The sequence below is a fragment of the Absiella sp. AM29-15 genome (assembly GCF_003434225.1).
Taxonomy (GTDB): domain Bacteria; phylum Bacillota_I; class Bacilli_A; order Erysipelotrichales; family Erysipelotrichaceae; genus Hoskinsella; species Hoskinsella hominis.
The window spans coordinates 83,082-140,752 of sequence record NZ_QVFL01000007.1; the positions used below are offsets into that span (position 1 = coordinate 83,082).

Below are 57,671 nucleotides of genomic sequence, written 5' to 3' on the forward strand. Positions count from 1 at the left end.
TAGAACTACCTCAAGAAATTCGTCCCACTGTAATTGAAAAAATCAAAAATCAGGAATAATTATTGGAAATGGTGTTTACAAAAGTAAATGCCATTTTTCTATTTATACAATATAAATAATAATTTATGGGAAAGACTTGTGAATTTGAATCAAACGCAAAAATAAGTAGGCTGTATAAAATTCTTTGTAGTATACTGATTACAAAAGGAGGTTTTTGAGATGAGTGGTTATGGTGATTATGTCGAAAACAAAGGATTGAAACGAGGCTTAGAACAAGGAGAAATCAAAGCGACAGTAGAACACGTAAAAAAGCTGATGAAAACAACAAATGTGAGCATAGAAAAAGCGATGGATATGTTAGAACTACCTCAAGAAATTCGTCCCACTGTAATTGAAAAAATCAAAAATCAGAAATAATCATTGGAAATGGTGTTTATGAAAGTGAATGCCATTTTTCTTTATTTATATTATAAATGATAGACTATAGCTTATGATTATAAATGAAATTAAAAATGAGTATACAGGTTGTTGACTGCTAATAGTAAAAAATCTAATTACTTTTGATCGAACTAGCATCTATATTTGATCTAAATTCATTTGGGGTACAATGATATCTTTTTTGAAATTGCTTATAAAAGCTTGTAAGGTTGTTAAATCCTACAAGTTCTGATATTTCATAAACAGGATAATTAGTATTTAATAAAAATATTGTGCTCTTTTTTAGTCTTTCTTCAAAGACAAGTTTTTTAAAAGTTTCTCCTGTTTGTTGTTTAATGAAATTGCATATATAAACTGACGTATATCCTAGATGGTTACACATATCATTTAAATTACCTCGTACATAATTGTTCTTTATGTAATTCAAAATTGACTGTAGTAATTCTTCGTTTTTCTTTTGACTATGATAGTTGGTGTCAAAACCAAAACATCTTATCAGATGCGTAATCAAAATTGAGATATATCTATCTATTAATTCACTAGAGCATATTTGAGTATCTAAATGTTCACATAGGATATTTTGTACACATTGATGCACCAATTGATTGTTTTTAGTATTACAAATAAGATAATGTGTATGAATACCTTTTTTTCCTAATAATTGTTTTAAGAATTTAGATAGAATGGATTCTTCAGGAAGATTATTTATAAATGATTCCGAAAAGAATTCTACTTTTAAAATGATATTTATTAAAATGTCATCCATTGATGTTGGTAAAATTTCGTGAGGAACATGTTTGTCTATGATAATAAGATCGCCTTTATTTAAAGCAATTTTTTTATCCTCCAATTGAATAGTGATGTTACCATGATATACATAATTGATTTTTATATAATGATAAATATGCATTGGTATCTTAGGACAATTTCTTTCATGGACACTTATAATATGATTTACTCCATGAAAATCTCTATCAGAACCTAGAATAGTTAGATATTCATTATTGTAAGGAACTATATCATGATTTAAAATGAAATGTTGAAAAACAGTATTTTCATCTACTGTTGAAACAGTATGATTGCTATACAAATATGCTTCCAATTCTTGATAATTCATATAATCTCCTTTGAAATATTAAATTTTGATAGTCTCTTAATAAATTTTTAGTATTTTTAAATGGAATAATGGCCTTTATAATATGAATTGTAACAAATAACCCTATATATTTCAAGGCCGAGAATGTGAGTGAAAGTTATAAAAAATGATAGTGAGAGAGGAAAATGAAAATGAAGAATAAATTAATAGGTTTTTTTGAAAAATCCCAACCATTTTTTGATCGTTTAGGTAGTAGTGCATATTTACAAGTTATTTCAAGTGCTATGATGGGTACGCTAGGTGTTATATTTGTTGGATCAATAGCTGTATTATTAGCAGTACTTCCATCTACAGTGTCTGCTTTATCATTCTTAGCTGCTTATTCACCAATGTTTCTAAAAATAAATAATATAACGATTGGTGCTATGTCACTATATGTAGTTGTGTTAATATCATATCAATTAGTAAAAAGATTAGAACCTGAAGAAGATGGTATATCTGCAAGTATTATTTCGTTATTATGCTTCTTAATTATTACACCGCTTGATACAACCACGGATGGTGTTACAGCGATTCCAGCAACTTGGTTAGGCGCTCAAGGTGTATTTTCTGCAATGATTGTTGGTTTAGTATCAGCAAGATTATACTTAGAGATTAAACGCAGAAATTTAACAATAAAGATGCCTGCAAGTGTACCACCGATGGTATCAAATATTTTTGCATCATTAGTTCCTACTATTTTAATTGCAATTTTATTTATCATGATTAATTGGTTGTTTAGTATAACATCTTATGGTAGTATGAATCAATTTATTTATTCCATTATTCAAGGACCATTACAAGGAATTGGTGGAAATATTACTGCAATGATTGTTATATCATTAATTTGCCAATTATTATGGTTCTTTGGCATCCATGGAACGAATGTTACCATGCCAGTTGTTCAAGCTTTATGGATGGCAATGGATGCGGAAAACTTAACTGCACTTGCTGCTGGTAACCCATTACCTAATATCACAGGTTATGCTTTCTTTAGTATTATTACTTGGGGAGGAACATCTTTAGGACTAGTGTTATTAATGTTAAGAGCAAAAAGTAAACAATATCGTGAAGTTGGTAAAATTGGATTAGTGCCTATTTTATTTGGTATAGGTGAACCAGTAGTATTTGGTACACCATTAGTATTAAATTTTAAACTAGCAATTCCTCTAATTACAAATAACTCAATATGTTTATTGATATCTTATATCTGCATTAAGTTAGGTATTGTTAGTGTTTTCAGTGGTGTTGCACCAGTATTTGGTATGCCAATTGGGTTATACGCTGCATTTCAAGGAAGCGTTTCAATTATCGTATTACATTTAATATTACAATTTATAATTGGACCTTTATTATGGTATCCATGGTTTAAACGTTTAGATAAAGAAACTTATGAACAAGAACAATTACTAGAAAGTGCAGGGAAATAGGATGTATAGTTTTAAAGTACCAGAAGATAAAAAAATAAATATCATTATTGATAGCGATGCAAAAAATGAAGCTGATGACCAATATGCAATTGTCCACGCTTTACTAAGTCCAAAATTAAACGTGAAGGGAATTATTGGAACACAGTTCTCAAAAAGACGTACTCTTACAAGTATGATAGAAAGCTATGAAGAGTGTAAAAAACTGGTTTCTTTAATGAACTTTTCTACTCCTGTATACAAAGGTAATGTAGAAGCTCTAGATTCTTTAGAACATTACGAAGTTTCAGAAGGCTCAAAGTTTATTATTGAAGAAGCTAAAAAAGCAGAAGGTGAATTATATATTGCATGTATGGGGGCTCTAACAAATATTGCAGTAGCTGTATTACATGAGCCTTCTATAGCAGATAAAATTTCAATTGTATGGGTTGGTGGAAGATTAAATGTATCTGACGATAAAGGATATGAAGCTAACGCCAGGAATGACTATAAAGCTGTAAATGTTGTAATGGAAAGATGTTCTAAAATTTTGCATATACCTTATGAAACATATACAATGATGCAGGTATCAATAGCTGAATTAGAATTAAGAGTAAAGCCATATCATGAGATTGGGGAATATCTATTCAATCAGTTAAATGATTTTAACTATAACATTAATCGTCCTTGGACAAATGGCGAAAGTTGGAATATGGGAGATACAACGTCAATATCGGTCTTAATTAACAAACATAGCGCAACCTATGCCAAAAGAAATGCCTTTATATTAGATAAAGAATTAAATGTCACAGAAATAGATAAAGAAATCACTGCAGTCACAAGCATTGATAGTAGATATGCTATGGAAGATTTCTATGCAAAATTAGTCTTGTTTTCAAGACACCAAAAACAAACTCTCTTTTAATACCTTTTTCAAATAGCAGCATACCTCATGGATATCACCCAACTGTAATTGAAAAAAACAAAAATCAGGAATAATCATTGGAAATGGTGTTTACAAAAGTAAATGCCATTTTTTTGTTTTGTGATAATTATATAAAAATGGAAATTCAGTTAGAAAACAATTAAAATCATCTGTTTTTTCTTACTATTTCCAAAAAACGAATTCCTTGATAACTTTTTTAGGATTTTCATACCTAAATTACGTATATAGATAGTATACGGTGTCAGACCGTGTAGAAAGATGAGGATTTGTATGAAAAAAACAAAGAAGATGAAAATGGAAAGAAAAGAAAATGCGGATATTCTATATGATGGTAAGGAGATTGTTGTCATAGGCGCAGACTATGAAACTGAAAAAAGTAAAAATGAGGTAAATTTAATGATGGCGCAACCTACATTCTTGACCATTTGTAAATGTGGTATGTTTTCAAATAATGATACCATGTTTGAAAATACGACAGTGAAAGATGTTTTTGTGAAAAGTAGTTGTAATTTAATTTTTAAAGGGAAAGCATATGTTGATCAAAAGGAAAAAGAGGACGCAATCAAACGCTTTGAAGGCGTTTTTGAAGAAGAAAAGGCAAAGTTGAAAGAAACATATAAAAATGATCGTTTATATAGTGTCAGATATATTAAAGAATACCCTATAATAAATGGAAATGTACAAAAAACGGGAATAGGTGCTTTACAAGGCGAAGTGAGAACATATGATGAAAACTTTAGTTTGAGCGATATTGAAACCATTATGCAAATTACATCAGAGGAATTAGTAAAAAAGGAAAAAGCAATAGGATACAATAATTTAACATCCTTTGAGAAGCTGTTACATAAACTTGAGAAAAATGCAGATATCAGAAAGTTGGAACATTTAGTTTTAAAAAGTGTAGAAGCAGTGAAGAGAACAGATGAAGTCAATAGAAAAATTTCAGATTTTATGAAAGGGCGTAGTTGTGGCGTAAATGATTCAGAAGCATTCGTGAAATTAGAAATGCCAGTAGATAAGCAAAATGAAGAAACCGCTGAACGTTATGCAGCATTTAGTGTTATGAAAAGACAATATGAGATGATGAATGATGAAGAAAAAGCTGAGTTTCTAAAAGCATATAGTGAAGAAAATGACACAGATCCAAAACAGAAAGCATTTTATCAAATGGTAAATGAAATTTTAACATCACCACAACAGCTAGAGGAAAGAGAGGAATTTAAAGATATTCATTTAAAAGCACAGGTTATTAAAACAGTAGAAGATGCCCCAGCTGGTATGAACGATAATCGTATTTCAGTTAAAGTAAACAAAGTCGGCACAAAAGAAAAAATAGAATTATTTTCTATGGATAAGGTGGAATTAGATAAAGAAATCCGTAAAAAAGGATTTGATGGCCTTAGTGGATTTGAAAAATATTGTTACCTGACCTTCTATGGCGAAAACGAATTTGTGAAAGATGCTGATGCAGCTATGCAGGAGTGCTGGGATGATATTCAAAACGCGCTAAACCATCTCCAATATCAAACTAACTAAGATATCAAAAGGGAAGAAATACGTTAGATTGTATCAGAATATCACAAAAACTCATCTCTTAAAATCTACTTCATAAATCAGTGTGGTTTTATGCTATAATATAAAAGTGAGTTAGGAGTGTTAGACATGCAAAAAGGTCTTTTTATAACATTTGAAGGAAATGATGGTAGTGGGAAAACAACAATTTCTCAAATGGCATACGAAAAATTAAAAGAAGCCGGTTATCCTGTGATATATACAAGAGAACCTGGTGGAATTGATATCGCAGAACAGATACGCAAAGTAATACTTGATCCTAAGAATACCGCAATGGATGCACGTTGTGAGGCATTATTATATGCCGCAAGCAGACGACAGCATTTGGTAGAAAAAGTATTGCCTGCCCTTGATGAAAAGAAAATCGTACTATGTGATCGATTTGTGGACAGTTCACTGGTTTATCAGGGAATTGCTCGAGGGATTGGTGTAGATGAAGTTATGCAAATCAATGAATTTGCGATTGAAGGTCATATGCCAGACGCCACAATCTTTTTAGATGTTGATTTAGAAACAGGCTTGGCGCGTGTTGCAAATCGAGGAAATATGGATCGCTTAGATGCAGAAGGCATGGCATTTCATGAAATGGTTGCGAAAGGATATGCGACGATCAAAGAAAAATATGCGGATCGTATGCATATAGTAGATGCAAATAAAGAAATGGATGATGTACTGACACAAACCATAACCACATTATTGGAGATCATAACACCTTATGTTTAAAGAACAGCTAGAACAACAGCAGCCAGTTGTTTACCATACATTAAAAAATGCTTTAGAAAATGATAAACTGGCACATGCCTACATGTTTTCTGGGCCAAGTGGTACGCCTAAAAAACAGACAGCTTACCTTCTAGCACAAAGTCTTGTCTGTGATGAAAAAGGATTTGCTTGTGAAACCTGTGATACCTGTCAAAGAGTTTTGCATAATGAATATGCAGATATGATTTATATAGATGGCACAACGACATCAATTAAAAAGGATGATATTATCAAGCTGCAGGAAGCATTTAATAAAACTGGTCTGGAAGAAAAAGGTAAAAAAATCTATATTCTGGATCATGCTGAAAATGCAACACCTGATGCATTAAACTCCTTATTGAAATTTCTTGAGGAGCCAAGCAATGATATGATTGCAGTTTTGATAGTCGAACAATTGGAACGTGTTCTTCCAACCATCATCTCCCGATGCCAGAATATTCCATTCATTCCTTTGAGCAGTGAACAATGCTATGAAGCAGTGAAAAAGGATATGGGGGAATTAGATGCATATTTATTAAGTCATATGATAAGAAATAAAGATGCGATTATGGAAGCATATGAGAGTGAAGATTATCAACATGCTTTATATGTATTTAAAGGTGTAATTGATCAATATCTGATAGATCCATATGGTGCATTGTTATTCTTACAGGTAGAAGGATTTCCTGCAAAACAGAAAAAGTATGGAAAAGTATCTTTTGGATACGTTCTAGATATGCTGTCTTTATTCTTTAAGGATTGTATGAAGCATAAACAGGTACCAGATCCATGGTATCAAGAACATATGAAGCGAATGATAGATAAACATATCAATGATATCGCAATCATGCAGGTGTTAATGGACACAAGAGATAAACTACTTCGGACATCCATTAATCTGCAGCTGTTAATTGATGATATGATTTATCAAATGAAAGAGGTGAGCTGATATGCAGAATGTAAAAAATGAGCATAAAAATGATGCTGTCAAACAAGAAAACAAGTCATTTAAGACTGAAGATAAGTTTCATAAAGATGACAGAAATTATCGTGATGATAAATTACATAAAAATGATATCAATCATAAAAAAGATGAACAAAAACCATCAAGAACCTATAAGTATCTAGCTTTTGTATCATTCAAAGAAAGTAAAAAGGTATATTCCTTTGGAAGTGATCAAAACGACTTTCATGTAGGTGATGATGTTGTTGTGGAAACCGTTCGTGGTTTAGAGCTTGGTAAGATTGTTAAAGAAAGCGAAGCATTCATACCGAATGGAATGGAAATCAAACCAATTATCCGAAAAGCAACTCCAAAAGATTTAAAGAATGCGGAAGTAAATGTTGAAAAAGCTAAAAAGGCTTTGGTTACATGTAATGAATGTATTCATAAATTAGGTTTAGATATGAATCTGATTGAGGCTGAATATACATTAGATTGTAGTAAAATCATCTTTGTATATGTCGCAGATGAACGTGTAGATTTCCGTGAGCTATTAAAGGAATTAGCCGCAATCTTTAAATGTCGTATTGAGCTACGCCAGATTGGACCTAGAAACAAATCAAAAATCGTTGGTGGATTAGGCAGCTGTGGAATGGAAACATGTTGTTCAAGATTCTTAAATGATTTTGATGTAGTATCCATCAATATGGCAAAAAACCAGTTGTTGGCATTAAATATTCAAAAACTAAGCGGTCAGTGTGGCAAATTGATGTGTTGTTTAAAATTTGAAGATGACCAATACAAAAAGCTACGAGAAGGGCTTCCTAAATTAAATTCACAGATAGAATATAAAGGCAGCCGCTATCGAATTACCAGTATGAATGTATTACTTCAACAGGTAAAGATTGAAAATAAAGAAGATGTACAATTCTTAACATTTAAAGAATTATGGCCAGATATTGATTTCAAAGATCGGTAGGTGATTGGTATGATACGCCAAAAAAGTTTTGATAATGACAGACCAACGTTATATGTTGTCGCAACGCCCATTGGTAATTTAGATGAAATGACACCAAGAGCTGTTGAAATCTTAGAGAATGTAGATGTGATTGCGGCAGAAGATACTAGAAATACATTGAAACTATTATCACATTTCCATATCAAAACACGTTTGATTTCTCATCATCAACATAATGAAACACAAAGTACAAATGGATTACTGGATTTATTGGAAAAAGGTAATGATATTGCTTTGGTAAGTGATGCAGGATATCCTTTGATATCTGATCCAGGTGGAGTAGCCGCAAAGAAAATTATGGATGCGGGATTTAATGTCGTGCCAGTTTCCGGCTGCAATGCTATGCTGGATGCACTTGTTGGCTCTGGTTTAAATACACAGCATTTTATGTTTTACGGTTTTCTTCAATCATCAGAAAAAGGTAGAACTTCAGAACTTTGTGATTTAAAATATTTTCCGTATACAATGGTATTTTATGAAGCACCACACCGTATTGAAAAATGTCTGAGAACCATGTTAGAGGTATTTGGTGATCGCCAAATATGTCTTGCAAGAGAACTAACAAAGAAACATGAAGAATTTATTCGTGGCACTATTGAAGAAGTTTTAGAAATTGTGGATGATTTAAAAGGCGAAATGGTGATTGTCGTAGAAGGCAGTCAGGATATCAAAGATGATAGAGAAGATGCTGCAGTACCTTTGGTACATGAACAGATCAAGCAATATATCGATGGTGGATTAACAACGAATGAAGCAATCAAAAGAGTAGCCAAAGAACGTGGATTATCACGTAATGATGTTTACAAAGAATATCACGAACTAAGTTAAGAAACAGGAAGCAGGATGTTATAGATGTCCTGCTTTTTCATATGAAAATTTAGAAACATAAAAATACGTGGGAATTTCACGTTTTTTTAGTTCAAAACAACAAGATGTTTATGGAGCATTAACTGAAAATTATATTGCGAATGAGTTTACTAGTTATGGGCTGCCACTGAATTATTATACTTTCTCAAATATCATTTCTAAGAAAACAGCCTTGCAAGAATACTCATTTTCTTATATCCTTATCTAAAAGAAGGTGTTTCTATGGATTTAAAAAAGAATATCGTTTTATATGCAGATATGTTGGAATGTAAAAGGAGAAATCAGCCAATATACTATGAAGATGAACACGCATTATGTATTCAGGATACGTATAATCAGATGTTATATTGTGCAAGCGACAACAAGAAAAGTGCTAAACGTATGGTGGAAGCGATGCCTGAAAGTTTTTCTATGATTGTGGCACATGATATGTATACAGATCAATATATAAAAGAACGTTTTCATATAGCGTGTACCTTAGAATGCTACCATACAATGTATATTGGAAAAGAGAAGCCAGTTGTGATATTGCCTGAAGGCTATACCATGCGTTTACTTGATGAACACTATTTACCAGAAGTAATGTCTTTATATTCCATGGAAGATTGTAACGATGAAGCATATCTGCGCCCATGTTTAGAAGATGGAATGGCTGGTGTTTTTCAAGATGATATCCTTTGTGGATTTATGGGGGTTCATGAAAAAAGTTCTATGGGAATCTTGGAAATAAAGCCAGAATATCGTCGTCAGGGACTAGCGATTGCGCTTATCCATCAGATAGTAGGAATGCAGATGAATAGAGGAAGAATACCTTATGGGGAAATTGTGAAAGATAATATCGCAAGTATCAAGCTTCAGGAAAAAGCAGGTTTGGTGGTAAGTAAAGAGCTAACATATTGGTATTTCCCTTAAATGTTCACAAATCGCTCACACAGAAAGATTGGAAACCATGTATAATAAAAATGAGGTGATTTGGATGAGTAAACTTTTGGTTGTGGATGATGAAGAACGTATCCGTTCTATTATTCGTAAATATGGAGAATTTGAGGGACATGAAGTAGATGAAGCAGGCGATGGAATGGAAGCGATTCGTATCTGTCAGAATCATACATATGATTTAATTATCATGGATATCATGATGCCAAATCTGGATGGTTTTTCTGCTTGCAAAGAAATCAGAAAAATTACAGACATACCTGTGATCATGTTATCAGCACGTGGAGAAGAATATGATCGTATCCATGGCTTTGAACTTGGCATCGATGATTATGTGGTAAAACCATTTTCTCCAAAAGAGCTGATGATGCGTGTATCCGCAATTTTAAATCGTTATCATAAAGATCAAAATACAAATAGAGAAGTATATGAACAGGCAGGATTGAAGATAGACTTTACAGGTAGAAAGGTTTTTATCCACCAAAAAGAAATTGATTTATCTCCTAAAGAATATGAATTATTATTTTATCTGGTACGCAATGAGGGAATTGCCCTTACAAGGGAACAGCTGATACACGATGTATGGGGATATGATTTCTATGGGGATGATCGTACCCTGGATACCCATATTAAACTTTTAAGGAAAAGCCTTCAAGAATATAGTAAGTGGATTATTACACTTCGTGGGGTAGGTTATCGTTTTGAAAAAGCAAAATAGTATGAAAAAGCCTGTTTCTATAAAATGGAAAATATTTGCATCCTTGGTGTTTTTCATTGCGATTGTTATTGTCGTACTATGGCTGTTTCAGGTGTTCTTTTTAGAAAATTTTTATATGTCTATCAAAAGTAATGCAGTTAAAAAAGCTGCTAGTCAAATTAATGAAATCATCACTTCAGATAAGGATACAGATAAAATCCAGACAATCGCAAAAGAAAATGATTTTTGTATTGAAATATATGAAAATAACGAAAATGAAATTGGTAAATTAAATCAAGTATATCCACAGAGTCAGGAAGATCTGCGATGTCGTATCAAAAACATTCAACAAAGTGCTGATTATATCATTGCACTTCAAGAGGATGTTGTGCGTACAGGGGAAATGGCATCTCAGATGGTGAATCATACAAACCAAGATCGAGGATGGAAAGCAGAAGATGTCTTGTTATGGAATCCTGTCCTGCAAAATGGTATCAATAAAAAACCATTGATTATTCAAAGCCGGGTTTTTAATAATATGACATATATTAGTGTACTGCCATCTAAAAATAAAACCTTAAAAACCGTTATCATAGATGCCCAGCTTACTCCTGTTAATGCTACTATTGATACAATCAAGGCACAATTTATCATGATTGCGATTATATTAATTTTGGTTGCCATAGGTTTAGCATTATACTTATCCAAGAAAATCGCAACACCAATTATTCATATCAATGAACGAGCAAAAGTACTTGCGACAGGAAAGTATGATGTGGGATTTAAAGGAAAAGGTTATTTAGAAGTTGAAGAATTAAGTGATACGTTGAACTATGCGGCAAATGAACTTAGCAAGGTAGATAATTTAAGAAAAGAATTAATCGCAAATACCAGTCATGATTTACGAACACCACTGACAATGATTGCAGGATATGGAGAAGTTATGAGAGATATTCCTGGAGAGAATACACCAGAAAATGTACAGATTATCATTGATGAAACCAAGCGATTAACTGCACTTGTTAATGATATGCTAGACTTATCAAAGCTTCAAGCAGGCGCCATGCATATCAACCGCATGCCTTTCAATATTACCCAGGAAATAGAACGAATCATTTTACGTTATGATAGGTTGTTGACAAATCAGGAAGTAGACATACTTTTTGAACATGATGCAGATGTTGATGTGAATGGTGATATCGTAAAACTTGGACAGGTCATTTATAATCTTATCAATAATGCAATCAATTACTGTGGTAAGGATCATAAAGTCATTGTCAAACAGATTTGTAAAGACCAACATGTTCGTATAGAATTTATTGATCATGGAGAAGGAATTGAAGAGGAACAGCTGCCATATATCTGGGAACGTTATTATAAGGTAGATAAAACACATGTTCGCTCTAAAGTAGGCAGTGGTCTTGGCTTGAGTATCGTAAAAGCTATTTTAGAACTTCATGAAGCAGAATATGGTGTAAGCAGTAAGTTACATGAGGGTACAGTTTTCTGGTTCTCATTACCAATTTATAAAGATTAGGTCATCTACGGATGGCTTTTTCTTTAGCAGTTTTATAAAATTTAGAACATTTTGATGAAAAGTGGAACGAAATGCTTATTCTTATGATATAGTAAAGATGTAGGGATAAAATGGAGGAATATGAACATGAAAAAACTAACGACACTTTTATTAAGCGCAGGTTTATTATTTTCAATGGCAGCATGCAGCAGCAGTAAGATTGATGATGATGCTTTAACATTGTTGGAAACTGGTATGAATCATTTTGAAAAAATGGAAAGTGCTTCATACAATGCATCAATGGATGTGAAAATTCCAGATAGTAATGCATCTATTGCATTCAAAGGCGGATATCTTGAGAAAGATAATAAATTAAATTTTTCATTATTGATGGATGTAAAAGAAGATGGTGAAAAAGCAGAGGAACTTATCAATGTATATTATAAAGATGATACAGCATATATCAATCTTATGGATTTGAATAAAATGAAGATTGATGTAAGTGACTTGCTTGATCAGGCAAAACAATCAGAACCAGCAGAAACAAAGAGTGAAGGATTTAAGAAAGAAGATATCAAACCATTCCTTGATAAAGCCTCCTTAGATGGCAACAAGGTAAAACTGGTTTTGAATAAAGAAAAACTAGATGCGGCAATGGCAGATGAAGTAAAGAAACAAAGTGAAGCAGCAGGCTATGATATGACAATGAACATAAAGTCCGCAACAGCTGAAGTTACCGTAAAAGATGATTTTATCGAAGATGCAGTCATTGATTTTGTTATGACAGTATCTGCGGATGTAGATGGAAAGAAAGAATCTATAGATATGAATATTAAATTGAATATAAGTTTCTCAGATATCAATCAGAATAAAGAAATAAATTTCCCTGATTTTAAAGGCTATGAAGAAACAGATATCATGTCTTTGATTTATGGTATGAGTAGTGCTGCTGGTGGATTAGAAGGATAAGAAATATATGAAATGCGATTTCTCTAACTTATGAGAAGTCGCTTTTTTTGTGTTTAAATAAAATAAATTCTCTATAAGGGGTGAAAATAGCTTCTGAATTCAACTATATATATGTAAAGATGTTTTTGAACTTTATGAATATCGGTGATTAGAAAGGAGTAGAATGGAAAAAATAGTATCACTTTGGAATCAGAAAACTATCATCAATTTTCTTATGGGCATTATATTTTTTGTACTTTTCATTTGTTTTCTTCATATGATAACTAGTTTCGTAAAGAAAATAATTAGATAATATGCATTAGATATTTTATTCAAAAAGGAGGACATAATGAATATTTAAGTCAATATTAAGTAAATCTATTCCCTATGTTTGATATAATATAGCTAACGAGGGATGCAAAATGAAAATATTAATTGTTGATGATGAAAAAGAAATCGCAAATTTAGTAACCATCTATTTATCAAATGAAGGATATGAAATAGATGTTTTTTATGATGGCAAAAGTGCCATGGAAGCAATCAAAAAACAAAAGTATGATTTAGCGATACTGGATGTTATGTTGCCAGATATCGACGGGTTTACGATATGTAAGAATATCAGAGAAACATATACATATCCAATCATTATGTTGACCGCAAAAGAAGCCGATATTGATAAAATTAATGGTCTGATGATTGGTGCGGATGATTATGTCACAAAACCATTTCAGCCGCTGGAATTAGTGGCACGTGTGAAAGCACAGCTGCGAAGATATATTCGATACAATACCAGTAAAAAAGATATTAATGAAGTGACTTATTCAGGATTATATCTTGATTTAGAACATCATATATGTAAGGTAAATGAACAAAAAGTAAATCTAACACCGATTGAATTTTCTTTATTATGGTATTTAACTTCCCATCAGGGAAAAGTTGTTAGCGCAAAAGAATTATATGAAGCTATCTGGAAAGAAGAATATCTAACATCCAGCAATAATACGTTGATGGTTCATATTCGTCATATTCGTGACAAAATGAAAGATGATGCCGAGCATCCTAAATATATCAAAAATGTTTGGGGTGTTGGCTATAAAATTGGTGATTAAAAATGATAAAATATAGAAAACAAATCGTAATTAGTTTATTTGTTGTTGTCATTGTATGGTATTTATTAGATAAATTATCTAATGGCTTTGTCCTTGATTATATCGCAAACAATTTCACAGATGTATATGAGTACACCGATGCACAGGGAATCTTGCATCAGGTCAGTAAGCCTGATTGGGAAAACATAAAATTTTATACATTGATACTTACAGCATTATTGACAGCAGGATGTGTTTATTTGATTAAATATAACGCTGATAAGAAATCAAAGAGTGATAAAGCAGACCTTATCCATCAATTAGAAATGGAACTAACCGCCTTTCGGGATGGCAAAGAATATTTACAAATGTCAGAAGAACTTGCGCCAATTGACTCTTTATTAATGCAGATACGCAATAAAGAAGATATGCAGATTCAAACAATTGAAAAACAGACCCAGCAAAAAAATGATTTGATTTCATATCTTGCACACGATATGAAAACACCACTTGCTTCAGTGATTGGATATCTCAGCCTGCTTCACGATGTAAAAGATATCCCCAAAGAACAAAATGATGCATATATTCAGATTGCCCTTGATAAGGCAAATCGATTGGAATCTTTAATTGATGAATTTTTTGATATCACAAGATTCAATCTTCATGATATTGTGATTTCTCGTGGAAAGATCCAAATGCGATTCTTATTTGAACAATTACGAGAACAGTTCTATCCAATCATGTTGAAACAGCATAAAGAGATCATATTGGATATGCCAGAGGATCTTGTTTATTATGGCGATGGTGACAAACTGGCAAGAGCATTCAATAACATCTTGAAAAATGCGATATCGTATAGTTATGAAGAAACTAAGATATTTATAGAGTGTCATCAGGATGAACATACATTGACGTTGTATTTCCATAACCAGGGAGATGAAATTCCTAAACAGAAACTGGATATGATATTTGAGAAATTCTATCGATTAGATAAGGCTCGCTCTACAAATTCTGGTGGTGCTGGATTAGGTCTAGCTATCGCAAAAGAGATCGTTGAAGCCCATGATGGAACCATCCGTGCAGAAAGTAGTATGAAAGAAACAGTGTTTATCGTGACATTACCAATGAAGATTTAGGTGCGCTTAATACGTACCTTTTTTTGTGTTATTTTAGTCGCAAATATATAAAAAAAGGATTATAATAAAAATCATAAAACTTTTGATTTGAAAAAACATAATAAAGGAGATAGATACAATATGAGAAGTGAAAAAGCACGCATTACCAATCTTTGCATGGTTTATGATAATGCTGGAAATGTACTTGTACAAGAACGAATTAAAAAAGACTGGCCGGGAATCACGTTTCCAGGCGGGCATGTAGAATATTTAGAGTCATTTCATGATGCTGTTGTACGTGAAGTAAAAGAAGAAACTGGCCTGGATATTAAACACCCAAAATTATGTGGTGTGAAACAGTTTCAGACCAAGGAAGATGAACGATATATCGTGTTTCTATATAAAACCAATGAGTTCTCTGGAGAGCTATGTGATTCATCAGAAGGGCATGTGTTTTGGGTGAAACGCTCAGAGTTATTGAATTATCCATTATCTGAAGATTTTGACGAATTATTAAAAGTCTTTGAAGATGATGAATTAAGTGAATTTTATTATGATACAGAAAATGACTGGAAGATAAACTTATATTAAGTTTGTATTTCTTTTTTATACGTATACAGAACCAGTTAAGTAAATCCTAAGAAAGTACTAAGCAAGCATTTAAACTAGAACTCCTTAATGGTGGTTTAATATCATCAGGAAGGAGTTTTTATTTATGAAATATATAAAAATTTTAACATTTTGTTTCCTACTGGCATGTTTAGGCTTTTATGTGGTAAGTGCAAAGGATATCGACAGGATAGGACAAAAACTGTTTCAAAAGAAGCCTGAAGAAAATAAGCAGCTAGAAAATGATGAATTAAACATAGATGTAAACAGCAGATATGCGATTCTTGTGGAACAGGATAGTGGTAGGGTGTTATATACAAAACAGGCAAAAAAACGGATACATCCAGCTTCTCTGACAAAAATAATGACTGTGTATCTCGCATTACAATCCATCACAGATGAAAATAAGATAGTTCAGGTTCCAGCAGATATATTTCCTAAATTAGAGGCTGAAAATGCATCAGTAGCTGGGTTTCAACCAAATGAAAATGTGCGAATCAAGGATTTATTATATGGCGCATTATTACCAAGTGGAGCAGATGCCTGTATCACATTAGCTCAAACAATCGATGGTAGTGAAGAGGCATTTGTGAAACGCATGAATGAAACCGCAAAACAGTTAGGTATGCATGATACCCACTTTACTAATTGTACTGGTTTAGATGATGATCAGCATTACAGTAGTGTATATGATCTTCAATTATTATTACGTGAGGCTTTAAAAAATGATGCCTTTGCGGAAATATTTCATACAAAAACTTATGTTGTGGAAGGAGATCATGTTAATCCAACAGGATTCACGATGTATGGTACCATGTGGCAGACAATGGAAGTTCATAATTTATATTCAGATTTCTTGCTGGGTGGAAAGACTGGCTATACACCAGATGCAGGATTGTGTCTTGCTTCGCAGGGAAGTGTCAATGGAACACAATATTTATTAATTACCGCAGGTGCAGATGGCGATGCGGAAACAGAACCTTATCATATATTGGATGCGATAAAGGTGTATGAAAAAGTAAAAAAGGAATCATAAGGTGAAAAAAATTAGTCTTTTATACTTTTTTAGGATAAGATAGAGATATTTTCTGAAAAAGTAATTTAGTATCTCATAAAAGGAATGTTTGTTTTATTGGCGTAATACTTTCACATATTCTATATTATGGAACGATCGTACAGGTATGATCTTAATAAATTTAATAAAACTAGACCAACTCCCCTATGATTATTCTCGATGAACACAGAATTGAATGCTTTAATTATATTGCTAAACATGATATGGAAGAACATGCAAAAATGTTAGTGGAATTACAAAAATTAGAAACAGAAAAAATGGGGATAATGTAAATGGTGAAAAAGAAACGCAAATTTTGTGTTTCTTTTTCATTTTAACTTGCCAGCAGTATTATATATGGTTTTAGAAAAAAACTCCCCAAATAGGCGGAGAAGAAGAAAAGTCTTAACAAATTAATTAATAAAATATCTATATTTATTGTAATCAAATACAATAAAACGTAAAAATAATAAAAATGTTTTACAAATCCTGCGTTTATAATTGGACTTTATATCTTATATGTTTTCTATAGAAATTGATCTTCTTCATTAGGTAGATATTTTGCTATATCCTGAATCTGACAGTTTAAAATACGGCATAAATCATTAATTGTAGTTGTATTTAGAGGTTTATTTTTTCTAAGTTTATCTAATGTGGAACTAGAAATATGATGATGATTAATCAAAGTATAAGTTGATTCATTCGATTTTTTTAAGGTATCCCAAAATGGAGAATAAACTATCAATCTTATCACCAAACTTTCGTTATTTATTGGACTCCTAAATGCTACAATATAGTTTTGATATTGACTATAGTCGTTAAAAAGACTGTAATTATGTATGATAATAGGAGGGGATGTTTTATTGGAAAATATAATATTATATGGTGATGCAAAAAACAAAAAAGAAAGGGAGAATTATAAAAATTATGAATGAAAAAGTTTTGTTTGAAAGCAAGGGATTGAGTAAAATTGTAGAAAGTAGATATTATTATGTGGCCATCATTCTGGCACTTATCAGTTTTTTAATATTATATTTTACTCATATTCATGTACTTGATCTAAAGGATAATCAAGCTGGTTTGCTTTTTTTGATTTTGTTTCTTTTGGCTGCGTTTATAATAAAAATTACAAGAACAATCAAAAAATGTGAAGTAAAAATTTATGAAGATTATATAGAAGTAAAAACTATTACATTTTTAGAAGCTGCTATTTCTAGATCAGAAACAGTTCGAAATAAAATTATAAAATTTGATGAGATAAATGGAATTACTAGTGTTGAAAATTGGGGATATATAATAATTGAAACAATGCAAGAAAAAAATATAGTTTTTTGTAAATCAGGCAAAGAAATAGAAACAATGATTAGAGATAAAATAAAAAAAGAACTGTAAATGATTTTAGTATAGATACAACTAAAAAACTTATTTGGAGGAGTTATGGAAGAAAAAGTTTTATTCAAAAGCAAAGGGTTAAACAATAGTGTTAAACTAAGGTATCGATTTAGTTCTATTATGAGTGTAGTTTTAGTGATTTTTCTTGGTATATTAAGAAATACAAAGAGGACTAACTTATTTGGCAGAGTTGGGTATGCTTTAACATCTTCTGAAAGAGAAGGATTATTATATATGATGATTTTCTTTTTAGTGCTTTCATGTTTACTGTTTATAATGACGAATCATTTGCGTAAATGTGAAATCAAAATATTTGAGGATTATATAGATATTAAAACTACTACATATCTTATGGCTATGCTTTCAAAATCATACATAAGTAATAAAATTATAAAAATTAGTGATATAAAAGGAGTAACATCAGTTACTAAGTATGGTTATGTTTTGATTGATGCACATGGAGAAAAAAGCAAAGTGTTTTGTAAAGATTGTGATAAAGTTGAAGAAATATTATATAAAAAGATAAAAAAAGAAATGGATGATGATAAAGCTACAAAATAAAATGTTAATAGCAATTATTATTCTTTTGTTTTGTTATAAATTATTATATTATAAAATGGTGAGGATTTTATATTGTTATTTACTTTTATACAATAATTTTAATCTTTTCAACATATCCAGCACGCCTTCCTGTTGATTTGTTTTATATGATAGGATGCGTGCTTTTCTTTTCGTTTGATAGAACCCGTTTTTCATCGTAATCCCAATACCAGCACTAGCTAACAGCTCTTCATCATTTCCACTGTCACCAAAAAATAAGACATTAGATAGATCTAATGATAAAGATTTGCATAATTGTTCCACAGCATAACATTTTCCAACATTGGATTTCACAATTTCAATCGCAAAACGGTTGATATAATAGAAATTATACTGGTGAGGGTAATCATGTTGTATCGTCTGTTTAAAACGCTCAAGTTTATGGTGGGAAGAAAAAAAGCATATTTTCGCTAAAACTGGCCAATTTGTTTCCGTCTGATGTTTTTGAAAATCTGTTTCTCTTAATAAACGAAAAGGATAGAAATTGCTTTTAGAGAAAGGCTTTGATAAAAACGTGCCTGCTTTTGTCGCATAATACAGCCATGGATTACAAACGGCATGATAGATTTGATGAATATTTGCATAAGCTGTGATATGCATATTTCTGGTATAAGATAAAATATCCTGTATTTCTGTTTCAGATAAATAATCAAATGATTGCATGGTATCATCTTTTACACGATGAATTTCTAAACCATTCGCACATATCGCATAACCATCAAATTTTTTCATCTTTAATTGTTCAATATAACCAGTCAACTCATAATAAAAACGGCCACTGGCTAGTACCAAGCGATAACCTGCTTCTTGTAGTTGAATCAAGTATTGTGCTGTTGCCTCTGTGATTTGTTTTCTATGATTTAATAATGTGCCATCCAGGTCACATACAATTACTTTTATTTTTGATATCTGTTGTTTCTCTATACTTAACTTCGTCATAATAACCCTCTTTGTCAAAATTATATCACACATACTGATAAAATAAGAAAGAAAGCGTATTAATTTCGTATGGTTTGTGACAGAAAATTTATTTCATAAATGTAAGAGCATTTACATTCCCCAAACAGTAAAAAATAAGCTATAATAATGCCTAGCGAAACAAAGGAGGAAGTTTTAATGATCACAACGATTAAGAAACGAGATGGCAGAGAGATTCATTTTTCACCAGAAAAAATTACAAGAGCTATTTTTCTAGCTGCGGACAGTGTTGCTAATGAAGAAGGCGTAAAGGCTGATTATGCGACGGCAGAAGAATTGACACAGCAGGTGGTAGGCTTTTTAAATAATACATATCAAAAGGATGTTCCAACCGTTGAAGAAGTGCAGGATGCGGTTGTAAAGGTATTGATTGAAAACGGACATGCACGTACCAGTGAAGCATATATTTTATATCGTGCAGAACGTAGTCGTATCCGTAACATGAAAACCCGCTTGATGAAGAGCATTGAAGAAATTACATTCGCAGACAGCAATGATGCGGATATCAAACGTGAAAATGCTAATATCGATGGTAATACAGCAATGGGTACCATGTTACAGTATGGTAGTGCGGTATCAAAAGAATTCTGTATGAGCCAGCTGATGAACCCAATGCATGCAAGACTACATGAAAATGGGGATATACATATTCACGATATGGACTTTATGAATATGGGTACATTGACTTGTTGTCAGATTGATTTAGAGAAATTATTTAATGGAGGTTTCTCTACAGGACATGGTCATTTAAGAGAACCACAGGATATCGCAAGCTATGCAGCACTTGCGGCAATTGCAATTCAAAGTGATCAAAATGATCAGCATGGTGGACAGAGTATTCCAGCATTTGATTTCTATTTGGCAAAGGGTGTTGCGAAAACATTCCGCAAAGAATATCGCAGTAATATCAACCGTGCACTGGAATTGTTTGTTTCATTAGACAACAATGCGGATGAAGCATTCGCAAAGGTTGAAGAAAAAACGAACACAACAGCAAAACTTGATATGGAACCAGTGTTTGTTGAAGCAATCAGAGAAATGCTGAGAAATGAATATCATTTAGATGATGAAAAAGTTGAACTGGTTGTGAACTTTACATATAAAGAATCCTTAAAAGCCACTAAGAAAAAGACATATCAGGCAATGGAAGGATTTGTACATAACTTAAATACTATGCATTCACGTGCAGGGGCACAGGTGCCATTTTCAAGTATTAACTTTGGTACCGATACATCCAGTGAAGGCCGTATGGTATCAGAAAACCTGATGCTTGCACAAGAAGCTGGATTAGGTCATGGTGAAACACCTATTTTCCCAATTCTGATTTTTAAGGTAAAAGAAGGTATCAACTACAATCCAGAAGATCCTAACTACGATTTATTCAAACTGGCAATGCGTGTATCAGCAAAACGTTTATTCCCTAACTTCAGCTTTATGGATGCACCATTTAACTTGCAATATTACAAACCAGGACACCCTGAAACAGAAACAACATACATGGGATGTAGAACACGTGTTATGGGAAATATCAATGGTCCTGAAATCGCAACAGGCAGAGGAAATAACTCCTTTACAAGTATCAACCTGCCAAGACTTGGTATCAAACATGGTATCATCACAAACGGTGAATTTAATGAAGCAGGATTCTTTAATGAATTAGATGAATTGATGGAAATTGTGATCCAGCAGTTAATAGAACGTCTTCAGATTCAGGCGAAGAAAAAAGTGAAAAACTTCCCATTCTTGATGGGTCAGGGCGTATGGATTGGTAGTGAAAACCTTGGCTGGGAAGATACATTAGAGGAAATGGTAAAACAGGGTACTTTGACAATTGGCTTCATCGGTCTTGCGGAATGTTTAAAAGCATTAATTGGAGAACATCATGGAGAAAGTGAACGTGCTCAGCAGTTAGGTCTGAAGATTGTTCGTCATATGCGTGAAGTATGTGATGAAGCAACTGAAAAATATCACTTGAACTTCTCATTGATTGCGACTCCTGCAGAAGGTTTATCAGGAAGATTTACACGTATTGATAAGAAAGTATATGGTATTATCCCAGGCGTTACAGATCGTGATTACTATACAAACTCTTTCCATATTCCAGTATATTATCATATTACTGCATTCAAGAAGATTCAAAAAGAAGCGCCTTACCATGAATTTACAAATGGTGGACATATCTCTTATGTAGAAGTTGATGGCGATCCTACAAATAACTTAGAGGCATTTGAAGCAATCGTTCGTTGTATGAAAGACAGTGGTATTGGTTATGGTTCTATCAACCATCCAGTAGATCGTGATCCTTGTTGTGGATATAGTGGTGTGATCGAAGGTCATATCTGTCCAAAATGTGGACGTGATGAAACAAAAGGCGAATATAAATTTGAAAAGATTCGTCGTATCACTGGCTATTTGGTAGGTACCGTTGATCGTTTCAATGACGCAAAAGCTGCGGAAGAAAGAGAACGCGTAAAGCATGGCTAATCAAATCCGATTAGCAGCACCTTTACAACAGGATAGCTTTGTAGATGGTCCGGGTATTCGTATGGTGCTATGGACACAAGGATGTATGCATCATTGTCCTGGTTGCCATAATCCCCAAACACATGATATCCAAGGTGGTACCCTGTATGATATAGAGGATATCATGAAAGAAATGAAAGAAACACATCTACAAAGTGGTCTGACTTTATCTGGAGGAGAGCCTTTTCTACAGGCAGAAGCGCTACTTCCTATTGTACAATGTGCAAAAGAGATGCATTTAAATATCTGGGCATACAGTGGCTTTACTTTTGAAGAATTAGTACAAGATTCTGATAAAAAAGTCTTACTTGAACAAATAGATGTGCTCGTGGATGGCAAATTTGTGATGGATGAAAAAGACTATCGCTTAGTGTTTAAAGGTAGTAAGAATCAAAGAATCATAGATGTACAGGCTTCTTTGGAAAAGGGAAGCATCGTATTATCTTCTTATGATGATAAAAATCAAAATATAGATTAACAAATCAGCATTACCTGAATGAATACATTTGGGTAATGCTTTTTTATATACATTGCTATATACTTATATCGAAAGATAATGAAGTAAGTTTATGGAAGGGGTAGAGGTATTATGAGAATAGAAGACTTAGAGAAAATTACTCCATATACAAACGGAGTGTGGGATAAAGAAAATCTAATAGAGTACTTGATATGGAAGTGTGATCGACGATTCAGTACTTGGATTGATGACTATTTTTCAAGCTATCTTAATGATTGGCAACTAGCTGAATTATTATTTGATATTGTTCTTGATGATGATTTTGATGGATCTGATGCACGTATGAGTGCTGCTTATTTCATCGCTCAACTTTCTGAAGATATTTTAAAAGAAAAGAAGGATTTGTTAATCAAAGCACAAGAAAATGAAGTGGGAGCATGCAGACCATTATCATATATAAAGAAATCATATGATTGGCTTTAGTTCATGAAAGATTATAAGAATACGAAAGGAACTATCATTATGGGTAGTTCTTTTTATTGAGGAAATAATTTATATTGATAGATACTTGTTTTATACAGGTGCACTTTTGATACTTAAGGTAACATTTTTATACATTTTTGATAACAAGTAACAAAAAGACACCAATTTGTTTTTTTATCCACTTGTATAAAAACCATTAAAAGTACTATTTATTTAAATAAATACTATGCAAACGTATACAATCTATAAGATACCGTTTACAATCAAGATATTTCATACATATAAAAAAGATTAAAATAGATATCAAAATAAGTAGAAAAACATTGAATATGTAATAAAAGTGCACTCATTGTAAGAAAAAACGGTCGACGAAGAGGACTTTTATTTGTATAGTGTATGTGTCAGGTGGAAGTCGATGATATCCGCGGAAAAGACTTCTTACTGAAAAGAACATATGAATGTGAGGAAAAGGATATGAATAACGAAACAACAAAACAACAGGTTGATGAACGCTTAGAGGCTGTCTATAATGATAAAAAATTCTTTGGACACCCTAGAGGACTAGGCGCATTGGCAGCAGGAAACTTCTTTAACTCTTTTGCATGGGGCGGTGTCTATGCAATCTTAATTTACTACTTATATAGTCCATACACCAAGGGACTTGGTTTTACACAGGGTGAAGCAGCAAGTATGATTGCGGCAATGGGTGCTTGTAACTCATTATTCGTTATCGTAGGAAGCTGGTTATCCGATAGAGTATTAGGGCCACGTAAAGCATTGGTAGTAGGAAACGTTGTAAAAGCAATTTCTTTTGGATTATTGGCAGTTCCAGCTTTCTCTTTAACACAAGGAAGAGTATTCGCAGTGATTTCCTTAATTTTGATGTCACTTCCAATTATGGGTGCTTCTAACTCTTCTATGACTGGTTTAATGTATCGAAGTGATGATGATGGCCGTCGTGATGCCGCATTTACCATTCACAATGTCGCAAATACAATTACTGGTATGATTTCTCCAATTCTTGTAGGTTTCATAGGTATGAGTGATTATCACTTAGGTTTCTTCTTAAGCGCATTAGCAGCACTTGCTTATGGTTTGGTAATCTTATTTACAGGAAAACGTTTCTTTGGTCCCATTGGTGAAAAACCAGCAAATCCTGTATCTAAGGAAGAGTTAAAAAAAGCATTAGGATTATTCTTTGCGGTTGTATTGATCGTTGTCGCAATCATCTTAGTAACTGTAAAAATGGGTGTTATGAATTTTGATGGCGTATTAAATATCATTACAACATTCTCCTTTGTTATTCCCATCATCTTCTTATTTAAAATGTATACAAACAAAAACATCACAAGAGAAGAACATAGCAAAATGCTTCCATTTGTTAAAATCTGGTGTATTCAGTGTGTTGTTGCTGTAACTGGTGTATTGTTGAACACAGCCATGGCAGTATTTATTGAAGCAAAAGTCAATCGTAACTTCATGGGTATTGAATTTGCACCAGCAACTTTTACATCTATTTATAACTTAATCGGATTAATTGTTGCGACAGCATTCGTATATATCTGGGGTTCTACAAAATTTGGAAAGTTAAAAGTCACAAAGAAATTCTCTATCGGTATCTTCATCAATGCCGCAGCATTTGCCGTATTAGCTGTTCCTGTATTAACGGGTGGTAAAACAAGTTTATTCTCTCCATTATGGGTAATTGCTTACTATTTGATTTTGTCTTTTGGTGATAACTTCATTAATCCTATCGGTATTTCTATGACCGCAAAGCTTGCGCCAAAATCATATGAAACACAGATGCAGTCCGCATGGTCACAGACAACTTCTATTGCAAATGGTATTAGTATTATCATCTTTAAATTCTTAACTACAGCTGATCAGCAGATGATGATTTTCCCAGCTATGGCAGTCGTATTGGTGATTACCGCATGCATCCTGATTATGATGTCTAAGAAAATTGATGAGGTAATTTAAGGAGAAACATTATGGAAAAGCAGCCTGAAATATTATGCGCAAAAATGATTGATCGTCGTCATTTGGAAGTATATTGGAATCAAAATGTTGTGAATTCAGAATATAGTGAAAATATAGGTGTTTATCAAGGAAAAAGGTGTATTGCAACTTATGATCGAAGTGATATTGAAGAATGGGATCGTGGTACAGTATATGAGCCAGAAAAATGTCGTACAACGTATTTCATGAATGAAGATATGGACATTGATCATATGGAACAGTATTCCCTTGTAGTATTAAAAAATGTTCGTCAGGATCATATTCCAGCTTTGGAAGCAGATCCACATATCACTTATCCAATTAGCTATGAGCCATATTATACAAAATTCACAACATGTGAATGTGGTGTTGTAATCAAATCTTGTGACAGTGTCAGTGAGGAAGCACATCAAATGGCAAAAACCATTGTGGACTTCATGTTACTAAAACTGCCAGAAGCAAGCGCAATCTTAAAAGGGGCAGGTGCCCAGCTTGCAATTTATCCAAAACATCGTGATGCTTATGATATTCCAGAGCATCGTGCTGGATGTTTATTCTTACATCGTCCTGTGGAAGGCTTTGGTGGAACGATGGAGATTCCTACAACATCTATATCAGAAACAAACGTACTACATATCTTAGAAGGACCATATACAACAAGATATAAACACGAATGTATCCTAGTACACGAATTTGCACATGCAGTTCATTTAATCGGTATTAATTATATGAAAGATACATCATTAGCAGATGAATTTAGAAATTTATATGCACAGGCTAAAGCAGATGGACTATGGCCAAATACATATGCAATTTCTAATTATGAAGAATACTTTGCGACTTTATCCACCGTCTGGTTTAACGTTATGGAGGAAGGAACAAATGGAACATGGGATGGTGTACGTGGACCAGTCAACACAAGAGCGGAATTAAAAGAATACGATCCACGTGCATATGCGTTCTTCGCAAAGATTTATTCACATGAGTATTTACCAGAACCATGGAATGAATATCAGGATTTATATGATATCCATGGAAATCCAAGAAATTAAAGAAAGAGGAATATAGAATGAGTAAACAAGATTTAAGTGTGATTGAACAGGATATAGAAGCATTATACCTGGGAAATCTGAAGACAGTAGAATTCGACTTAGATTTGCCAACAAGTGGGGCAAATGGATCAAGTATTACATGGTCATCCAGTGATGAACGTTATTTAGAGTCAAATGGGAAAGTACACGTATTAGCATATGGAAAAGGAAAACGTGATGTCATTTTAACTGGTCATTTCTCATATGGGGAGGAAAGTATAGAAAAAGAATATCTGGTAACGGTTTTAGAAGAAGAAAATAAAATCAAGGTAGAAAAGATTTATCCAATTGATGTAGATGCACAGTGTGGAAAAATGGTAAATCTGCCTACGGTTGCGATTGTTGTCACAGATGAACATAAAACAATCTCCCATTCTGTGAAATGGGATGATGGGGATACACAATGCTTTGATAAATTAGGGGATGTGGAAGTACATGGTGTACTTTTAGATACAAAAATTGATGTGGTTGCGAATATCCATGTTGTAGAAAAGATTGAAAACAAACAAGGGATACAAGAACGTGTTGTAGAAGATTTTAATAAAAAAGATGTAGATTTATTAGATGGTTCTGCCTTCAAAGAAGCACAGGATCGTATGTTGGAGGTACTATTGGCACAAGATGATGATCAGATGCTATATAACTTCCGTGCTGCTTCTGGATTAGATACAAAAGATGCACCACAAATGATTGGATGGGATACACCAGATAGTAAGCTTCGTGGACATACAACAGGACACTATCTATCTGCCTTAGCACTATGCTATGCTGCGACAGGTAATGAAAAAATTAAAGAAAAAGCAGTTTATATGATTGAAGAGCTTGCGAAATGTCAAGAAGCATTTGGAAAACTTGGTACTTGTCACAAAGGATTCTTAAGTGCATATGATGAAACACAGTTTGATTTATTAGAAAAGTTCACACCTTATCCTGAAATTTGGGCACCATATTATACCTTACATAAAATCATGGCAGGATTATTAGACTGTTTTGAATATGTGGGTATCAAAGAAGCATACAACATCGTTGATCAGCTGGGGGACTGGGTATATGCACGATTAAGCAGATTGGATAATAAAACATTAAAGAAAATGTGGGGGACTTATATTGCCGGGGAATTTGGCGGCATGAATGAAAGCATGGCAAAACTGTATCAGTTAAGTAAAAAACCAGAACATCTGGCAGCCGCAAAACTGTTTGATAACGATCGTCTGTTTTACCCAATGATTCGTAAAATCGATGCCATTGGAGGAATGCATGCCAACCAGCATATTCCACAGGTGATTGGCGCCATGAAGATTTATGAAGCAGGCAACGATAGAAAATATTATGAAATCGCAAAATATTTCTGGAATATTGTCACAAAGGCGCATATCTATGCAATCGGTGGTACTGGAGAAACGGAAATGTTCCACCAGCCAAACCGTATTGGAGCTTTATTAAGTGATAATACCGCAGAATCTTGTGCATCATACAATATGTTGAAACTGACAAAAGAATTATTCTTATATGAACCAAAGGCTTCTTATATGGATTATTATGAAAGAGCTATGCAGAACCATATTTTATCATCACTTGAAAAACGTCCAACAGGTGCAAGTACTTACTTTATGCCGCTAAGACCAGGTGGAAGAAAATCTTTTGATGTAGAAAACAGCTGCTGTCATGGTACAGGATTAGAAAATCATTTCCGTTATGGTGATGCCATTTATCACTATGGAAAAGATTGTGTATATGTGAATTTGTTCCTGTCTTCTAAAGTTACATATCAAGGTGTTGAAATTATTCAGCATGTAGATGAAACAAAACCTCAGGATGTACACATTGAGGTAAATGGCAAGGGAGATTTCGCTTTAAAAATCCGTGTTCCATACTGGTGCCATGGAGAATATCAAGTAAATATGAATGATAAAATAGAAACTGTTTCTATGGATAAAGATGGCTATATCCAAATTCAAAAACAATGGAATAATGATCATGTTCATATCGTATTCGGTATTTCTTATGAACTTGAACAGACACCGGATCGTCCAGAAATTATGTCTTTACGTTATGGACCATATGTATTAGCTGCATTATCAGATGAACAAGATTATTTGAATCTTGCGTTAAAGAAGGATAACTTGTCTTCTGTAATGAAACAGAAAGATCATACATGTGAATTCTATGATGAAGCAGATGGACTAACATTTGTGCCAATTCATACAATTGATAAACAAGCATATCACGTATATTTTAAATTAGCGTAATAAAGGAAAACCCCGCAGAACCCAATCATAACTTGAGGGTGTGGGGCTTTCTTTATATTAAGGAGGAATTTTTTATGAATAAGATTACACAATTACGTCAAATGATGGCGAAGCACCAAATAGAAGCTTTATTGATTAGTACACAGGCGAATGTATATTATGTTTCAGGATTTTATGCAGAAGCAGGTGTTGCGACCATTTTATTAACACAAAAGGATGCTTATCTGATGAGTGATGGGCGTTTTATGACAGAGGCAAAAGAAGCCACAAATGGTTTTGACGTTGTTCGCTGGAAAGATGATATGTTTCAGGATTTAGGAAAACTGATAGATACGTTACGTATTCAGACAGTTTTTGTGGATGATGATTCTATTTCCTATGCACAGGCAAGTACATTGATGGCGAATACAAAAGCAATACTAAAGCCAGCCTCTAAAATGATTGAGCAAATGCGATCTATAAAAACAAAAGAAGAATTAGAGATAATTCAAAAAGCTTGTCAGATTGTAGATGATGCATTTGAAGAAATATTAAAGTATATACGTCCTGGCATGAGTGAAGCGCAAGTACGAAATGAATTAGAGTTTCAGATGAGAAAACGTGGCGCAGAAAATTGTTCCTTTGAAACGATTATTGCAAGTGGAGTACGTGGTGCATTGCCACATGGTGTTGCCAGTGAAAAAATAATTGAAAAAGGTGATATGGTCACGATGGATTTCGGGGCATTATATCATCATTATTGTAGTGATATTACAAGAACGATTGCGATAGGTCAGCCAAATGAAGAATTAATAAAAATTTATAAGATTGTGAAAGATACACAAGCTGTTATGGCAAAACATCTAAAAGCAGGCATTGTGAGTCATGATTTAGAAAAAGTCGGTAGAGATTATATTGAACAGCATGGATATGATTTAATCCATGGTCCTGGACATAGTTTTGGCTTAGAAATTCATGAAGCACCATTTATTTCATCAAAATCTGATGCAGTGTTTGAAGAAAATGTGGTTGTGACATTAGAACCAGGTATTTATGTGCCAGGACTTGGCGGTGTCCGTATCGAAGATGATTTTCTTGTGACAAAAGATGGATGCATTCAGTTAACACATGCGAATAAAGATTTGATAATTTTACCATTCTGATAGGATAGGAAAATGTATAAATGGATTTTCTGATTTATACATATAAAAAATGTATTGCGCAGGTAATGATACTTCTTTTTTGAGTATGATAAAGATAGGTACAGTATTGGTACTAGATGAATTAGGTACCAATATACAAACAATGGCTTTAATGAATATTGTAAGTATAATGATGAGATAAATAAGAACGATATTTAAAGATATTGGATTCATATAGAACAATGTGCTTATTATATTGCGATATAGTAAAAATCATAGAAAATTCGATATGAAATAAATCCACTTATCTAGGAAAAAGCTTAAATTAAAAGTTCATAAGATATGAAACAGCCCATATAAAATAGGCTGTTTTTTTCACTTTTGAATCACATAGCTTATGAAGTAATATAAATCCACCTAAAGTAAAAAAATGATATCGACAGATGGGATTCAGTTTGTTATAGTAACAATGAAAGAGTCCTTTATAAGGACAGAAAAGGTGATGAAATCATGTTTTACGTAAATCAACATCTAGAACAGCCTGTTGTATTCGAAAGCTGTGGTATCTTTATGGCAGATCAGCGCTGGCGCCATGAAAAAAGAATCATTGACAGTTATGAAATCATTATTGTTTATAATGGAACCTTATCTATGCGTGTGAATAACACGTGCTTTGATGTGCATGAAAATGAAATGCTGATCATTCCACCATTTAACTATCATGAAGGTGTCAACTATAGTGAAAAAGGATTGCGGTTTTTCTGGTGTCATTTTTCTAATATATCCTTTGAACAAATGAGTAAAGAAACCGTAGAGGCATTAAGCAATAATGAAACATTTGCGCAAATGCTGCTATTGCCTGAATTTACAAATAAAATCAGTGTGAATCGAGCTAATATTTTGTTTCATCAATTATTAGATATCTATCAAGAAACACAGAATGGGATGTATCTTAACTACTTCATGACAAGTATTCTAATGGAATTATCTTATCAAACACATACATCTTATTTTCCAAATGGAAGAAAAGATAACTCAAATATTACACAACCAATCAGGGACTGGGTGCGTATCCATGCTTTAGAACATATTACTGTAGAATCTATTGCAGAAGAGTTTCGCTATAATAAAAGCTACCTTTCTCGTATGTTCAAAGAAAACGAAGGTATCAGTATAAAAGAATTAATCACAAAATATCGTATAGAATATGCGAAATCTATGCTTGTGAATACTAGTAAAGATATTATAGAAATTGCTTATGAAGCTGGATATGTAGATCCTAAATACTTTATGCGTGTATTTAAACGTGTGGAACAGGTAACACCGACGGTATATCGCAGAACATTTGCGCAAAAACATTTTAATAATAAGTAGGTGAAAAAGATGGATGATAAAAACAAAATACTGGAGGATATGGAAAGTATTAATTTAGGAAATTTGAATACCATAGAATTTGATTTGGTTTTACCACGGATGGGAGAACATGGCAGTATGATTTCCTGGATATCCAGTGATACACGTTTTTTAAAACGAAATGGTAAAGTGATACAGCCAAGGCATGGCATGGGAAAACGGGTTGTGACATTAACTGGTGTTTTTGAATTAGGAAGCTATAAGATGACAAAAGAATACACTGTCACGATTATGGAAGAAAATGATTCCTTTGAAGTTAGAGATCTTATGCCAATTATTGTACATGCGCAGGTAAATGAAACTTTCTATTTACCAAATTCTGCAGTCATTACAACTGCTAATGACCTAAAACTATCACATACCATTGATTGGGAAGGAAAAGAGGCATGTTGCTTTGAAGAACCTGGAATCTATCAGATAAGAGGTCATCTTTTACAAAGCAATTTTCCTGTATCCGCAAAGATTATTGTACATAGAACTTATCAAAAACCTCTTTTATATAAAGAAAGAAACTGCATATCTTGTGAAGGAAATGTCGCACTGTTACCTTCATCATTTCTTCAAGCTATGAGGCGTAAAGTAGATGCACTTTGTGAAATAGATGATGATCAGATGTTATATAATTTTCGTATGAATGCACAATTAGATTTGCATAATGCACAGCCAATGATTGGATGGGATACTGTAGACAGTAAATTACGTGGGCATACAACTGGGCATTATTTATCAGCGTTAGCCCTATGTTATCGAGAAACCAAAGAGAAAAAGATTTTAAATAAAATACAATATATGATAGAAGAATTAGGAAAATGTCAGGATGCGATTGCTCATATTGAGGGGTATCATGAAGGATATCTAGGAGGAATTGAGGAAAGTCAGTATGATGCATTAGAGAACTTTGCGCATTATCCTGAAATATGGGCACCATATTATTCTTTACATAAAATATTAGCAGGATTATTAGACTGTTACCAATATACATATATAGAAAAAGCGAAACAGATTGCGGAAAGATTAGGAAAATGGGTCGTAAATCGTCTGTCTGATATAGATAAGGCTTCATTAAAAAGAATGTGGGGAATTTATATTGCTGGAGAATATGGCGGAATGAATGAGTCCCTTGCACAGCTTTATCAATTAACTGGGGATATCCGTTTCCTTCAAACTGCAATGAAATTTGATAACGATCGTTTGATGGTACCATTACAACAAGATGTAGATGCATTATGCTGGATACATGTGAATCAACATATTCCACAGGTTATTGGCGCATTAAAGATATTTGAAGGATCTCATCAAGAAAAATATTATACGATCGCAAAAAGATTCTGGGATTTTGTTGTAGAAGCACATACATATACCAATGGAAGTATTGGCGAAGGCGAAATCTTTCATGAACCATATGCAATCGCTTCTATGATTGACGATAATACAGGAGAAACATGTGCTTCTTATAATATGTTAAAATTAACCAAAGAACTATTTTCTTATGAACCAAATGTAAAATATATGGACTATTATGAACGATGCATGATAAATCATATACTTGCTACACAAATACAAGATATTCCTGAAGCAAGTACGTATTTCTTTCCATTAGAGCCCGGTTCTAAAAAATCTTATACAGATGAGAATAGCTGTTGTCATGGGACAGGCTTAGAAAATCATTTCAAATATAGTGAAGCAATTTATTTCGTAAATAAGGATGATGTATATATCAATCTATTTGTATCGTCTGTTTTATACTTTGATAAACAGGATGTAAGCGTAGAGATGAAAGTGAAAGAAGAATGCCCTGAAGATATTTATATTAAATTTATTGGAGCTAAGAAATGTAAACTGCATATCCGTGTACCATATTGGCATAGGGGAGATATACTTGTCACAATCAATGGTGCTCTTCAAAAAACAATTATAGAAGATGGATATATTGTAATGGACCAATTATGGGAAAATACAGAGATTCATGTACAATATCATTGTTCCTATTTTATAGAAGAAACACCTGATCGTTCTGATATTATATCTATTCATTATGGTCCTTATGTGTTGGCCGTTATCAGTCAAAGCCAGGAATATATCCAATATCAAATACAGGATATAGAGAAGCAAATTAGTAAGCAACCACAGAAATTAAAATTTTATGACCTAGTGAACAGGGTAGAATTATTGCCATTATTTCAAATTGACCAACAAAGTTATCATGTATATGTGAAAAAAGGATAAAGAAAAGATAAGATATTAGTTAGTAAAACGGATAGATTTAATATCGTTTTACTTTTAAAATATGGAAAATGTAATGGTTGAATAAAATAAGAATAATTCTTAAAATTATATTGAAAATCTATTGACATATGAAAAAAACGGAGCTATAATAAGAACGGTTCTTAAGATTGGAGGTCGATAGGATGTATAAATCATCGAAACAGCGTGATTTGATCATGAATTATATGAAGCAAATCAATGGGCATGTGACAGCTGAACAAATCTTTAATGATTTAAATGCGAATGGCACAAAAATCAGTTTAGCCACTGTTTATCGAAACTTAAATATTTTATGTGATTTGCATGAAATAAAGAAAATTGCTCATCCTATTGAAGGATACCAATACGATAAGACATGTAAACCACACTATCATCTGCATTGTATTAAATGTGATCGTATTCTTGATTTAGATATCCCATATAAAGAGGATTTTAATAAGGAAATGTCAGAAGCAACAGGGCTTCCAATCACGACACATGATATGATGGTAGAAGGTATTTGTGAGGATTGTTTAAAAAAGCATTAATATTGGATGCAACCGTAGAGAACGGTGAATCATAGGTAAAGTTAAAAAAACATAGGAGGAAATGAAAATGGAATTAAAAGGATCAAAAACTGAACAGAATTTAATGGCAGCATTTGCTGGTGAAAGTCAGGCAAGAAACAAGTATACTTATTATGCTCAGATGGCTCGTGAAGAAGGTATGGAACAAATCGCTGATATCTTCGAAGAAACAGCTCGTAACGAACAGGAACATGCAAAATTATGGTTTAAAGCATTACATGGTGATAAAGTTCCTACAACTGCAGTAAACTTGGAAGATGCAGCTGCTGGTGAAAACTACGAATGGACAGATATGTACAAAGGTTTCGCTGAAACAGCTAAAGAAGAAGGATTTGCTAAAATCGCTTTCCAGATGGAACAAGTTGCTAAAATTGAAAAACACCACGAAGAAAGATACTTAGCATTATTAGAAAATGTAAAGAATGGTAAAGTATTTGAAAAAGATGAACCAACTGTTTGGGTATGTGATATCTGTGGATACCGTCACGAAGGCGTAAAAGCACCAGGTGCTTGCCCAGTTTGTGGTTATTCAGGAGCTCACTTCGCTGAAGAAGCTAAAAACTATTAATATAATGAAAAAGAATGTATGAGATGATGAATCATACATTCTTTTTTTATCGCGATTATGTATTTTGATTTTATGCTATGGCTGTATTTGATTGATCTGCTCTTGCAGGCTTTCAAAAGTATCACATGTTAAAATGAGGGCAGGTGCTTGTTCTAATTGATCAGATGATAAAGATGATAGCCAAGCAGAAGCATCCGTGTGATATTTTAATGAAATCTGTTGTTTTATAAATTCTTCTGTTCTTTCTTTTTTGCCCTGTTCAATCCCTTGCTCAATACCTCTTTCAATACCTTTTTCGATTCCTTCTTCTAAACCTTCTTTTCTGCTGATTTCAATCAAACTTTCTTCAATCATCTGTGCTTCTTCAAGTTTCTCGGCCATTGTCCATATAGATTTGTTTTGTTTCATTCTTTTATATCTACTCATGATAACATTCACCATCTTTCCTGGTTCTATTGTATCACAAGGCTCGTTATGTTCAAATAGGTAAATGATTTTTTCAAATTCATTTAAATTATTTTTTCCTTTTTCTGCTACAATGTGATCAATTGCTGGAAGGCTTACATATATACGGTGCATCAAAGGATTTTCATGTTCCTGTTGGCCATTATCATTTCGCATAATATAACGATTGATAAGGTTATGATTACCATAAGCATAGCCACGCATAAAAATAATCTGATATACAGGTTTTAAATTTATATACTTTCTACCTTTCTTTAGTCGTGAACTAAGATTTCTTGCGCCATAATACTCCCACCGATAATAATCAGCAATCGTAGGAGCTCTTTGCATTTCGATATTGTAAAGGTTCCCATTAGAATCTTCAGCTAAAATATCTAAGATAATTTTTTTGTTGCCAAGCTGATCTGGTAATATTTCAACGTTTAAGATCGTTGATTTTACGATTTTAACACCATTACCTATAGAATACTCACAAATATAATTGCGCATTTCCATAGAATCTAAATCATCCATACCGAAGTAGTCCTTAAAACAATAATCATTGTCATAAGTAACTACAATTCCCTTTAATTTTCTTTCAAATTTCTTTTGACGCCTATTCAGGTTTTTCTTTTTGCTTTTTTTGAGATATTTCATTGTTGTCCTCTAACTTTCCAGGGTATTGTACCCTTATAATATTTACATACGTAAAAAAGGTCCAAAAATCCTAAAAAATTTTTACAAAACATAAAAAAACCTATATATAATTATTGATAGGATAAAGATACAGATATTTATACAGCTATTAAGTTATTATCAAAACAGGAAAAACCATAAACGTTTTATCATAAAAGTGAGTGGATATGGTATAGGTATAAAAAAGTATATCTGCTTACTAGGATACTGATAAAAAATGTCATTAAACTTTCAGACCACCTTGTATAAGGTTTATTTTAAACATAGGAAATGGCAAGTGAATAATCAGCAAATAGATTAACGAAATAATTATATCGATTCATGGGATGCACTACTTACATATACTGTAAGTAGTGTTATTTTGATTTACAAAATCATTTGACAATCAAAATATTTTTGATATAATAGGCGAGGCTTGAAAGAAAAGGTGTTTATATGAAGAAAAGAACGAAAATAATTATTGGAATATGTATTACAATATTGATTATAATCACAGGTGTTATTGGCTATGCTGGAAATTATTTCTATACCCTGGCAATTGATTCCACTAGTGATAAATCAGTCGTATTTGGAAGCAGTGAAAATGATTCTGTCGCAGAAAAAGCCAAAAGTGAGGCAGAGGCTGCCTTTATGAAACATGGAAAAGATCGCTGGCTTACAAATCAAGATGGCTATCGCTTACATGCTTATGAAGCAAGCCAAAACGCAAATAAATGGCTTATCGCAGTACATGGCTACATGGGACAAGGCAGAGATATGTTAGCGAGCGGCAATCGGTTTTATGATATGGGATACAATGTGTTAGTACCAGATTTAAGAAGTCATGGACAAAGTGAGGGAACTGCTATAGGTATGGGTGCCTGGGATAGTGATGATATCGTGGAATGGATCAATGAAATCATCAAGGATAATCCAAAAGCGGAAATTGCATTATATGGTGTATCTATGGGAGCTAGTACTGTCATGATGACTACAGGACATAATCTACCTGAAAATGTAAAAGTCGCAATTGAAGATTGTGGATATACCTCCGCCTGGGATGAATTTTCTTACCAATTAGATGATTTATTTGGCTTGCCATCCTTTCCTGCACTAGATGCCGCAAATATTGTCACAATGATACGTGGTGGATATAATCTGAAAGATGCAGATGCTTTGGAAGCAGTGAAAAAATCTAAAACGCCGACCTTATTTATTCATGGGGATGCTGATGATTTTGTGCCAACCAGCATGGTATATCCATTATACGATGCCGCAGCCTGTGAAAAAGATATTTTGATTATCAAAGGCGCAGGGCATGGAAAAAGTAAAGAAGTAGACCCAAAGACGTATTGGGATAAAATAGATTCTTTTATTGAAACATATATGAAATAAAGCAGTGTAACGCTGCTTTTTTAGTTGCGATTATGAAAAAACATGGTAAAATCATAAAGGCAAGAATTGAGGGATTGCATGATTGAATTTATAAAAAAAGAAAAAGTGTTATGTATAGCAGCTATCTGCGCATTCATATCTATGATTTTCGTACCACCTAGCATGGAAACATTATCTTTTATTGATGTACGTGTACTAGCTTTATTATTTTGTTTAATGGCAGTAATCGCAGGGTTAAAACAATGTAACGTATTTATCGTATTCGCACAGCGTTTATTATCTGGAAGAAAACAATTACGTGTATTCTTTCTGATTTTGGTGCTATTACCGTTTTTCTCATCTATGTTCATAACCAATGATGTCGCATTAATTACATTTGTGCCTTTTGCGATATTGGTATTGGATATGATTGATCGTAAACAATACTTGATTCCTATCATAACATTACAAACGATTGCAGCAAATCTTGGAAGTATGGCCACACCGTTTGGTAATCCACAAAATCTGTTTCTTTATACAAAATACGGGCTTACCATTGGGGATTTCTTCTCTATTATGGGAAAATTCACCTTCCTTGCACTTGTGTTATTGATTGTGTGCTGTATGTTGATGAAAAATGAAACATTAGAGGTAAGTTTTCCTGAAAAAGTCCATATGATCAAACCAAAGGATGTTATTTTATTTGTTGTGTTATTTATACTTTCTTTACTCAGTGTTTTGCATATCCTGCCTTATCAGGCGGTATTTCTGATTGTTGTTGTTACAATGTTATTGGTATCACCAGTTGTTTTAAAAGATGTAGATTATGCATTATTATTAACATTTGTATGTTTCTTTATCTTTTCTGGCAATATTGGAAAAATCGATTGGATGCAGGAATTTCTGGGAAGCTGTATAAAAGATTACGCAATACCAACTGCAATCGCAAGTTCACAGGTAATCAGCAATGTACCTTCTGCAGTGTTGTTATCAAGTTTTACAAATCAAGCATCAGGATTGTTGATTGGCACAAATCTTGGAGGTCTTGGGACTTTGATTGCTTCTCTTGCAAGTCTGATATCATTTAAGTTTTATGCAAATGAACCTCATGCAGATACTGGAAAATATTTAAAAGTATTCACAGGATATAATCTTATTTTCTTACTTATATTAATCATATTTATTTTTATATAAAAGCAGGCAATAGATGTTTTTATTGTCTGCTTTTAAATATAGATTGTGATTTCTGACTCAAACACACACATAAATCATAAGAAATTTACAAAATTATGAATTATTTTCAAATAACACTTGCGAAAGGAAATATTTGTGTTATAAATATACTTAACCAACGAGCTGGTAGCTGTTGCGTTATGGTAAAAAAGTTTTAAAGAAAAAGGTAGCCCCACAAGTACAAGGTCATTGCGAAAATCCTTTCATTACACTAATATTACAATTTTCCTTTTCTTGTGTTGCTATAAATCACACAAAGTCTTTTCTCCTGAAATGAATGATGAGCTTTTCAGAAGGAAGGACTTTTTTATTCTTGAATGATGGAAAGATTGCTTGTTTTAAATGCTGGAGTAATGAAACAGGCAAAATATCTGCTTCTTGTGTTTTTATTGTTTATATAATGATATAATATAGAAAATTGAGGGGGAATATATGATGCAATATCTTTTCATTTTATTTTTGTTATTAATAATATTCAAAGCATTTCAACCTAAAATAAAAGGGATGATAGGAGAAAAAAGTGTCGCAAGAAAACTCGAAAAGCTGCCAGAAAACGAGTATGTCATTTTAAATGACATCTTATTAAAAACGGGTAGAGGCACTGCACAGATTGACCATGTTGTTTTATCAGTGTATGGTATTTTTGTAATTGAAACAAAAAACTATAAAGGATGGATAACGGGAAATGAAAAAGGAGAGTATTGGACACAAAATATCTACGGAAATAAGCATCAGTTTAAGAATCCAATACGCCAAAATTATGGACATCAAAAAGCACTGGAAACATTATTTGATGAACCTGTTCGATTCATTCCTATTGTGGCATTTTCAACAGAAGCAGATTTAAAAGTTCATATTGAAAAAGAACATGTGATCTATATTAAGAATATTGTGAAATGTATAAAACAGTTGAGTGTAGATAAATGTTACGATATGGATCAAGTAAGAGTGATGAAACATGTGATTGAGAAAAATCAATTAAAAGAAAAACAGGAACGTAAGGATCATATAACGAATACTAGAAAAAATATTAAACTGACAAATGAAAAAATAAAAGGCAATATTTGCCCTAGATGTGGTGGAACATTAGTTTTACGTAAAGGGAAATACAGCACTTTCTATGGGTGTAGTAATTATCCAAAATGTCGTTATACAATTAATTCTAAAAACTTAAAATAATATAATAAATAGATTAAATGAATTAAGTAGGATTTCCTATAAATCAATGTGATATGTGCTTTATTTCATAATATTAATTAAATATATAAAAAACAGGCAATATAAGATTACCTGTCATTAATAAATAAAAAAGCGTTAGTGTTATCGATCTGGGGGAAGATATACCGGCTTGCCTATATGGGTGGGGGAAGAAAGGGCAAGACGGCTGATAACACTAACGATTATAATATAGCTTATTTAAATTCAAAAATCAATACATTTTTTTGATTTAAACGTTTTTGAACCGTTTGTTGGCAATATATTACTTCAAATCGTCTGCATTTATAAAAACAACGGACTTTTTAACATTGTAAGCGCTACTTTCAGTTTCTACCTGATTACCCTCTTTATTGATTGGTGCATCACTTTTTATCTTATACCAAGTACCCTGATCGTTTTTTATAATATCTAAAACTAACATAGAATAGTTTTTTACCGTTGGTGTTTGATATAATATCGTAGAATTCTTATCTGCTTTTTGATAAACTGGCGCATGATCAACATCTTTGATCAAAATATCAAACTTTGCATCCTTCATTCCCATGGCTTTATCGAATTTTCGATAAAAGGATGCGGCTTTTTCTCCCCAATAAGGATCAGAAGCATAACGAACATTCATACCACTTTCCTTGTCCCCAAGATAAGCGCCACGGTAACGATTTGCCTGTTTACTATCACAAGTCCCACTGCCTTTAAAACCATCGCAGGCATTCAAATAACCCTGATTCAAGAAAACGGAAGCATGTACAAGAATACTTTCCTGAGGATTTGCGTATTTATTAGCACTTTGGCTTGGAGAAGCATCATATGCCGCATGGCCAAATAAATTGTTTTTCGCATAAGCCAGTTCACTTCTTCCATAAGCACTCTCATTAGCGGATAGACCCATCATCATAATCGCATTGGTACTATATCGATTCTGTGCATCCACAAATGCCTTTCCCATATTGAATAAAAGAGATTCCTCATTACCCATAGGATAAGAAGAAGGCTGTGAAGTATAGCCAAGAATACTTGTGATATATTTGTTGATATCCTGTGTGGAATAGTTAGAGATACTACGATGTGATAAAAATTGATAATAATTATAATATGGCTGATCATAATTGACGCTGTTTTTACGGGTGTTATTTTGATAATCATCGCTCATACTGGTAAAAGAAGGATAAAAATAATGTCCATCATAACTGTAATAATACGCATAAGAAGTATCTTGGAATGGCAGTCCGACGTCAAGAGAAAAGGCATAGTTCCCTGATTTCACATCTGTTGTACCTTTATGTAAGAACGTATTGTCTTTTACAACGTAATGACTGACGCTTGCAACTTCTTTTTCATTATAATAGTCTAATAATTCTACATCCTTACGATCTACCCAGCCAACAACACCACTCATCATAAATTTGAATTTTTTACCATCGTTGCTAGTATCAAGATATACAGCATCCGCACCATAACAGCCATTGATATAGCCTTCTTCATCACGATCATCAAATGTATAAGCAGTATTAACCGTACACTGTTTGGTTTTAAAATTAAGCACTCCATAGCGAATAGCGACACGGGTACCATCATCTGTGGTAATTTCCACATTTTCATTTTCCTGATGATCCAGTTTTCGCATATTACTTTTTGCGAGTTTGAAGGAATCATATGTCTGAATTTCTGAAGCTACTCCGTTTTTATCTATGATAACTAAATGGTAATCTGTTTTAGTATCTAAATATAATAAGAACACGATGATCACACCCGCAATTAATAAGCCTGCCGATATAATTTTAAAGTAGGAAACGTGTTTTTTCTTTTTTCTCTTTGTCATAGTCACACCCTTTTCTACATTTTACAATATGCTGAAACAAAAGAAAATAAAACCAAAGAAATTTTAAGAAAATAAAAAGAATTCGCAAATGATAAAATAAAGGCATCAAGTGAAACTATGTGAAAATCGTACTTTGCTTTACCCAATCATAGAAAAGCTTTATAATAAAGAACGTGAAATGAAAGGTGTGATGTGAGTGTTAGATGAAAAAACATTTTATGATTTATCCATGATCAGTTATTTTGATGCATATCAGCCGGGTGTAAGTGTAGATACTTTGATCCAGCAGATTTTAGAGGATACTGTAATGGATGAAGAATATCCAAATGATGTCACATTGCCTTATCATAAAGAAGCACTCGCAAAGATACCCAAAGGGCGCTATAGCGATATTTATGTAAAAGAGTTTGTGGATGATAATGCCAACAGTGGTGTGGTGTTTTATGTATTTACCTGTCCTGAAGGTGAAATATTTGCATTTCGCGGTTCTGAAGCATTAGATGATGTCAATCACAAAACCGGATGGCAGGATTGGACAGATAATTTTCATATGTTCTTAGATGGACCAACGTACCAACAATTAGTATCTTTACATGAACTGCAAAAGCGAAAGATTGATGTTCCATTTTATTTATGTGGACATTCAAAAGGCGGAAATCTTGCGATGTATGTGGCATTAACAATGAATGCTAAACTACTTTCAAAACTGCAACAAGTAGTAAGTTTTAATGCACCGGGAATCACGAAAAGTATTTTGGATGTTTATCAAATGCGGGCTACAGATCCTGAATTTTTGAAGAAAATAACGATATTTGAATGTGAAAATGATTGTATATCGTCATTCTTTGAGAATTTAACAAAACCACATTATATACGCTCCAGCATGCCTTGTAATAACCTGATACAGTTGTATCATAACCATCAGTTATACGCGATGGATTTTGATGATAATCATTATATCCTTGCAGATAAAAAGACTGCCATTCCTAAAATTGTGTATCATTTTGTAAATGATTTCTTCGTGAATTTAAAAGAAGAACGTTTGCATGCCGTTGTATCTACCATGGATGATTACTTCCATAGTGCATTATCTATATCTGAATTGTATAAGGTACTATTGTATCATATATCCTTATATACTAACTTATTTGAGGATATCCCATATGAAGAAATACAGACCATTACGTTCCAGGATTTAATTGAACGAAGAAAGACAAAGAATCTGATTAATAAGGTAAAAGAAAAAGCAGTACAAACGTTAAATGAAGTGAATATTAAAGAAATAACACAAGGAATTATAGATAACTATGAGGTATTGATTGATACTAAAAAATCCCAGATACAAGATCTTGTAAATCGTAACAATGATCGTATTATTTCCGCTATTCGCTCTATAAGAAATGAGGAAGAAAAGGAAGGATAACGATATGCCACATGATGAAATTGTCATGTGGTTTTTGTTAATAAAACATGTGAATTCTTGTTTGAAATATAAAATTGTAAGATGGAAATATTGCAATAAAGCTTGATTCATTGTATTCTAATAGTAGAATATAACAACAATAGAAAGAAGGATCGATATGCCGTTAAAACATGCAATTTTAGGTTTATTGAATTATCATGATATGACTGGTTATGATATTAACCGTTATTTCAAAAGCAGTATTGCTTTCTTCTGGCACGCACAAACATCACAGATCTATAAAGAATTGAATAACTGTTTGAAAGAGAACTGGGTGGAAAATGATATTATATATCAAAGTGATAAGCCGAATAAAAAAGTGTATCATATCACAGAAGAAGGCAGACTGGAGCTTCATAAATGGCTTGCGGATGCTGATTTAAGTGAGGTTATGAAATATAAAAATCCATTATTGATCAAGGTATTTTTCTCCAGTAATATTGATATTGATCAAACAATGCGAATGCTTGAAAAATATAAACAGGAATGTAGTGCCATCATTGATGGGATGAATGAGGATATCGCCAAACTGCCTGAATTTGAGGCATATGCACAGAAAGAAAATGAGTCTTTTTATTGGGGAATGACCATGACATATGGCTTTATGTATTATCAAAATGAAATAAAATGGGCAAATTGGTGTATTGATAAATTAAAAGAAAAGATTTGATACAGCTTTCATTTTTATGGAAAAACAGAAAATTACTTTCATGTAACATAGTATACGTGCTATAATACGGTTATAAAGGTTTCATCAAGGCAAGGAGGAAAGATGAATATGGCTAAACTAGAGATGAAAGATTACTTAGAATGTATCCAAAATAAAAAGCAGGTTGCACATGATAAGCAATGGCTTTACATTGAAGTAAACGCAAAAGACCTTTTGGAGGAATGTGAACCAGGCGTAAAAAATCAGAATGTTTGTTGTAAAGCGATGCTGGATGCAATGCTGGAAGGTGATGGGTTTATCGTAGAACCTAAAAACAAAAGCAAATGTGCTGCCAGCTTAACCATTCGTTATTATGTAGATAATTTAAGTCCGGAACGTAGAAAATATTCTGAAGTAAACAATTAGTATTGATGAGGATCTGTTGGATGCAGGTCCTTTCTGTTTCTCATTGTAAAATGGTAGGAAATAGACTATACTAAACACGATAAACAAAGATAGAAGGGAGGATATATATGAGTTAAAACTAGTAACTTTGCGAAAATCAAAGAAGCAAACATTAAACTGGATGGCATTACAGTGATTGCTGGTGAAAATAATACAGGTAAAAGCACAATAGGAAAAATATTATTTTCTATGTTTAATTCTTTAAAGGATATTGATGGGCGTATAGAAGAACTTCGCAATTCACAAATAGAAATATCAATTCTTGGATGGTGTTTTCAATACAAATTTGAAAAGAAGTACGCAATAACAAGAAAAATACTAAATCAATTAAAACAAGACTATGATATTGTTGAAGTTAGAAATGTTATTAAAAGAACATTGAATATTTATGAAAAAAATAGAAAAGATTTAGATGTTGATGAATTAACAGAAAAAGTTTTTATTCTTTTAAAGGCGCCAAGAGAAAGTGTACGGTTAGAATTGATTCAGCGCTATTTTTATGAAATGTTTCATGGACAAATCAATCCTTTAAATAATAGTGATAGTGAAAGTATTATTTCCCTGTCTATAAAGAACAATCCTATTTGATTAAAATTTATGAAAAATGAATGTGAAGAATATGAAAGAAATTTTGAAATTCAACACAAAGCCATATTTATTGATAATCCATTTATTATGGATGAATTAAATCCATCAAGCAAAATTACATCAACTACTGATAAAATGATTTATGATTTATTGCATATGAAAAGTGAAATAGATGATAATCTGTTTACATCAGTTATGGCAAAAGATAAAGTGAAGAAAATATTTGAAATAATGAATAACGCGATAAATGGAAATGTGATACAAACAAGCGATGGAGAATTTTATTATAAAGATGATGGTGCTTCTGAACCTTTGAATGTTTGTAACCTATCAACCGGATTGAAGTCTTTTGCATTATTGAAATTGTTGCTGGAAAGAGGTTTGTTGGAAAATAGAGATGTTATCATTTTTGATGAACCAGAAATACACTTACATCCACAATGGCAGGTTGTATATGCAGAAACCATTGTGTTATTACAGAAATACTTCGATTTAACAATTGTAGTTACTACCCATAGCCCGTATTTCCTAGATGCCATTTCTTTATTCTCCAAGAAACATGAGATTGACAATAAATGCAATTATTATTTATCAGGGATTGATGAAGATAATGTAAAGATAGAAAACGTGAATGATCATTTGGATCTTATTTATCAGAAAATGGCTAGTCCTTTGGATATTCTGAATACAATTCGTTATGATTTAGAAAATCAGGAGAATTGATAAATGAAAGAAGAAATTATACAGACATTGCCAAGTTCCCTGATTAGACATATGAAAAGCCTTAAAACATTATCCTATGATGATATTCATAAATGCTATCTTACAGATAGTGTTGTTACAGCGATTGATTTACAGTTATATAATCAGGCAAATAAAGAAAAAAAAGCTATTTGCATTAAATAAATTAAAAGGATATATATTAAGAAATACACATACTTATATAAAAGAGCAATTTGATATTTTTGTAAAAAAAGTTGAAGAAAAGGAAGGGTTAAAATGAATAAGATAACAAGTTTTTGTATTGATCACGATAAGTTAGGAAAGGGTTTATATGTTTCACGCATTGACGGGGATGTGATTACATATGATATGCGCATGGTGGTTCCTAATGCAGGAGTTTATTTAGAAAATGCTGGATTACATACATTTGAACATCTATTAGCTACATACGTAAGAAATTCTAAATATAGCGAACAAATCATCTATGTTGGTCCCATGGGATGTCGCACAGGGTTTTATTTTTTAACAAGAGATACGATGAGTAAAGAAGAAACGATAGAACTTCTACAGGAAGCGATGGCTTTTATCTCAGATTTCCATGACGCCATTCCAGGAGCACAGGAAAGTAAAGAATGTGGAAATTATTTAGATCATAATCTTGAACAAGCAAATGCATATGCGAAAGATTATGGGGAAGTGATAAAGCAATGGACAGTGGAAGATATGGTATATCCAGAATAAGTAAAAAATACAGGGTTTTATGATCCTGTTTTTTTCTGATCTTAACTTTGTTTATTTGTTTTAACATTACAAATATTAAAATGCAACATATGATATTAAAATCAAATTATAACTAAAAAGTATTCGATTTACGCAATATCTTCAAAAAAATAGTACTTTATAATATTTTATGAACATAAAAAATAATAAAAATTATATTTTTTGAACATATGATTATATAGTGTGGTATAAGATGGAAGAAGATTTGAAAAAATGGAAAAACGATAAATTTCATAAGCCTCTTATAATATCTGGGGCGCGTCAGACAGGTAAAACATACAGCATTTTAGAATTTGTGAAAAAACAATATGCTTCTTATATCTATATCAATTTTGAGCGAGATTTAGATATAAAATCCATATTTGATCAAATAGCCAGACCAGATGAAATTATAATGTATTTACAAACAAGATTTCCTGAAGTTGATTTTTCATTGGATATCGCAATTGTTCTTGATGAAATACAGGCATGTCCACAGGCACTAACAACGATAAAGTTCCTTGGATCTGAAACACCTCATGATTATATTATAAGTGGTAGCTTATTTGGTATAGCGATTCACCATACATCTTCTTATCCTGTTGGCTATGTGCAATCATTGACTATGAGGCCAATGAATTTCAAAGAATTTTTATATGCGAACCATATAAATGATAAACAAATAGAATATTTAAAAGAGTGTTTTGATCGAGGAAAACCAGTCATGGAAAGCATTCATCAAATTTATATGGATTTGTTTAAAAAATATATCATTTGTGGAGGTATGCCAGAAGTAGTAAAAACTTATTGCGAAACAAAAGATTTCATAAAAGTACAAAATGTTCAACACCAAATTGTGGAAGATTATTATCGTGATATGGCAAAATATGCTGAACATAGTGATAAAATAAAAGTACATGATTGTTTTATATCTATTCCAGAACAGTTATCAAAGGAAAATAAAAAATTTCAATATAAACTTGTACGAGAAGGTGGAAATGCAAAGATATTTGAAAGCAGTCTACAATGGTTATCAGATAGTGGTATTATTCAAAAATGTACAAGATTAAAAGTCATCGATCAGCCGTTGAGGGCATATCGTGAAACTTCAATTTTTAAAGTATATATGGGAGATACAGGTTTATTGGTTTCCATGTTTGGTATCGATAGTGCAAATAAGATTCTTACAGGTAATTTAGGAATCTATAAAGGTGCTATATATGAAAATATAACTGCACAAGTATTAAGTGAACATCATGAATTATATTACTTTGAGCCATCAGCGCATAACGAAATAGACTTTATACTAAACACCAATGATGGTGCAATTCCAATAGAAGTAAAAAGTGCAGAAAATACAAAATCTAAAAGCCTAAAAGCATATATAGAAAAATATCATCCAGTATATGCTTATCGTTTTTCAAGTAATAATGTGAATACACAAGATCCTATCATTAAGAATTATCCATTGTATATGTTAATGTTTATATAAATAGGCTGATAAAAATCAAAATAAACAATTGATTCTTCGTAAAAAAACCGTTACAATAGAAACGAACAGTGGTGTAACCCATACCATCTGTACACTCGCTTTGCATAAAACATAAGAAACTATCGAAGTGAAACAAAGGAACCCGGGGTTCCTTTTTTCTGTGGAAAGAGAGGATTATATATGGAAGAAAATAAAATGGGCGTTATGGAAATTAAAAAATTAATTATGACAATGTCTTTACCAATCATGATTTCTATGTTGGTTCAGGCACTTTACAACATCGTAGACAGTATGTTTGTCGCAAGGGTATCTGATAATGCACTTGCCGCAGTATCTCTGTGTTATCCAATTCAAATGATTATTGTCGCAGTGGCTTGTGGTACGGCTGTTGGATTGAATGCATTACTATCACGTTATTTAGGACAGAAAAAACCAAAAGAGGCTAATCAGGTCGCTTTACATGGTATCCTTTTAGCGATTGTTAACTGGCTGATATTTGCGATCATTGGAATTTTCTTTTCTGAGGCATTCTTAAGATTGTTCTATACAGATCAAGAAATTGTAGCTATGGGCATTAGTTATATGAAGATTTGTACAATCTTTTCCTTTGGTGTCTTTATGCAGATCACCTATGAAAGAATTATGCAATCTACAGGAAATACAGTATACAATATGATTATTCAGGGTGTTGGCGCTTTGGTAAATATTATGCTTGACCCAATCTTTATCTTTGGTATGCTGGGACTTCCTGCAATGGGAGTTACAGGAGCTGCGATTGCGACAGTGATTGGACAGATTGTGGCAATGCTCTTGGGAATTATCATTACACAAACCAAAATCAAAGAGGTACAAATTCATTTACGTGAATTCCATTTGGAATTACGAATGATAAAAGATATGTATCGTATCGCTATACCAGCAATATTAATGCAATCCATTATGAGCTTTATGACAGTATTTATGAATATGATTCTTGTGACATTCAGTGAGCTGGCGGTTTCTGCATTCAGTATTTACTTCAAGCTTCAACAGTTTGTATTTATGGCAGTTAATGGCATGAATAATGCCTTGATTCCAATTATTTCTTACAACTTTGGCGCAAAAAAGAAACAGCGTATTTTAGATTCTATTCACTTTTCTTTAATCGTCGCTTGTGTCATTATGATTGCGGGAACTATCATATTCCAATGTTTCCCACAACAGTTGATGTACCTGTTTGATGCAAACGAAGAGATGATGAATATCGGTGTACCAGCATTAAGAATCATTAGCTTATCCTTTATATTTGCAGGTATATCTTTGGTATTGAGTGCAGTATTCCAATCCGTTGATCATGCGAATAAATCATTGATAATTACATTATTAAGACAAATGGTATTGTTGTTGCCAATTGTCTATCTGTTGGCAAATCAATTTGGATTGAACGCGTTGTGGTGGGCATTTCCTATCACAGAAGCAGCTGTCAGCATACTTGCATACATATATTTAAAGATAGTAAAAGCTAAAACTATTATGAAAATTTCACAAAAAGCATAGGCAAAAATTGAAATGGCCTTTGCTTTTTTTACGTTTTGTACAAAATGAGGAAGTCATTTCCAATTTTATAAAATTATATGTGTTAGAAAGAAAACCTGTGATAAAATACTGAAAAATGGCAAGAAAACCATTTTTTAGGAGGAGAAAATGAAAATTATCAAGAAAGTTGGGATTTGTTTTCTTACGTTATTGATGGCTTTTGGATTAAATTCAGCTATCTTATACGCACAGGAAAACATACAAGATGGACTTAATGTCACCTTGGAAACAGATAAAGATTCCTATGGTGAAACGGATGCAGTGAAAGCAGAAGTTAAAGTTGAAAATCAAAATGATGTGGTGATGAAAAACATCCATATCGAAACGGTTGTACCAGAAGGATTTACGCTTGCAGATACAAGCAAGGCTAGCTTGGATATCGCAGCATTAAATGGGAAGGACAGTGTTTCGCTTTCATCAGAATTTAAAGCTGATGTGAAACAAAATGGTGGAATGATAACACCAGAAGATAACAATCCAAGCAATACGGACAATGGTAATTCTACAATTACGGATACAAATAACAAAAATGAAAATACAACAAAAGTTGATACACCAAAAAATGATGTAGATACAGGTGATCACACCAATATCACGTTCTTATTTTCATTATTGGTCGCAAGTGGATGTATGATGGCTGTTTATGCTGTTAAACATAAGAAAGTGAAAAAGGCAACTACTTTCTTATTATGCTTACTGATGGCAGCAACATTGTTACCTGCTTCTGATATCAAAGCAAATGAGCAGGATACAAAAGGTTTGATCACAGTTGAGAAAACCGTCAAGGTAAATGGAAAAGATGTTACAATAAAATCTCAAGTAACGTATGATAAAAACAATGGTGAAGTTGAAGTCACTTATACCAGAGGAGAATGGATTCAAAAGCTTGTAGATGCAGTCGGTTATCCTGATAACGCATCACAGCGTGATGAAGTATTTAATGATATTGCGAATAGCGAATATAAGGATGCCATTGAAACAGCATTTACATATGGCTTGATTGAAAAAAGTGAAACATTCCAGCCTGAACAACCAGCTACAAGAGAGTTTGCGGCCATTACAGCCGTTCGTGCGTTAGGTTATTTATCAGGTGAAGAAATTAATTGTAAGGATGCATCAGAAATTACATATAAGAAAGAAGTTTTCTTAGCAGTAGATACTGGCTTGATGAATCTTGAACAAAATAACTTTTATCCAAAACGTGCATTAAATGAAAAAGAGGCACAACAGATTATTACTAAAATGATTGAAATTTTTGGTTCAACAGATGCGCAAGGAGATACACCTGAAGGATATGATTTTAAAGATGGTGTAACTACTCTGGATGATTCTATTGAGTATAAAGATGAAAATGGTGTTCTGACTATCAAAAAAACAGATGATGTAAAAGATTTAAAAGAAGGCGCTATTATCGTCATTGGATATGAAAATGCCTATAAGGTGGAAAGTATCAAAGAAAATGGAAACAATTTAGAAATCACATATGAAAAACCTGAATTAAGCGAATTCTTAGATTCAATGAATGTAGGTGGTCAGGCACCATTAGATTTCTCAAGATTTCAACCGGCTGAAGGTGTCCAAGTAAATTACAATAGTGCCGCAAATGGTATTCAGACATATGGCGCAATGGATGATTTCTTTGATGTACCAGAAAATAATGTTGGCATCAATGGTTCTGTACAATTAAGTGGGGAAATAGATTTAGGTGATAACTGGAGTATCGATTATTCATTAGAAACTTCCATGCCAACAGTAGGATATAAATTTGATGTTGATTTTGATAACTTCAAACCAAATGTAAAAAATGCATATATCAAAGTACAAGAATCAACGGATTTAAATGTAGGCTTTGGAAAGGGTACAGAAATAACTGGACCAGACAGTTTTATTTGTGAAAACAAAATAGAAAAACGAATTAAATTAGGTGAAGTTCCAGTTGTAGGTGTATATGGCGTAGGCATCATTGTAGAAGTAAATCTTGTAATGAGTGCAGAAGGCAAATTTGAAGTTGAATATAACTCATCAGGAACATTTGGTGTACAGGTACTTAATAACAAGCCAAGAAATATTTCCGCAATACAAAATTCTATCTCTGCAGGATTATCTGGTTCCGTTACAGTAGGACCTCAGATAGAGCTTGGCGCACAATTATTTGGATGTAATTTAATCAGTTTCTCTGCAGAAGCTGGTGGAAAAGCCAGTGGCTACATAAAAGCTAGATCAACAGGTCTAGTGTGTGCAGATGTAACTTTATGTTTATATGCAGAATTAAATGCATTTGAATATTCAGTTCTTGATGATTGGCTGGATATTGGTATGACATTCACAATTTGGGATGAAAATAACAGTCCATTAAAGATATCAAAACATTATGAAAATATGCAGGCTGTTCCTGAATGCACATATGAAAATGGTGGTACTATAGAAGGCAGCGTCGCAGATGCAGATGTTCATACCCAATATATTAAAAATGCGAATATTGAAATTATTAATAGCGAAAATATGAAAACAGCAGCTACTGTCAAAACAGATGCGAATGGTAAATATACAGCCACTGTACCAGGTGGAACCTATATCGTGAAGATTTCAAAAGATGGATATATTCCATTTGAAAGTTTAGAAACTGTTATGGATAAAAATAAGATTTATCTGGAAACGTATTTAATGGTAAATGGTGATGAACAAGAGATTGGTACTATTGGTGGTCATGTAACAAATTCAGTTACAGGCAGCGCAATTCCGAATACGAAATTGACGATTAGAAAAGGCTGGAATCATACGACTGGAGATGTAGTAAAAACAGTAATGACAGATCCATTTGGTGGTTATAAAGTCGATTTACCATTAGGCAACTATACAGTTTTAATGGAAAATTCAGGTTATGTCACAAACCATATCAATATCGCAGTCACAAAAGGTATACATATGGATAAACATGGTACTTTAGTACCTGATGAAAATAGCGAGATACCAACAGGTGACTTACGAATTGTGTTGACTTGGGGAAAGGAACCAAGCGATTTAGATTCTCATTTAATAGGACCAAAAGCAGCTGGTGATGGTAATTTCCATATCTATTTCCATAATAAAGCATATAAAAATAATGGTGTGATAAATTCTTTCTTAGACCTAGATGATGTGGATGGATCTGGACCTGAAACAACTACGATTTATAAAATGAATCAGAATGGTAAATACAGTTTCTATGTACATAACTATTCAAATTCATATGAACATAATTCTAGTGCAATGGCAAGTTCAGGAGCACAGGTAAAAGTTTATGCTGGACAAACATTAATTGCGACATACAATGTACCAAACAGAAGTGGAACTTTATGGCATGTGTTTGATTTTGATGCTAAAACCAAGAAACTGATTCCAATCAACACCATGTCTTATCAAGAAAACGCGTATGATGTTGGTACAGAATCTAGCATTAGCACATTCAGCCTTGAAGATAAAACAGAGTTAAAAGATTATGAAAAAGCAGATATTCAGAAAGAAGAAACAAACTCTGACAGTGAACCAGTTGAACCTGTAAAAGAAACAGAAACACCTGTAAATGATGCTCCTGTACAGGAAGATAAAACGGTTGTAGAAAATCAAGAAGAAATAAAAACAAATGCTTCTGATGATTTAGAAAACAGTGAAGTGATAGATAAACCACTAGATGGTGCTGTGGCAAGTGAAGTAAATGAATGAGGATCAATTAATCGAAAGATGGTTTAAAATCCGTAGAAAAGATTTGCTTCAGATAGGCATCTTAATGGTCATCATTGATGTGATTGTTATTTGGGTATTATTTCTGATGCCTGGAAGTCTGGAAGGAGAATCAATATCATCTATCATATTTGGCATCATATGTATGGTAATTTTCATTTTATTAACGATACATTGCTTTGTAAGATGGTTTAAAAGTTTTTCTTGGAAAGTGAATGAAAAGACATATGGTGTTGTTATAGAAAAGAAACGTCATACAGACCATAGAGCCACAAAAGGAAAAAACGCCAGAGGATACTATGTTGATATTATCCGTAATGGTGAAACGATAGAGGCAAAGTGTGATGTATCCATGTATTCAAAAATGAATGTACAGGATGAAGTACTATTAATTCAAGTTGAAAAATATCCTGTTTATGCCTTAAAATAAATAAAAACATGTTAAGGAAAAAGATTAAAAAATTTTCCTATAACATGTTTTTTTTCATAACTTAGAGGACTTTTACTAAAATGTAGTTATAAAAAAATGTGAAAAATATTGTTGACAACGCTTACAGCCAATGCTAATATAAATGTGCAAATAGAAAAAGGCTTGTTACTCTTCGGGAGGCATTACCTAAAAAGCAGAAATAGTTCTGTTTTTTGTGTAATCAACTGAAGAGTTTTTTATTTGTGGAAAGGATGAAGATGATGTTTCAAATATTCAAAAAGAAAGAACCAGTAGTACTATATGCCCCAGTGACAGGCACAAGTGTTGCTTTAGAAAATGTTCCAGATCAAGTGTTTGCCCAAAAAATGATGGGTGATGGTATCGCTTTTATGCCAGAAACGGATACAATTTGTGCACCTTGTAATGGAAAAATTACTATGGTCGCACATACATTGCATGCTGTGGGTATCACCGCAGATAATGGTGCAGAAATTTTAATCCATATCGGTTTAGATACAGTAAGTTTAAATGGCAAAGGATTTACAGCACTAGTAAATGTTGGAGATAAGGTTAAGAAAGGAACGCCACTGATACAGATAGATATGGCGTTTATGAAAGAACAGCAGATGGTATTAACAACGCCAATGGTTGTAACAAATACAAGTGACTTTTCCATGGTTATCGAAGAAGCAGGAAGTCATGTTATAATGGGGGAGAACAAGGTTATTACATTTCAATAAATAAAAGAAGGGAGAATCAATCATGAAGGTTATTAAGAAAATCAATAACAATGTTGCTGTTTGTCTGGATAATGATGGTCATGAATTGATTGCTTTCGGAAAAGGAATTGGGTTTCCTAAAACCCCATATGCACTTACAGATTTGAGTAAAATCTGGCGTACTTATTATGGTATTAATCCCAGTTATTTAGGACTGTTAAATGATATACCAGAAGAGGTATTCAATTTAAGTATTAAAATTGTAGATTTTGCAAAGATGAAAATAGAAAATCAAATTAATTCTAATATCGTATTTACTTTAGCTGATCATATCAATTTCGCGATAGAACGATTTAAGAAAAATCTTGATATAAGAATGCCGTTTGTATATGATATACAGCACTTATATGAGTCGGAGATGCAAATTGGACTATTTGCGATTAAATTAATAAATAAAAGCATGAATGTTTATCTAACAAAGGATGAGGCGGTTAGTATTGCATTGCATTTTATAAATGCTGAGAATATGCAAAGAAATGCTAATGATGAATCAGATGAAAATAAAGTGATTTGTGATATCACAAATTTGATTGAAAAAGATTTTGAAATGAGTGTAAATCGAGAAGGATTTAATTATTCTAGATTTGTGACGCATCTTCAATACCTTATGAAACGACAGGAAACTAATATATCAATTACAAGTGAAAATAAAAAATTATTTGACTCGATGAAAGCCGAATATAACAAAACGTATCAATGTGTTAGTCATATTCAAACATATCTAAAAGATCATTTAGAATGGAATCCGAGTGAAGAAGAATTATTATATTTAATGCTGCACATCAATCGATTATGCAGTAGGGAGGATTGTAACCGGTAAAGCGGGCATTACCTCAGTATATAACAATAGCAATTTGCTTTTTGTTATGTGCTGGGGTTTTTCTATATAAAGGAGGAAAAATTTTATGGCAGTTAAATCAAATATTGTGTATTTTGTAGCTGATCAGCTTCGAGCAGATGCTTTAGCTCATTTAGGAAATCAAGCTTCGATTACTCCTAATCTAGATCAATTAAGTCAAGAGGGGATATCATTTTCACATGCGTATTGTCAAAATCCAGTTTGTGTACCTTCTCGTATAAGTTTTTTATCGGGATTATATCCTCATACAACTGGACACAGAACAATTCATTATCTTCAAAATGAAGGAGAACCTAATATCCTGAGGACTATGAAAAATAATGGATATGAAGTTATCTGGATAGGAAGAAACGATGTGATTCCAGGGAATAGAACAAAAGAAGAATTTTGTGATCGATATTATCGGCCATTTGGATCAGGTGATTCAAAAGATATAAAAGGTGGAGAGTTTATTGCTTTACAAGATATGATGAAGAAGAATAAAAAAGAATCACAATTAAAGCCAGATGAACCAGGTTATTATTCCTTTTATGTAGGGAAAATAGATTTAGATGATGTCAATGATAAGACTGTTTTTGCTAAATATGATTGGAGTTGCATTGAGCAGGCTTTAGCTTATATAGAAGAAAAAAGTAAAGAAAAGAATCACAAGCCCTTTTTCTTATACATAACACTTATGTATCCACATCCAGAATATATGTGTGAGGAACCATGGTTTTCAAGTATTGATCGTAAAAAAGTCGCAAAAAGAAGACCAAGCGCTATTACGCTTGAAGGAAAACCTAGTATGTTAAAGGAAATAGCTAAAAAACAGAATTTATCCAATTGGGGTGAAGAAAACTTTCAAGAAATGCGGGCAACTTATCTGGCGATGGTATCTAGATTTGATCATCATTATGGAATGGTACGAGATAAGTTAAAAGAGTGTAATTTATATGATGATACAAATATCTTTGTTTTCTCAGATCATGGAGATTATACAGGTGATTATGATATTGCAGAAAAAGTTCAGAACTGTTTCGATGATCCAGTTGTAAATGTTCCATTATTAATAAAACCAGCAAAGCAATATCATGTAATTCCACGTGTTTCAAATGCACTTGTAGAACTTGTAGATATTACTGCAACAATTGAAGAAATGTCAGGTATTCAAACAGAATATGTTAATTTTGGAAAGTCACTTGTGCATTTATTTGATAAAGAAGAACAACATCGAGAAGCAGTTTTTAGTGAGGGTGGAAGGATTCATGGAGAAACATGGGCGATGGAATTAGGACATGGGCCATCTTCACAATATTGGCCAAGGTTGTCATCTCAAGCTTCAGAAGGACCAGAACATACCAAAGCAATTATGTGTCGGATGGACAAATGGAAGTATGTATATCGTTTATATGAAAATGATGAATTATATGATTTAGAAAATGATCCACAAGAATTAAACAATTTAATAATGCATTCAGAGTATCAAGAAATTATAAAAAATATGAAGTTAAAGATATTAGATTGGATGGTAGAAACAGGAGATATAGTTCCTGACAGAAAGGATATACGTTAAATGTAGTTTCTACAAAAAAAATAAATATTTAGGGCCCAATATTTATTTTTGAAGAACGTGAGAGGAGAAATCAAAATGAAAAGAAATAAAGAAATTGCAAAGGCAATATTAGAAAATGTTGGTGGCAAAGACAATATAACAAATTGTTTTCACTGCATAACTAGATTACGTTTAGAGTTTAAAGATAAAAGCTTAATAAAGAAAGAAAGTATTGAAGCAATTGATGGAGTTATTGCTTTAAAAATACAGGGTGAACAATATCAAATTGTTATTGGACAGAATGTAGGAGAAGTTTATCGCGAATTTTGTGATTTAACAGGATTTGAGGTAAAAGCCGCAATTAACGAAAACCTTGATGAGAAAAAAACTATTTCATTAAAAGGGATTGGCAATGGTATAGTTCAAGCTGTAGTTAATTCTATGGTGCCAGCTTTACCTATTTTGATAGGTGCTGGTATGTTTAAAGTTATAGCATTGCTCTTACTTCAATTTCACATTTTAGACGCAACTAATTCAACTTATCTTGTCATACAGAATATAGGAGAAGCTGGATTTTATTTCTTACCGATTTATGTGGGTATAAATGCTTCTAAGCATTTTAAAACAAGTTTACCATTGGCGACATTGCTATGTGCCTTTCTTTTACTTCCTGCATTTACAACAGGATTAACAGAAGGGACTATTACAACAATATTTGGGTTACCTATTACTGCTACATCTTATGCAAGTAGCGTTTTGCCTGCTATTTTAATCACATGGATTTTATCTTATGTACATAAGTTCTTTACAAAATATGTTCCACAGATATTATCCTCTGTTCTTGTACCAACTCTAACTTTATTAGTGATGGCACCATTAGCAATTTGTGTTTTAGGGCCTTTAGGAACAGTTTTAGGTAAATATCTTGCAGATGGTTTGATGTGGATTTATAACACTTTAGGATTTGTTGGTATGGCGGTAATGGGTGCTTTACGTCCATTATTAATTTTTACTGGAATGCATACAGCCTTAATTCCTTTTGCTTTAACAAGTTTTGCAGAAAATGGATATGAAACATTCTTCTTTGTTACTGGTATTGGTTATGTATTTGGTTCAGCAGCATCCTGCCTTGCTGTTTCT

Annotated in this window: 51 protein-coding genes and 1 pseudogene (1 of these 52 only partly in view); 47 read left to right on the top strand and 5 right to left on the bottom strand. The window is 32.8% G+C overall.

Going from position 1 to position 57,671, the window contains the following annotated elements; genetic code table 11:
* Nucleotides 1–219 precede the first annotated feature (219 nt).
* Nucleotides 220–417: a hypothetical protein gene (locus DW761_RS08880; protein WP_117517668.1), complete on the top strand. Its 198-nt coding sequence runs from the start codon at nucleotides 220–222 to the stop codon at nucleotides 415–417.
* A 133-nt stretch (nucleotides 418–550) separates the two neighbouring features.
* Here DW761_RS08880 and DW761_RS08885 read toward each other — a convergent pair whose 3' ends face one another.
* Nucleotides 551–1,555, bottom strand: coding sequence for an AraC family transcriptional regulator (locus DW761_RS08885; protein ID WP_117452501.1), 1,005 nt, complete (start codon nucleotides 1,553–1,555; stop codon nucleotides 551–553).
* A gap of 170 nt (nucleotides 1,556–1,725) precedes the next feature.
* Here DW761_RS08885 and DW761_RS08890 point away from each other — a divergent pair, with 170 nt between their 5' ends.
* From DW761_RS08890 to DW761_RS08960, 15 genes are all read left to right on the top strand, one after another.
* The gene (locus DW761_RS08890; RefSeq protein ID WP_117517670.1) at nucleotides 1,726–3,003 is read left to right on the top strand and encodes a PTS sugar transporter subunit IIC; all 1,278 of its coding nucleotides are present in this window, start codon (nucleotides 1,726–1,728) and stop codon (nucleotides 3,001–3,003) included.
* 1 nt (nucleotide 3,004) lies between these two features.
* On the top strand, nucleotides 3,005–3,904 hold the full coding sequence (locus DW761_RS08895) for a nucleoside hydrolase (RefSeq protein WP_117452499.1): 900 nt from the start codon (nucleotides 3,005–3,007) through the stop codon (nucleotides 3,902–3,904).
* Nucleotides 3,905–4,195: 291 nt separating this feature from the next.
* A complete protein-coding gene (locus DW761_RS08900; protein WP_117517672.1) occupies nucleotides 4,196–5,461 on the top strand; it encodes a hypothetical protein in 1,266 nt (421 codons plus the stop codon).
* Between the two features lie 126 nt (nucleotides 5,462–5,587).
* The gene (gene tmk, locus DW761_RS08905; protein ID WP_117452497.1) at nucleotides 5,588–6,220 is read left to right on the top strand and encodes a dTMP kinase; all 633 of its coding nucleotides are present in this window, start codon (nucleotides 5,588–5,590) and stop codon (nucleotides 6,218–6,220) included.
* Nucleotides 6,213–7,187, top strand: coding sequence for a DNA polymerase III subunit delta (locus DW761_RS08910; protein ID WP_117452496.1), 975 nt, complete (start codon nucleotides 6,213–6,215; stop codon nucleotides 7,185–7,187). Before tmk ends, DW761_RS08910 begins: the two co-directional genes overlap by 8 nt.
* Before the next feature lies 1 nt (nucleotide 7,188).
* Nucleotides 7,189–8,160, top strand: coding sequence for a regulatory iron-sulfur-containing complex subunit RicT (ricT, locus tag DW761_RS08915; protein WP_117452495.1), 972 nt, complete (start codon nucleotides 7,189–7,191; stop codon nucleotides 8,158–8,160).
* 9 nt (nucleotides 8,161–8,169) lie between these two features.
* A complete protein-coding gene (gene rsmI / locus DW761_RS08920; protein ID WP_117452494.1) occupies nucleotides 8,170–9,027 on the top strand; it encodes a 16S rRNA (cytidine(1402)-2'-O)-methyltransferase in 858 nt (285 codons plus the stop codon).
* A 261-nt stretch (nucleotides 9,028–9,288) separates the two neighbouring features.
* On the top strand, nucleotides 9,289–9,978 hold the full coding sequence (locus DW761_RS08925; protein WP_117517674.1) for a GNAT family N-acetyltransferase: 690 nt from the start codon (nucleotides 9,289–9,291) through the stop codon (nucleotides 9,976–9,978).
* 64 nt (nucleotides 9,979–10,042) lie between these two features.
* Complete coding sequence (locus DW761_RS08930) at nucleotides 10,043–10,720, top strand: response regulator transcription factor (protein WP_117517676.1); 678 nt, start codon at nucleotides 10,043–10,045, stop codon at nucleotides 10,718–10,720.
* Nucleotides 10,704–12,236: a sensor histidine kinase gene (locus DW761_RS08935; protein WP_233513067.1), complete on the top strand. Its 1,533-nt coding sequence runs from the start codon at nucleotides 10,704–10,706 to the stop codon at nucleotides 12,234–12,236. Before DW761_RS08930 ends, DW761_RS08935 begins: the two co-directional genes overlap by 17 nt.
* Nucleotides 12,237–12,362: 126 nt before the next feature.
* Nucleotides 12,363–13,184: a hypothetical protein gene (locus DW761_RS08940; RefSeq protein WP_117517678.1), complete on the top strand. Its 822-nt coding sequence runs from the start codon at nucleotides 12,363–12,365 to the stop codon at nucleotides 13,182–13,184.
* A 401-nt stretch (nucleotides 13,185–13,585) separates the two neighbouring features.
* On the top strand, nucleotides 13,586–14,272 hold the full coding sequence (gene vanR, locus DW761_RS08945; RefSeq protein WP_117452490.1) for a VanR-ABDEGLN family response regulator transcription factor: 687 nt from the start codon (nucleotides 13,586–13,588) through the stop codon (nucleotides 14,270–14,272).
* A 2-nt stretch (nucleotides 14,273–14,274) separates the two neighbouring features.
* A complete protein-coding gene (locus DW761_RS08950; RefSeq protein ID WP_117517680.1) occupies nucleotides 14,275–15,387 on the top strand; it encodes a sensor histidine kinase in 1,113 nt (370 codons plus the stop codon).
* A 120-nt stretch (nucleotides 15,388–15,507) separates the two neighbouring features.
* Complete coding sequence (locus tag DW761_RS08955) at nucleotides 15,508–15,957, top strand: 8-oxo-dGTP diphosphatase (RefSeq protein WP_117517682.1); 450 nt, start codon at nucleotides 15,508–15,510, stop codon at nucleotides 15,955–15,957.
* Between the two features lie 124 nt (nucleotides 15,958–16,081).
* Entirely contained in the window at nucleotides 16,082–17,011 is a 930-nt protein-coding gene (locus DW761_RS08960; RefSeq protein ID WP_117517684.1) for a D-alanyl-D-alanine carboxypeptidase family protein, read from the top strand.
* A 544-nt stretch (nucleotides 17,012–17,555) separates the two neighbouring features.
* On the opposite strand, the gene DW761_RS08965 is transcribed toward DW761_RS08960, so the two are convergent.
* Nucleotides 17,556–17,783 (bottom strand): helix-turn-helix domain-containing protein, encoded by a 228-nt coding sequence (locus tag DW761_RS08965; RefSeq protein ID WP_233513068.1) that lies wholly within the window; start codon nucleotides 17,781–17,783, stop codon nucleotides 17,556–17,558.
* Between the two features lie 173 nt (nucleotides 17,784–17,956).
* Between DW761_RS08965 and DW761_RS08970 the strand changes: the two genes are divergently transcribed.
* Entirely contained in the window at nucleotides 17,957–18,421 is a 465-nt protein-coding gene (locus tag DW761_RS08970; RefSeq protein ID WP_147323321.1) for a hypothetical protein, read from the top strand.
* Between the two features lie 45 nt (nucleotides 18,422–18,466).
* Nucleotides 18,467–18,982 (top strand): hypothetical protein, encoded by a 516-nt coding sequence (locus DW761_RS08975; protein ID WP_117517690.1) that lies wholly within the window; start codon nucleotides 18,467–18,469, stop codon nucleotides 18,980–18,982.
* Nucleotides 18,983–19,057: 75 nt separating this feature from the next.
* Here the strand turns inward: DW761_RS08975 and DW761_RS08980 are convergent, their stop codons facing one another.
* Entirely contained in the window at nucleotides 19,058–19,960 is a 903-nt protein-coding gene (locus DW761_RS08980; RefSeq protein ID WP_158553779.1) for an HAD-IIB family hydrolase, read from the bottom strand.
* A gap of 177 nt (nucleotides 19,961–20,137) precedes the next feature.
* On the opposite strand from DW761_RS08980, the gene DW761_RS08985 reads away from it, so the two are divergent.
* The 11 genes from DW761_RS08985 (at nucleotide 20,138) to rbr (ending at nucleotide 34,733) form a co-directional block, all read left to right on the top strand.
* Complete coding sequence (locus DW761_RS08985; RefSeq protein ID WP_117517695.1) at nucleotides 20,138–22,483, top strand: anaerobic ribonucleoside triphosphate reductase; 2,346 nt, start codon at nucleotides 20,138–20,140, stop codon at nucleotides 22,481–22,483.
* Complete coding sequence (gene nrdG, locus DW761_RS08990) at nucleotides 22,476–23,000, top strand: anaerobic ribonucleoside-triphosphate reductase activating protein (RefSeq protein WP_117517697.1); 525 nt, start codon at nucleotides 22,476–22,478, stop codon at nucleotides 22,998–23,000. The genes DW761_RS08985 and nrdG overlap by 8 nt, the downstream gene beginning before the upstream one ends.
* Nucleotides 23,001–23,111: 111 nt before the next feature.
* The gene (locus tag DW761_RS08995) at nucleotides 23,112–23,462 is read left to right on the top strand and encodes a hypothetical protein (RefSeq protein WP_117517699.1); all 351 of its coding nucleotides are present in this window, start codon (nucleotides 23,112–23,114) and stop codon (nucleotides 23,460–23,462) included.
* Nucleotides 23,463–23,936: 474 nt separating this feature from the next.
* The gene (locus DW761_RS09000) at nucleotides 23,937–25,442 is read left to right on the top strand and encodes a peptide MFS transporter (RefSeq protein WP_117452689.1); all 1,506 of its coding nucleotides are present in this window, start codon (nucleotides 23,937–23,939) and stop codon (nucleotides 25,440–25,442) included.
* Between the two features lie 11 nt (nucleotides 25,443–25,453).
* On the top strand, nucleotides 25,454–26,512 hold the full coding sequence (locus tag DW761_RS09005; protein ID WP_117517701.1) for a hypothetical protein: 1,059 nt from the start codon (nucleotides 25,454–25,456) through the stop codon (nucleotides 26,510–26,512).
* A 17-nt stretch (nucleotides 26,513–26,529) separates the two neighbouring features.
* Nucleotides 26,530–28,800, top strand: a complete 2,271-nt coding sequence (locus DW761_RS09010; protein WP_117517703.1) for a beta-L-arabinofuranosidase domain-containing protein — start codon at nucleotides 26,530–26,532, stop codon at nucleotides 28,798–28,800.
* Nucleotides 28,801–28,874: 74 nt separating this feature from the next.
* Nucleotides 28,875–29,942 carry a M24 family metallopeptidase gene (locus DW761_RS09015; protein ID WP_117517705.1) on the top strand — a complete coding sequence of 356 codons (1,068 nt, stop codon included), beginning with the start codon at nucleotides 28,875–28,877 and terminating at the stop codon, nucleotides 29,940–29,942.
* A 489-nt stretch (nucleotides 29,943–30,431) separates the two neighbouring features.
* Nucleotides 30,432–31,295, top strand: coding sequence for an AraC family transcriptional regulator (locus DW761_RS09020; protein WP_117452479.1), 864 nt, complete (start codon nucleotides 30,432–30,434; stop codon nucleotides 31,293–31,295).
* Between the two features lie 9 nt (nucleotides 31,296–31,304).
* Nucleotides 31,305–33,560: a beta-L-arabinofuranosidase domain-containing protein gene (locus DW761_RS09025; RefSeq protein ID WP_117517707.1), complete on the top strand. Its 2,256-nt coding sequence runs from the start codon at nucleotides 31,305–31,307 to the stop codon at nucleotides 33,558–33,560.
* A gap of 182 nt (nucleotides 33,561–33,742) precedes the next feature.
* Entirely contained in the window at nucleotides 33,743–34,126 is a 384-nt protein-coding gene (locus DW761_RS09030) for a Fur family transcriptional regulator (protein WP_117452477.1), read from the top strand.
* Between the two features lie 67 nt (nucleotides 34,127–34,193).
* Nucleotides 34,194–34,733, top strand: coding sequence for a rubrerythrin (gene rbr / locus DW761_RS09035; protein ID WP_117452476.1), 540 nt, complete (start codon nucleotides 34,194–34,196; stop codon nucleotides 34,731–34,733).
* A 75-nt stretch (nucleotides 34,734–34,808) separates the two neighbouring features.
* Here rbr and DW761_RS09040 read toward each other — a convergent pair whose 3' ends face one another.
* A complete protein-coding gene (locus tag DW761_RS09040; protein ID WP_117517709.1) occupies nucleotides 34,809–35,834 on the bottom strand; it encodes an Rpn family recombination-promoting nuclease/putative transposase in 1,026 nt (341 codons plus the stop codon).
* Between the two features lie 474 nt (nucleotides 35,835–36,308).
* Here DW761_RS09040 and DW761_RS09045 point away from each other — a divergent pair, with 474 nt between their 5' ends.
* The 3 genes from DW761_RS09045 (at nucleotide 36,309) to DW761_RS21840 (ending at nucleotide 39,638) form a co-directional block, all read left to right on the top strand.
* Nucleotides 36,309–37,247 carry an alpha/beta hydrolase gene (locus DW761_RS09045; RefSeq protein ID WP_117517711.1) on the top strand — a complete coding sequence of 313 codons (939 nt, stop codon included), beginning with the start codon at nucleotides 36,309–36,311 and terminating at the stop codon, nucleotides 37,245–37,247.
* A gap of 78 nt (nucleotides 37,248–37,325) precedes the next feature.
* Nucleotides 37,326–38,420: an SLC13 family permease gene (locus DW761_RS09050; RefSeq protein WP_199485619.1), complete on the top strand. Its 1,095-nt coding sequence runs from the start codon at nucleotides 37,326–37,328 to the stop codon at nucleotides 38,418–38,420.
* A gap of 471 nt (nucleotides 38,421–38,891) precedes the next feature.
* Nucleotides 38,892–39,638, top strand: coding sequence for an NERD domain-containing protein (locus DW761_RS21840; RefSeq protein WP_117517715.1), 747 nt, complete (start codon nucleotides 38,892–38,894; stop codon nucleotides 39,636–39,638).
* Between the two features lie 301 nt (nucleotides 39,639–39,939).
* Here the strand turns inward: DW761_RS21840 and DW761_RS09060 are convergent, their stop codons facing one another.
* Entirely contained in the window at nucleotides 39,940–41,496 is a 1,557-nt protein-coding gene (locus DW761_RS09060; RefSeq protein ID WP_117517717.1) for a glucosaminidase domain-containing protein, read from the bottom strand.
* 196 nt (nucleotides 41,497–41,692) lie between these two features.
* On the opposite strand from DW761_RS09060, the gene DW761_RS09065 reads away from it, so the two are divergent.
* The 15 genes and pseudogenes from DW761_RS09065 to DW761_RS09135 all read left to right on the top strand — a co-directional run.
* Nucleotides 41,693–42,919 (top strand): Mbeg1-like protein, encoded by a 1,227-nt coding sequence (locus DW761_RS09065; RefSeq protein WP_117517719.1) that lies wholly within the window; start codon nucleotides 41,693–41,695, stop codon nucleotides 42,917–42,919.
* A gap of 157 nt (nucleotides 42,920–43,076) precedes the next feature.
* The gene (locus tag DW761_RS09070; RefSeq protein WP_117454492.1) at nucleotides 43,077–43,628 is read left to right on the top strand and encodes a PadR family transcriptional regulator; all 552 of its coding nucleotides are present in this window, start codon (nucleotides 43,077–43,079) and stop codon (nucleotides 43,626–43,628) included.
* Between the two features lie 108 nt (nucleotides 43,629–43,736).
* Complete coding sequence (locus DW761_RS09075; RefSeq protein ID WP_117454555.1) at nucleotides 43,737–44,033, top strand: hypothetical protein; 297 nt, start codon at nucleotides 43,737–43,739, stop codon at nucleotides 44,031–44,033.
* 132 nt (nucleotides 44,034–44,165) lie between these two features.
* Nucleotides 44,166–44,660: pseudogene (locus DW761_RS09080) on the top strand (hypothetical protein); the annotation flags it as partial.
* Nucleotides 44,661–44,669: 9 nt separating this feature from the next.
* The gene (locus DW761_RS09085) at nucleotides 44,670–45,383 is read left to right on the top strand and encodes an AAA family ATPase (RefSeq protein ID WP_117517723.1); all 714 of its coding nucleotides are present in this window, start codon (nucleotides 44,670–44,672) and stop codon (nucleotides 45,381–45,383) included.
* Between the two features lie 3 nt (nucleotides 45,384–45,386).
* Nucleotides 45,387–45,566, top strand: coding sequence for a hypothetical protein (locus tag DW761_RS09090; RefSeq protein ID WP_117517725.1), 180 nt, complete (start codon nucleotides 45,387–45,389; stop codon nucleotides 45,564–45,566).
* Nucleotides 45,567–45,659: 93 nt separating this feature from the next.
* Entirely contained in the window at nucleotides 45,660–46,124 is a 465-nt protein-coding gene (locus DW761_RS09095) for an S-ribosylhomocysteine lyase (protein WP_117517727.1), read from the top strand.
* A gap of 232 nt (nucleotides 46,125–46,356) precedes the next feature.
* Nucleotides 46,357–47,634 carry an ATP-binding protein gene (locus DW761_RS09100; RefSeq protein WP_117517729.1) on the top strand — a complete coding sequence of 426 codons (1,278 nt, stop codon included), beginning with the start codon at nucleotides 46,357–46,359 and terminating at the stop codon, nucleotides 47,632–47,634.
* A 180-nt stretch (nucleotides 47,635–47,814) separates the two neighbouring features.
* Nucleotides 47,815–49,170, top strand: coding sequence for an MATE family efflux transporter (locus DW761_RS09105; RefSeq protein WP_117517731.1), 1,356 nt, complete (start codon nucleotides 47,815–47,817; stop codon nucleotides 49,168–49,170).
* Between the two features lie 147 nt (nucleotides 49,171–49,317).
* Nucleotides 49,318–52,911 (top strand): carboxypeptidase regulatory-like domain-containing protein, encoded by a 3,594-nt coding sequence (locus tag DW761_RS09110; RefSeq protein ID WP_117517733.1) that lies wholly within the window; start codon nucleotides 49,318–49,320, stop codon nucleotides 52,909–52,911.
* Complete coding sequence (locus DW761_RS09115) at nucleotides 52,904–53,359, top strand: hypothetical protein (RefSeq protein ID WP_117517735.1); 456 nt, start codon at nucleotides 52,904–52,906, stop codon at nucleotides 53,357–53,359. The genes DW761_RS09110 and DW761_RS09115 overlap by 8 nt, the downstream gene beginning before the upstream one ends.
* Nucleotides 53,360–53,619: 260 nt before the next feature.
* On the top strand, nucleotides 53,620–54,099 hold the full coding sequence (locus DW761_RS09120) for a PTS sugar transporter subunit IIA (protein ID WP_117517737.1): 480 nt from the start codon (nucleotides 53,620–53,622) through the stop codon (nucleotides 54,097–54,099).
* A 22-nt stretch (nucleotides 54,100–54,121) separates the two neighbouring features.
* Nucleotides 54,122–54,958: a PRD domain-containing protein gene (locus tag DW761_RS09125; protein ID WP_117517739.1), complete on the top strand. Its 837-nt coding sequence runs from the start codon at nucleotides 54,122–54,124 to the stop codon at nucleotides 54,956–54,958.
* A gap of 85 nt (nucleotides 54,959–55,043) precedes the next feature.
* Nucleotides 55,044–56,552: a sulfatase-like hydrolase/transferase gene (locus DW761_RS09130; RefSeq protein ID WP_117517741.1), complete on the top strand. Its 1,509-nt coding sequence runs from the start codon at nucleotides 55,044–55,046 to the stop codon at nucleotides 56,550–56,552.
* A gap of 75 nt (nucleotides 56,553–56,627) precedes the next feature.
* On the top strand, nucleotides 56,628–57,671 hold the 5' portion of the coding sequence (locus DW761_RS09135; RefSeq protein ID WP_117454502.1) for a PTS transporter subunit EIIC. It continues 333 nt past the right edge of the window; the window shows 1,044 of its 1,377 coding nt (coding positions 1–1,044); the start codon lies at nucleotides 56,628–56,630; its stop codon lies beyond the right edge, outside the window.

Bases quoted from the DNA above. Each gene is read 5' to 3' on its own strand.
- DW761_RS08880 (WP_117517668.1), top strand. From the start codon at position 220: ATGAGTGGTTATGGTGATTATGTCGAAAACAAAGGATTGAAACGAGGC.
- DW761_RS08885 (WP_117452501.1), bottom strand. From the start codon at position 1,555: ATGAATTATCAAGAATTGGAAGCATATTTGTATAGCAATCATACTGTT.
- DW761_RS08890 (WP_117517670.1), top strand. From the start codon at position 1,726: ATGAAGAATAAATTAATAGGTTTTTTTGAAAAATCCCAACCATTTTTT.
- DW761_RS08895 (WP_117452499.1), top strand. From the start codon at position 3,005: ATGTATAGTTTTAAAGTACCAGAAGATAAAAAAATAAATATCATTATT.
- DW761_RS08900 (WP_117517672.1), top strand. From the start codon at position 4,196: ATGAAAAAAACAAAGAAGATGAAAATGGAAAGAAAAGAAAATGCGGAT.
- tmk (WP_117452497.1), top strand. From the start codon at position 5,588: ATGCAAAAAGGTCTTTTTATAACATTTGAAGGAAATGATGGTAGTGGG.
- DW761_RS08910 (WP_117452496.1), top strand. From the start codon at position 6,213: ATGTTTAAAGAACAGCTAGAACAACAGCAGCCAGTTGTTTACCATACA.
- ricT (WP_117452495.1), top strand. From the start codon at position 7,189: ATGCAGAATGTAAAAAATGAGCATAAAAATGATGCTGTCAAACAAGAA.
- rsmI (WP_117452494.1), top strand. From the start codon at position 8,170: ATGATACGCCAAAAAAGTTTTGATAATGACAGACCAACGTTATATGTT.
- DW761_RS08925 (WP_117517674.1), top strand. From the start codon at position 9,289: ATGGATTTAAAAAAGAATATCGTTTTATATGCAGATATGTTGGAATGT.
- DW761_RS08930 (WP_117517676.1), top strand. From the start codon at position 10,043: ATGAGTAAACTTTTGGTTGTGGATGATGAAGAACGTATCCGTTCTATT.
- DW761_RS08940 (WP_117517678.1), top strand. From the start codon at position 12,363: ATGAAAAAACTAACGACACTTTTATTAAGCGCAGGTTTATTATTTTCA.
- vanR (WP_117452490.1), top strand. From the start codon at position 13,586: ATGAAAATATTAATTGTTGATGATGAAAAAGAAATCGCAAATTTAGTA.
- DW761_RS08950 (WP_117517680.1), top strand. From the start codon at position 14,275: ATGATAAAATATAGAAAACAAATCGTAATTAGTTTATTTGTTGTTGTC.
- DW761_RS08955 (WP_117517682.1), top strand. From the start codon at position 15,508: ATGAGAAGTGAAAAAGCACGCATTACCAATCTTTGCATGGTTTATGAT.
- DW761_RS08960 (WP_117517684.1), top strand. From the start codon at position 16,082: ATGAAATATATAAAAATTTTAACATTTTGTTTCCTACTGGCATGTTTA.
- DW761_RS08970 (WP_147323321.1), top strand. From the start codon at position 17,957: ATGAATGAAAAAGTTTTGTTTGAAAGCAAGGGATTGAGTAAAATTGTA.
- DW761_RS08975 (WP_117517690.1), top strand. From the start codon at position 18,467: ATGGAAGAAAAAGTTTTATTCAAAAGCAAAGGGTTAAACAATAGTGTT.
- DW761_RS08980 (WP_158553779.1), bottom strand. From the start codon at position 19,960: ATGACGAAGTTAAGTATAGAGAAACAACAGATATCAAAAATAAAAGTA.
- DW761_RS08985 (WP_117517695.1), top strand. From the start codon at position 20,138: ATGATCACAACGATTAAGAAACGAGATGGCAGAGAGATTCATTTTTCA.
- nrdG (WP_117517697.1), top strand. From the start codon at position 22,476: ATGGCTAATCAAATCCGATTAGCAGCACCTTTACAACAGGATAGCTTT.
- DW761_RS08995 (WP_117517699.1), top strand. From the start codon at position 23,112: ATGAGAATAGAAGACTTAGAGAAAATTACTCCATATACAAACGGAGTG.
- DW761_RS09000 (WP_117452689.1), top strand. From the start codon at position 23,937: ATGAATAACGAAACAACAAAACAACAGGTTGATGAACGCTTAGAGGCT.
- DW761_RS09005 (WP_117517701.1), top strand. From the start codon at position 25,454: ATGGAAAAGCAGCCTGAAATATTATGCGCAAAAATGATTGATCGTCGT.
- DW761_RS09010 (WP_117517703.1), top strand. From the start codon at position 26,530: ATGAGTAAACAAGATTTAAGTGTGATTGAACAGGATATAGAAGCATTA.
- DW761_RS09015 (WP_117517705.1), top strand. From the start codon at position 28,875: ATGAATAAGATTACACAATTACGTCAAATGATGGCGAAGCACCAAATA.
- DW761_RS09020 (WP_117452479.1), top strand. From the start codon at position 30,432: ATGTTTTACGTAAATCAACATCTAGAACAGCCTGTTGTATTCGAAAGC.
- DW761_RS09025 (WP_117517707.1), top strand. From the start codon at position 31,305: ATGGATGATAAAAACAAAATACTGGAGGATATGGAAAGTATTAATTTA.
- DW761_RS09030 (WP_117452477.1), top strand. From the start codon at position 33,743: ATGTATAAATCATCGAAACAGCGTGATTTGATCATGAATTATATGAAG.
- rbr (WP_117452476.1), top strand. From the start codon at position 34,194: ATGGAATTAAAAGGATCAAAAACTGAACAGAATTTAATGGCAGCATTT.
- DW761_RS09040 (WP_117517709.1), bottom strand. From the start codon at position 35,834: ATGAAATATCTCAAAAAAAGCAAAAAGAAAAACCTGAATAGGCGTCAA.
- DW761_RS09045 (WP_117517711.1), top strand. From the start codon at position 36,309: ATGAAGAAAAGAACGAAAATAATTATTGGAATATGTATTACAATATTG.
- DW761_RS09050 (WP_199485619.1), top strand. From the start codon at position 37,326: ATGATTGAATTTATAAAAAAAGAAAAAGTGTTATGTATAGCAGCTATC.
- DW761_RS21840 (WP_117517715.1), top strand. From the start codon at position 38,892: ATGATGCAATATCTTTTCATTTTATTTTTGTTATTAATAATATTCAAA.
- DW761_RS09060 (WP_117517717.1), bottom strand. From the start codon at position 41,496: ATGACAAAGAGAAAAAAGAAAAAACACGTTTCCTACTTTAAAATTATA.
- DW761_RS09070 (WP_117454492.1), top strand. From the start codon at position 43,077: ATGCCGTTAAAACATGCAATTTTAGGTTTATTGAATTATCATGATATG.
- DW761_RS09075 (WP_117454555.1), top strand. From the start codon at position 43,737: ATGGCTAAACTAGAGATGAAAGATTACTTAGAATGTATCCAAAATAAA.
- DW761_RS09085 (WP_117517723.1), top strand. From the start codon at position 44,670: ATGAAAAATGAATGTGAAGAATATGAAAGAAATTTTGAAATTCAACAC.
- DW761_RS09090 (WP_117517725.1), top strand. From the start codon at position 45,387: ATGAAAGAAGAAATTATACAGACATTGCCAAGTTCCCTGATTAGACAT.
- DW761_RS09095 (WP_117517727.1), top strand. From the start codon at position 45,660: ATGAATAAGATAACAAGTTTTTGTATTGATCACGATAAGTTAGGAAAG.
- DW761_RS09100 (WP_117517729.1), top strand. From the start codon at position 46,357: ATGGAAGAAGATTTGAAAAAATGGAAAAACGATAAATTTCATAAGCCT.
- DW761_RS09105 (WP_117517731.1), top strand. From the start codon at position 47,815: ATGGAAGAAAATAAAATGGGCGTTATGGAAATTAAAAAATTAATTATG.
- DW761_RS09110 (WP_117517733.1), top strand. From the start codon at position 49,318: ATGAAAATTATCAAGAAAGTTGGGATTTGTTTTCTTACGTTATTGATG.
- DW761_RS09115 (WP_117517735.1), top strand. From the start codon at position 52,904: ATGAATGAGGATCAATTAATCGAAAGATGGTTTAAAATCCGTAGAAAA.
- DW761_RS09120 (WP_117517737.1), top strand. From the start codon at position 53,620: ATGTTTCAAATATTCAAAAAGAAAGAACCAGTAGTACTATATGCCCCA.
- DW761_RS09125 (WP_117517739.1), top strand. From the start codon at position 54,122: ATGAAGGTTATTAAGAAAATCAATAACAATGTTGCTGTTTGTCTGGAT.
- DW761_RS09130 (WP_117517741.1), top strand. From the start codon at position 55,044: ATGGCAGTTAAATCAAATATTGTGTATTTTGTAGCTGATCAGCTTCGA.